Here is a 57,671-nt window from a genome sequence, read left to right on the forward strand (position 1 = left end):
AGTCATAACCATATAGTTTTAGGTATAATCGGATGTTTCGGTAATCGACCTCGGAATATGTGACAAACATCACCGGTACGTATGCGTATTTAGTAATGTGTTTCAGACTGTAAGACTATTCAATCTCACTTCTTTCTGTGCTATACTGACATTGTCATTTGAGAGGATATAGAGCTCACCAAATATCATTTAAATTTCATGATATTTTAGAGTGACGTTACTATATCAGGTACATATTTTCTGAAAAGAGGTTTTAACGATGGCAGACGCAAAAAACACTGTGTTATTCCCTTATGAAACATTGAAAAAATTAAGCATGGACGCTTTCCAAAAATTCGGTTTCTCCGAAAAAGAAGCTGACATCATTCAAGACGTACTTTTGACTTCCGACTTGTTCGGTATTCAAAGCCATGGTATGCAACGTATGGTTCGTTACCACAAAGGTATCACTAATGGCTTGATCAAAATCGACGCAAAACCTGAAATCGTAAAAGAAACTCCAATTTCCGCAGTTATCGACGGTCATGATGGCATGGGCCAAATCTTAGGCCACATGGCTATGGAAATGGCTATCGAAAAAGCTAAAAAATCCGGTGTTGGTATCGTATCCGTACGTAACTCCAATCACTATGGTATCGCTGGTTACTATGCTAAAATGGCATCCGACCAAGGCTTAATCGGTTTCTCTTGTACAAACTCCGAAGCAATCATGGTTCCTGTATATGCTCGTAAAGCTATGCTTGGTTCTAACCCTATCGCTTGGACTGTACCTGCTGATCCTGTTGACTTCTTCTTCGATTGCTCCACTACAGTAGTAACTCGTGGTAAACTTGAAATGTACAACAAAATGGGCAAAGCTACTCCAGATGGTTGGGCTGTTAATAAAGATGGCGTTCCTTCCACTGATGCAGCTGAAGTATTGGGCAACATCTCCCGTCATGAAGGCGGCGGTATCCTTCCTTTAGGTGGTGCTACAGAAGTTCTTGGCGGCCACAAAGGTTATGGTAACGGCATGATTGCTGAATTATTCTCCTCCATCTTGTCCCAAGGTGGTACTTCCAACAAATGTATGGTTGGCGGTAAATCCAATATCTGCCACGGCTTCATGGCTATCAACCCTGAATTCTTCGGTGACCCAGCTGAAATCAAAAAACACTTCTCCCAATTCTTACAAGAATTACGTGAAGCTCCTAAAGCTGCTGGTCAAGACCGCATCTACACTCATGGTGAAAAAGAACATGAATCCGTTGAAAAAGTTAAAGCTGAAGGCATCCCTGTACTTAACGGTACAATGCTAGAAGTTCAAGATCTTTGCAACGAATTGGGTCTAGACTTCAAATCCTACTTCGGCGATTATGTACCAGAAGCTCCTGCTACAATGTTCAAAGGTAACTACTAATACCTAAGAGCTTACAAAAGGCCCTAACACGGACATGTAGTCAGTAAAGAAGGGGACATAAACACTGTTTATGTCCCCTCTCTTATATTTTCAACCTCATAATGTATGAGGTTAAAAATTTTTAAGGAATATATCATTTTTTATGATAAGTATATCTGTTATTTTATTGTAATCTTTTATTTTAACTGAACTTTTACAACTTAATACAATAGTTATTTACTCATCAATTAAATTGATTAAGCTACATCGTCCTGTTAAGCATATATTTTTATTTTTCTTGAAAGGATGATTTTAGAAATGAGTGCTATCACCGTTTTATTAGCGTTAGCGCCTATCATTTGGTTAATCGTAGCATTATCCATCTTGAAATTACCGGCATGGAAAGCAACCACTGTTGCCGCAATTGGTTCTTTCATCATCGCCATTACAGCATTCCAAGCTAATCCACTCCATATGGCGACAGGCGCCCTCGAAGGCGCCGCATTGGCACTTTGGCCAATCCTACTAGTTATTACAGCTGCTATCTTCGTTTATAACTTGGTAGTACATACGAAAGCAATGGAAACTATTAAAACAATGCTTTCTTCTGTAACATCTGATACTCGTGTACTTGCATTACTACTTGCATGGGGCTTTGGCGCTTTCATGGAAGGTATGGCTGGCTTTGGTACTGCTGTTGCAATTCCAGCTGCTATGATGGTTGCCGTAGGTTTTGACCCACTAAAATCTATCATCGCATGTCTCGTTGCGAACTCCGTACCTACAACATTCGGCTCCATCGGTATTCCAACTACTACATTGGCATCCTTAACAAGCCTTGATCCAAGTCACTTAGGTACATTCATTTCTGTACAATTATTCTTACTTAACCTTATCGCACCATTCTTCGTTGTTATGATTATTGGTGGCGGTGTAAAAGCGTTAAAAGGCGTATTCCTTGTAACATTACTTTCCGGTTTAGCATTAGCTATTCCTGAAACTGTAATCAATGCAGTAATGGGTCCAGAATTATCCGTAATCTCTGCATCCATCGTTATCATGGCAGTTATCATTATCTGTGCGAAAATCATGCCTCCTAATGATCCTGAATACGCAGTTAAGCAAACTGGTGAAGTTCCTAAAGTTTCCAGTGGTGAAGGCCTTGTAGCTGCAATGCCATTCATCTTGATCTTCGTATTATTGTTATTAACTTCTAAATTATTCCCTGCAATCAACGGTCCTTTGGCATCTATTAAAACTTCTGTACCAATCTATACAGGTCAAGGTGCTAAACCTTATACATTCGTATGGATTGCAACTCCTGGTATCATGATCTTCATCGCTGGTATCGTTGGTGGTTTTATCCAAAAAGCAAAAGCTGGTGAAATCTTCGGTACATTGGGTAGTACAGTTAAAAACTTGAAGTTCACATACCTTACAATCATCACAGTTGTTATGACAGCTAAATTGATGACTTACTCTGGTATGACTGCAGACATTGCAAAAGCAATGGTTGCTGGTACAGGTTCCTTGTACCCTCTATTCGCTCCTATCGTAGGTGCGTTGGGTGCCTTCTTAACAGGTTCCGGTACAAACTCCAACGTATTGTTTGGCCCACTTCAAATCGCTGCAGCTCAAGGTTTAGATCCTACAAACTTCGAAGACCTTGGCTTCTGGTTGGCAGCAGTTAACTCCGGTGCAGCTGGTATCGGCAAAATGTTGTCCCCACAATCCATCGCAATTTCTATTGGTGCCGTAGGTCCTGCTTTGAAAGCATACCTAGAAAACCACAAAGAAATTAACGCGGAAGAAGCTCACAACTTAGAACATGAAATCGAAGCAAGCGTTATCATGAACAGCGCATTCAAATACTTCTTGATCTTCATCGTAATGCATGGTTGCATCTCCTTCTTCGGTCAACATTTCATCCATGAAATTCACCACTTCTTCTTCTAAGAACTGGTAACAATACAAAAAAGAACAGCTCTTCACGAGCTGTTCTTTTTTGTTGCCACATATCAAATTACTACCAATAATATAACTTAATAATTTTAGTAATATCTATTGAATTAATATTTTTAGATGCAATTAATTAACTTATTGTAATCGATGAAAAACAAGATATCAAATCATAAATTTGAATAACAAAAATTTATAGAATTTATTTTGTAATCATGTTACAATACATCGTATCAAATAGATAAAATTAAATGCAGTCTGCGAAGTGCGATTCGCAGGCTTTTATTTTTCCCATTTTAAGATAGGAGGATTTTATGACTCAAGAAAATTCTGCTAAGGTTTCCTTTATCTTGGTAGTATTCCTTGGCATGTTAACAGCTATTACACCGCTCGCAACAGATCTGTATTTACCTGCATTACCGATTATGCCTGGAGAATTAAATACAACAGCATCAAATATTCAAATGACCATTGGTGTTATGACCTTTGGCGTTGCATTAGGCCAATTATTTGGTGGTCCTATTAGTGATACAATGGGTCGTAAGTTACCACTTATTATAGGTAATTTACTATGTGTTATCTCTAGTATTATATGTGCCTATGCACCTAGTATTGAAATACTTTTACTAGGCCGCTTCTTACAAGGTTTAACAGGTTCTGTAGGCGTTGTAATTTCTAAAGCTATCGCCCGAGACTTTGCATCGGGCCAAGAACTGACCAAACTATTTGCCTTACTTATGATGGTTAATGGGTTAGCCCCTGTACTCGCCCCTTTAGTAGGTGGCCAACTACTTCTCTTCACCACTTGGCGCATTATCTTCATAATCTTAGCTGTATTCTCTGCTATTCTATTGATAGGTTCGCTTCTTTTCCGTGAAAGCTTACCAAAGGAAAACCGCGTTACTGGCGGTCTAACTACGGCTGTAAAGAACTACCTTACACTGATCAAAGATAAACGTTTCCTAGGACAATCTTTAATTCAATTCTTTGCTTTCGGCGCTTTCTTTGCGTATATTTCAGGTTCATCCTTTGTATACCAAAATATTTTTCAACTTTCCGCCCAGGAATTTAGTTACCTTTTTGGTATTAATAGCTGCGGCGTTATCTTAGCCAGTGCCATTAGCGGACGTGTAAGCAATGTTATAACATCTCGTCAACTACTTACATTCAGTCTATGGCAACTTACGATTGGCTCTTTACTATTCTTAGTAGCCATGATTTTCGAATGGCCTCTCATTCCTGTAACAACAATTTTATTCTTTACTGTATGTACAGTATCTCTATTCGGCTCCGCCTCCTTCTCTATGGCGATGACAAACTATGGAAAAATGGCAGGCAGCGCCTCTGCTATACTAGGCTTTGCAAACATGTTTGCGGCAGGCATTGTATCTCCACTCGTTGGTATTGGCGGCGATCATACGGGCATACCCATGGGGATTACAATGCTAGTATGTGCAACGCTTTCCTTATTGTGCTTGTATGGTTTAGTAGGAAAAGAATAATCTCTTTTAAACATTTGTGTAAGTCCTACAATGGGGCCCCGTTACAATAGAATAAATTTTGTATAAAAACAGCGGTACCTTCTTCTTGCTCAGTACGTCACTTCGTTCCGTAAAATCGCTTCGAAAAAGGTACCGCTATTTTTATTAATTTTTGCTATGAAGATGTCCCATTGTAGGACTATCAGCCTATAATTAAAATATATTAATTCTTTTTTACAAATACACTAAGCACAATAAAGGAAAGCACCTGTCCAACTGATTGTAGGGAGTAAAACTAAGTCGTAATGGGGCCCCGTTACAATAGAATAAATTTAGTATAAAAATAGCACCACCTTCTTCTTGCTCAGTACGTCACTTCGTTCCGTAAAATTGCTGCGAAAAAGGTGGTGCTATTTTTATTAACATTTTTGTAAAGGTATCCCATTACGACATAAGAACATCAATATAAGTACCTAGACACATATATTATACATAAATTTAACTTGGCACTATTCTTTTCTATCTACATTAATATACTTAAGCACAATAATGGAAAGCGCAGGCTCAACTGATTGTAGAAAAGAACACAGCCCTCTCTGCAGCGATTTTACGGAACGTAGTGACGTACTGAGCCAAGAGAGGGCTGTATTTTTTCTATACTAATAATATGCAGTTGTATTCGGGCCCCATTATAAAATGTAAGGCCACCTATCGGTTATTCGCCAATAGTTCCATCGAGTTTCAAAACACTCATTTTAGCCAAAATTAGCAATACACTAACTACTTATTCGAACATTGTCGATAGTAGTAGTTTCAACCGGTTTGCTTGGTTTACTGCACTGGAGCCTGGATCGTAGTCGATGGCAGCAATGCGCACGTCTGGGTAGGCAGCGGATAGTGTTTTAACCATGCCTTTACCTGTAACGTGGTTTGGTAAGCAGCCGAATGGTTGCAAGCATACGATTTGTTTAGCCCCTTTTTCAATGAGGTCAATCATATCGCCTGTGAGGAACCAACCTTCACCGCATTGGTTACCAAGACCAATGTAGTGAGCCGCTTCTTTTGCTACTTCTGTCATACGTTGTAGAGGGTCAAAGTTTTTAGACGCTGCTACTGCTTTAGCATATGGCAAGCGGTAGAGTTCAAGGGCTTCACGAGCCAATGTACCAAAGAAGCCAGATAGCCATGTGCCATCAAGGTGTTTAGCACGGTATGTGCTGTCCATTGCGCAGTATAAGAAGAAATCTAATAAACCAGATGTAACGACTTCGCCACCTTCTTTTTCAATGAGTTCATTGATATGGTTGTTAGCACTTGGGTGGAATTTAACGTAAATTTCACCTACGACGCCAACGCGAGGTTTTTGTACATCTTTATTGACCGGCAAGTTATCAAAGTCATGAATGATTTCTTTGATGTACTTATTATACTGACGAAGACTTGCAGATGTAATGTTTTCACGTAATTTTTTAATCCAGTAATCACATAATGCATCTGTAGAGCCCGGGTTAGTTTCGTAAGGACGTGTAGCCAATACGCATTGCATGAGGGCATCACCGTAAACAACAGCTTGAATCATGCGATGCAAGAAACCTTTTGTCAATTTAAAGCCTGGTTGACGTTCCATATCGCTTGCATTAAGAGATAGGATTGGCACTTGTTTCATACCAGCGTCAATCAACGCTTTACGCAAATAACCAATATAGTTTGTAGCACGGCACCCACCACCTGTTTGAGAGATGATAACAGCTGTTTTATCGATATCGTATTTACCAGATAATAGTGCAGACATGAGCTGCCCTACAACGATAATCGCTGGGTAACATGCATCATTATTGATATATTTCAAGCCTACTTCAATATCGTCACGCGTTGGAGCTGGCAACATTTCAAAGTTATAGCCTTCATTTTTGAGGACTGGATCCAAGAGGCTAAAATGCAATGGTGACATTTGTGGCACCAAGATTTTATAAGTCTTACGCATTTCCTCTGTGAACACCACGCGATTATAATCGTAGGTTGGTAATTGTTCTTCCACCACTTCTGGTGCCTCTGGGTTGTGATGACGACGCAAGCTACGTTCCATTACAGATTGCAAGGAACGCAAACGAATCGTTACAGCCCCAAGGTTTGTACCTTCGTCAATTTTGAGTAAGGTATGAATCTTATGGTTTGCTGAAAGTATATCTTTTACTTGATCCGCTACAATAGAATCGAGACCGCAACCAAAGGAGTTAAGCTCAACAATTTGGAAGCCTTCTGTTCTACTTACGAATTCAGCAGCGCGGTATAGACGGCTATGGTAAGACCATTGGTCTACAACACGTAGATGCTTGATTTCATTACCAAGTGGCGCAACGCCATCTTCTGTAAGAACAGCCATACCAAGGGATGTAATAAGCTCTGGGATACCGTGATTAATACCAGAGTCCAAATGGTATGGACGACCAGCCAATACGATGGTAGGAATTTGTTCTGCTACGAGGCGAGATACTGTTTTCTTTGTCGTTTCACGGTAAGAAGCCTTACAATTTTCTTGTTCTTCCCACGCTTTTTCAACAGCGTTAGCAATATCTTTCTTCTTGAGATTCAAGAAGTCCAATGCTTTCACAAGAGCAGGAACAAGAGATTTCTTATCAGCTAATGGCAAGAATGGTGCGTGGAATGGAGTATCCCCCAGAACCTCCTGCATGTTGTTTTTGATAAGCTCTGGATAGGAAATAACCATTGGACAATGGTAATTATTGTCGCGGCTAAATTCCTTAGGGCCATGTTGAATACAAGGGTACCAAACAAAGTCTACTTGTGCATTCGCAAGGTCGCGAATATGACCATGAACAGCTTTTGCTGGGTAGCAAGCTGTATCGGATGGAATCGTATCAATAGCCTTGTTGTATTGTTCCTTTGTAGTGTAATCGGAAAGGATTACTTCATAGCCAAGTGTATTAAAGAATGTAAACCAGAATGGGAAATCCTCATACATATTGAGGACGCGAGGAATACCTACGCGCATTTTACCTTCGAACTCTGAAATATTTTTCTTCAAATAATAGTCGAAGTAACGACGCAATTTAACATCTACTAAGTTAGGAACTGCTTTGCGTTCCTCTTGAATCATACCGCCCGCACCGCGGTCACAACGGTTACCCGTTACGTAAGTACGACCATCAGAGAAAGCATTGATGGTAAGCATACAGTTATTGGAGCAAAGTCCGCAATTGCGCATTGTCGTAGATACTTGTAAGGAGTTAAGACCATCACTATCGAGCAAAGTACTTTTTTCCTTTTGTAACTCTTCTGCCGTTTCAGCTGCAAGAAGAGCCATACCATAAGCACCCATCAAGCCGGATACGTCAGGACGAATTACTTCTACGCCCATCAATTTCTCGAAGGCACGCAATACGGATTCATTGTAGAATGTACCACCTTGTACAACGATATGATCACCCAATTCTTTAGGGTCTTTTACCTTAAGAACCTTATAAAGAGCATTTTTAATAACAGAGTAAGCAAGACCTGCTGCGATATCTTGTACCGTAGCACCTTCTTTTTGAGCCTGCTTAACCTTAGAGTTCATAAATACAGTACAACGAGAACCCAAGTCGATTGGCAAGGATGCCAATAAACCTTCCTTCGCGAATTGATCGATTGGAATGCGTAGACCGGATGCGAATGTATCAATGAAGGAGCCGCAACCAGAGGAGCACGCTTCGTTCAATACGATATCTTCGATATAGCCATCGCGAACCTTACAGCATTTCATATCTTGACCGCCGATGTCTAAGATAAAGGATACATCAGGGCAGAAGTAACGAGCTGCACGATAGTGAGCCATTGTTTCTACTTCGCCAATATCGATACCAAGGGCGCGTTTAAGAAATGCTTCGCCGTAACCAGTTACACCAGAATGCGCAATATACGCGCCTTTTGGTAACAGTTCATAAATCTTCTCGATCATTTCACGAGATTTTCCTAATGGTTTACCATGATTAGGACCATAGTGAGAGAATATGATTTCCTTATTGCTATTGATGAGAACTACCTTAAGAGTAGTAGAACCAGCATCAATACCAAGGTAACAAGGACCTTGCGCATCTTCAATATTCGCTTTTGGCGTTACTGCCTTAGCGTGACGAGCGCGGAATTCTTCTAATTCTTGTTCATTTTTAAATAGAGGTTCTACACGATCTGTAGCCTCCATAGGAATACCGATGAGGGCACCAATTTCCTTTGTTAATTGACCAACCGTAATCTCACGACAGTCTTCTTTCATCAAAGCCGCCCCTAAGGCGATGAATAATTCACCATTTTCAGGGATAATGCGATGCGCTTCATCTAGTTCTAAGGTATCGCAGAAACATTGACGAAGTTCGGATAAGAATGTTAACGGCCCCCCAAGGAATGCTACATTACCTTCAATTTTATGACCGCATGCAAGGCCCGCAATTGTTTGGTTTACAATCGCTTGGAATACGGATTTTGCAATATTTTCATGAGATGCGCCTTGGTTTAACAAAGCTTGTACGTCTGTTTTAGCAAATACGCCACAGCGTGCTGCAATTGGATAAATCGTATCAGCATTCATGGCCAATTGGTTAAGACCAGATGCATCAGTTTGCAATAAAGTCGCCATTTGGTCGATGAAGGCACCTGTACCACCTGCACAAGAACCATTCATACGGTGTTCTGCCGTTTGACCTAAATAGGTTACCTTCGCATCTTCACCACCAAGTTCGATAATAACATCAGTTTCTGGATACAACGCTTTTACAGCACGTGTTTCAGCAATAACCTCTTGCACGAATGGAATGCGTACCTTTTCAGCCATCGCCATACCACCAGAACCTGTAATACATACATGAACTTGATCATTTTCATGGCCCACTTGAGCCTCTTGGAGCAAGGTATATACGGTGTCCAAAATGTTTGCATAATGGCGTATGTACTTTTTATACAAATAATTATCGTGTTCGTCTAATAGTACAACTTTAACAGTTGTAGAGCCCACGTCAATACCCATGCGTAGCATGTGTTGCATAAATACCTCTCTTTTCAAAAAACGTATGACCACACAAGATCATACTCATATTGTGAAAGTAGTACATTGAGCATGAATCTAAAATAAAATGCACCAAACATCTAATTAACTTAGATAAGGATAGACTTTCACAAAAACATCTAATTTTTTAAATATCCTATACATATTATACAACAAATGTAGATAAAATCTATGTTTTTCTATATTCCAATGAGTTATATGGAATATGACTAAACTTGAATAACACCTCTACATCGAGATAGGATGTAAAATTTATTATATCATTCTAAGATGAAAAAAAGTGTACCTAACAGCACATAACTTAAGCAACAAATAGGTAAATATTATTTCTATTTCTATTTCAATTAACAAGAATAAGGGAATACAAAAAGAGGCTTCCATGAAATCATTGAAGCCTCTTGTATTTGTATTGTTCATTATATACTTTTGAGTTTTATTATTCACTCTATATAGGTTACAAAACCTTTTTATATAATCCGATAAGATCATCATGGTTAGCTGGGTATGGATTAAATCTATAACACATATCCTCTAGTGCTCTATCTGCCATGAGGTTAAGTTTTGGTTCAGATGTAGCCTTATCTACACCAAATTCAGTCAGTGTCATTGGACATTCTAAAGTTCGTTGTAGTTTTATAATCGCCTCTAGTAATGCACCTATTTTATCTCCATCGGATGCTTTATGCGATGCAAAGCCCAACTTAGCAGATAGATGGGCATATTTCTTGGCCACCTCTTGGTTACGAGAGCAATTAAATCCAATTACATAAAGCAAAAGCATACTGTTAGCTAGACCATGAGGCACATGAAATTGTCCTCCCAACTGATGAGCCATGGCATGAACTATACCTAATCCGGCCTTGTTAAAGGATAGACCTGCTAAACATGAAGCCTCATGCATAGACATTCTATCTTGCTCTGTTGCTGTTGGCTTATGACATCTTGGTAAGTAAGTAAAGACTAGCTCAATCGCCTGTTGTGCCAACGCATCAGTAAAATTATTTGCAGCCGTTGCTACATAGGCTTCCAATGCGTGAACTAGCACATCCATACCACTGAATGCAGTAACACTTGGTGGAGATGTTTTTACAAATAATGGCGTTAATAATGCTTCATCTGGTAATACCGCATCATCCACAAGAGGATATTTAATTTGTGTTTCACTATCTGTAAGAACAGCAAAAGAGGTCACTTCTGATCCAGTTCCACTAGTAGTAGGAACAGCAATAAAGGATTTGATATCCATATGCTTTAACTTACGACCAAAGTAAGCAATGCCCTTACTCATATCGATACAGGAGCCCCCACCTATGGCAATGATTACAGTTGGTCTAATGCCTTCCATAAACTCAATACCCTTTACTACATGCGTTATGGGTGGATCAGGTACTACATCTGTGTAGATGGTTACCTTATTTTTACTATCCATTAACCCTATCACATACGTAAGGCTGGGAGAATCTTTTAAAAATGGATCGCATATGATAAGGATAGATTCATTAGAAAACGCTGTAAGACGGTTCAATGAATCTGGCCCTGCATAAATCTGGGTTGGAAAAGTCCATTGATTCATATGCTCACCACCTATCGAATATTAAATCCTGTTGTTAAGCAACATCTACGACGTCGCGCAAAGCAACGAGCCGATGTAGTAGATTCTCCAGTAGGTGTAGCAATTGTAAAGGTTGTCGTACCCTCACCACTAAATCCAAGCCCTGCATAGGACGGACCATTCTTAACAAAAATGGAAGTTTTCATTTTACGAGCCATCCGATTGAGGCGTTCCATATTCAAGGAATGCATTGTGGCCGTATGATGTAAGCCTGCTTCTAACATCAAGCATACATCAAGACCTTCGTCAAAGCTATCTACTGTAACAACAGGTAAAATAGGCATTAACATCTCAATTACTGCAAAGGGATGATTTTTTGGAGCCCGCATGATAATTAACCGTGGATCACCATTGTACGGAACATGTGCTGCATCAAGAATAACGCTTGCATTTTTACCGACAAATTTTTTATTTGGTGTCCCATTCGGTAACACTGTTAAATCGACTAGGCGTTGAATATCTTGTTGATTTTCAAGGAGAACACAACCTACTTTTACCATTTCTTGAACTAGCTGTGGCTCGATTTGGCGCATGGCTACAACGCTCTTTTCAGCGATACATAGAATATTATTATCTAGACTAGCGCCAAGAACAATATCTTGAGCGGCCTTTTTAATATCTGCCGTTTCATCTACAAAGGCCGGTGGATTGCCTGCACCAGCACCAATAACCTTTTTACCACTTTGAAGGGCTTGTTTTACTACGCCAGGACCTCCAGTAACAACTAATAGGCTCACATCTGGATGTAGCATCATCTCTTGAGCAGACTCAATAGATGGTTCTCGAAGTGTAACAATAAGGTTTTCAATACCAATCGATTTGGCGATGATTTGATTAAGTTCACTAACTAGCAATCGACTAAGATGCTTAGCACCAGGATGAACACTAAAGAATACAGCATTCCCTGCGGCTAGCATACCTATTGTATTACATATTAATGTTTCCGCTGGATTCGTACTTGGCGTAACAGCACCAATAACACCATAAGCAGACAATTCGTATAATGTCATACCATTATCGCCTGTTTCACACTCTGTGACGAGATCTTCTACGCCCGGTGTTTTATCGAGTGTTAGATTTAATTTTAGTACTTTATCCGCAACGCGACCCATCCCCGTTTCTTCAACGGTTTTCTGAGCCAACTCTTGTACTCGTGGACGCATGGCAGCACGGATGTCTGCTATTACCTTTTCACGGGTTGCTAAGGTGCAATCTTCAAAGCGCGCTTGTGCTGCTTTTGCAGCTTGAATTGCTTCATCAACTGTATCAAATACACCTGGCTCAACTTGACCTCTAGGCGCTTGTTTAATAGGTTGTGATGAGGCCATTTCTTGCTTTTGCCCCTGTAATACATCTATAACCATGGAGCGGATCATTTCTTTCAACTGTGTATTGTTTTCCATCATGAACCTCCATATAGGTTGCATTGCTGATGCAATGACCATGTCAACTAACGGTGTACACAATCAAGGATACATTCATGATGTGACACAATAACTAGGTTTAACTCTGGCACCAGCTATTTCCTATACAATTATTTTTCAAAACTATCAATAATACCCACAATAGCACAATCTACTGCGGTGCCTTTATCATCTTCGAAAATATGCCGTGCCGATGAGCCTCGAGTTAAAAGCACATATTCACCTTCACCAGCACATACTGTATCGACGGCGATCTCTATGCGCCCCGTCAACTCTTGTTCTCCATCGAGAATATCTACCATCATCAGTTTCATTCCCTTTAGAGATTCATGCTTTTGAGTAGATACAATACTACCCACAACTTTACCGACTTGCATACTTCTCGTTCCCTTCAATTATTGTGATACCTAAGCGCTCAATTTCATCTCGAGCAGCCATGGTGAACCGTTGTCCCCTATATATGACGATAATAGACTGACTTTCACAAGATCTAACAAAAGAGGCCGTTATCCACGCTTGATGACTGGCATATATAGGACAACCAAATTTATCTAGAAATTTGATAGGCCAATCTAGAATGACTGATGGATTCATCAACGAGGTTACAGGAACTGCTAGGTGTATCGTCACCTCACAGTCATACGCTAATGCACGATGCAAATAGGCAACCCAAGGCACCAATCTATCGCACATTAACTCTCGTATATGACCATAATCTATACCACTGAAAGAAATGAGTTGATTCTGCAACAATATATGCTCATCATAGCTATTGCACTCTGTGACCATAAAAGTAGCAGTGGATGTCATGCGCTTTTCTAGGCGTTCTAGCACCAGTTTAACTAATGCATCCATATTAATGCTCACTTCCCATGGCAATCCCTAAGGGCGTTACAAATTCTGGATACAGTGGCTTATGAACAGGTAACCCTATATATTGACTGAAAGTCTTTGTGAACTCCTCAAAATTAGAGGCACCGCCCACAACAACAATAGGAGTCCCCTTTTCATAACCGCCCTCATGTAACGCACGCTTAGAAATAGCTGCCATTTTTTCAACTACAGGCCGTATGGTTGCATATACATCACGTTTATTCGCTTCATTGCGCTTATAAGCTTCCGCTTCAGGAATAGAGATGCCATAGGCCCCGCTAATAACAAGGTTCATATGGGTACCTCCTGTAGGCTCATCTACGGTATATACAACTCGGCCATCTTTTAAAATACTTATGCCCGTAGTACCACCACCAACGTCGATAACAGCGCCATCGGTGATTCCTAGCACATTAGCAGCAGCGGTAGGCTCGTCTAAAATGCAGGTTACTTCAAAACCGGCACTTTCAAGAACATGACCTACTACCTCTTTATTCTTGCCTATCGTTCCAGGTGGAACAGCTGCTGCAGCATATACAAGCTCTGTGCCTAAGGCAGCTTCCGCCTTAGCCTTTAAAGCTCTCGTAATTGTAACAGCTCCCACATAGTCAACTACAAGGCCATCTCGAATAGATTCGTTGTATTCAAAAGCACCATATATAGGCTTACCTTTATCGTTTACTACGGATAGGACAATAGATGATGTACCAAGGTCAATTCCTACGCGCAAATTTTTTTGATTATGAGAGCTCACTTGTTTAGACTCTACAAGATCAGAGAACTCTTGCAAGGTATTATTTGCCTTTTTCAAACCTTTCATCATATCACCTACTTTACTGTACAATTCTCGCCATCACTGTACCTTGTACATTGGCAGCATTTGCCTCATCTGTATCAATATGGAGTTCTAGAACAAATCCCGGTACGGCCCGAACGATGACATCACCAAATACAGTGGTGCGCTCTGGTGTTTGAATTTCAATATTTACGCTGTCGCCATCGTTTACAGAAAGTCGTTTTGCATCATCAGGAGACATATGAATATGTCGTTTTGCAACGATGCAAATAGGTTTTGTAATTTCCCCATTTTCAGTACATAGAGTAATCTCTGCGGCTGATTCTAAATGACCAGATAGCACAATAGGAGGTTTTATACCCAATGCACGAGCATCGGTCAAAGATACCTCTACTTGTGACTGTTTTCTAAGAGGACCTAATACGCGGACGTTTTGAATGACCCCTTTAGGCCCCACTAAAGTAACTGTTTGTTCTGAAGCAAATTCTCCAGTTTGTTTTAAGTCACTTTTTTTAGTAATAGCCTGGTTAGGGAATAATATATCCCAGTCCTCCTGACATAGATGGACATGTCTATTGCTCACACCTACGGGAATGGACGATTCGAACATGGCTTCGATCACTTCTCGTACGATAGCACGAATCTGTTCCCGATCCATAAGCTATTATCCTTTCTTAGGTAAGATTAATTCTACATCGCTATGAGGGCGTGGAATTACATGAGTAGATACTACTTCACCTACTTTCTGTGCAGCTGCACAGCCCGCATCAACAGCCGCTTTTACAGCGCCTACATCACCGCGAACCATTACTGTTACAAGACCGGAACCGATTTTTTCAGTACCTTCTAATGTAACGTTAGCTGCTTTTACCATTGCGTCAGCCGCTTCAATTGCGCCTACTAAACCTTTTGTTTCTACCATGCCTAATGCGTTATTCATGATAATCTCCTTTATTATTTACTACTTTATTTCTTTTTAGGGTTTTTCTTTGGTGTTATTTTCTTTGTACCTGTTGATTTAGAACTTTTCGGTTCTATGATCGTAGATACTATCTCATCTAACACCTCAACAACCTTTTCATCTAATTGGGGTTTCTCTGTTTCATCAGCTACCTTAGCCGGCTTATCTGTAAAATCATCATTAAAGGATTCTACTAAACCTTCTGCAGGTCGAGGAATTACTTTGTGAGCTACATACAAGTTCATACCTTTTGTAATCGCCACACCGGTTTGAACAGCTGCTTCAACAGCTCCTACATCACCAGCAACCTTTACGGTCATCCAGCCAAGTCCTCTCGCCTTTTCTATTCCTATGAGCCGTACATTTGCAGCTTTAACCATTGCATCTGATGCGGTGATAGCCCCCAGCAAACCAGCTACTTCTAGTAACCCTAGTGAATCTTTCACCATGCCACCTCCCGACGTCTATTTCTTTGATGATTCGCACCTAGGATTCATACATTCCTATACTGTTAGCTACGTTGCATATCTACTAACATTTGACGAATCAAATCTTTTAACTCTGGTTCTTGAGTCTCTGTTTTAGGTTCTTCTTTCGGTTTCAGATGATGTAAGCATTACCCTTATTCTTAGGTCTTTCTCCCATAGTTTCCAGTAAAGCTAATCCCACATCACGTGCTGCTTTTACAGCTTGTTTAACAGCGCCAGAATCACCACTAATTTGTAAAACAACTTCATTACTCATAGCAGAACTCGATGGAGATCGATAACTTACCACATCTACATTAGCGGATTTAACTGCTGTATCTGCCATAACTACACCTATTGCTGCTGGGGCACCTACTAATAACCCAAAGGCTTTACCTTCTGGTGTCCCAAAAGCAGTGACCAAGGCTTCTCCTGCACGCGCTGTATATTGGATCTCCACATGGCCTGCGTCATTCATATATACTTCGCCAAAGGTCCGTTCTAATTCACGTAATGCTACTTCCACAGAACGTCTTACATCGGATACGTCATCGCCACCAAATATGATGAGGGAACCAGAACCAGCGCCACCTTTCATATCACGGGCAAGCTCAATGCTAACAATCTCTGTATTCGTTGCTTTTACAGCTTCATCAGCGGCCATAATTTGCGGCCCTGCACCTGTACGTGAACCTAAGATACCGATGGATCGATATGACTTAGTGAGCTTCATAGCTTCCAATACTTGACTATCAACATTGGCAATTACGAGACCAATTGTATCGCCTGTTGTAGTGCTACCTACGTGTTCAGTAATCATAGAAGTTTGTAGTTGACTTACAGCAGGTGAACTTACAGGTGCCGAAGCACATAATGCATTACTAGTCGCGCCTGAAGTTTTGCTAAAATCAGCACTATCGATACGCATCAATACGCGCTTTAAAATCTCGTCTACCAGACTTTTAGTATCGGCCATAATTATTCACCCTTTGTTGGTAAAATACCTTCTACATCTTTATGTGGTCTTGGAATTACATGAGTAGAGATAACAATGCCTACCCGTTCTGCAGCAGCTGCACCTGCGTCTACAGCAGCTTTTACAGCACCTACATCACCACGAACCATAACAGTAACGAGACCAGAGCCAATTTTTTCATTGCCTACGAGTTCCACATTAGCTGCTTTAAGCATTGCATCAGCTGCTTCAATAGCGCCTACTAGGCCCTTAGTTTCCACCATACCTAATGCTTCTTGTGTCATCTGTTTTCTCTCCTTTTACAAAACATAGCGCAAAGATTACAAATTTATTTTTCTAATAGTTCCACCATGGTACCTATATTCATAAAGGCAAAGTGCGCTGTTTTAAGTAGTTGTACCATGAGTACAGCACCAGTACCTTCACCTAACGCCATTTGTCCATGGATTGGAACTTCATCAAGACGAATATTTGCATAAGCCAATGCTGCGGCCATCCCTACCTCGCGAGAATAATGAGATGGAATACCGTATAATGGAGCGTCTCCATTCATTTGAGTAGCACAAGCCATGGCAACTGCTGTAATATATCCATCGATTACAAATGGGATATGTAAGTCTGTACAAGCTACCATAGCACCTGTAATAGCGGCTATATCAAAGCCACCTACGCGGCTAATTACCTCTTTAGGACTATTTAAGTGTCCCTTATGATGAGATAATGCAGTACGTACAAACTCTCGTTTTTGATTCATGTACGCCTCTTCATCAGGGCCAGATCCAGGACCTACAGTTATCCGTGGGTCTAGTTTTGTAAGACCACTCAGGACAGCTGCTGAAGTAGTCGTATTACCAACACCCATTTCGCCAAAGGAAAATAGATTGATACCCGATTCTGCATAGTAAACAACTCGGTTATATCCAGCTTGATATGCTAGGTCAAACTCTTCAGCACTCATAGCAGCACCATCTAATATATTCTTTGTGCCTTGAGCTACCTTTCGATTTATCCCAATACCTTGTGGGCACGCAATGCCTACATCTACCACTTCATAAGGAATATGGTTAAAGATACAGTAATTAGCAACTGCACTTTTACCATCAATCATATTCTGAGACTGTTTACGAGTAATCTCATAGTTATAACCGATTAGGCCATCTACGGAAATACCATTATCTGCAGAAAAGATAATATGCTGAGCCTGAATCTCAGGTTTCATATCTTGCCAAGCGAGACACATTTTTTTGAAATATCGTTCCCATAGACCCAAGCTTTTTGGAATGATCGCCTTATTTAAAATAAATTGATTAAGTTGTTCTTCAAACACTTTGTCCATGGAAAAACCTTCTTTCAACTAACCATATATGTAGTTACATAATTGTTTTAACGACTCTTCGTCGTGAACTGATATTTCAAAAATCTCAGTGGCTCCCGCTAGTTTAAGATTGCGCCTAGGCGCCTCAACATCTTTACCCGTATCCACCTTTGATACAACCCCTATAACCTCGCGATTTAATGAGTTTCCAAAGTTTGGCGGGAATATGGTTGTTTCATCACCTGCAGGAATCATGAAAATCACTACGTCCGCATCATAGGCGTGCAAGATAATGCCTCGATAGTAATTAGGATTCTCCATATATTCTCCAGGAGTATCGATGAAGTTTCCCACTCTCGTTATAGCTTGTGTCTTATGATACGTAGCCGAGCCATGAGTAATCGTATCTGCTAATGTAGTCTTACCACAACCGCTACGACCTACTAGAAGGATGCGTTTTTCTTTCTTTTCGGTGCTCATAATTACCCTTTCATTAGGATCTTGTTAAATCCGTTGGGAAGAATCCTAATATGCGTTGCAGACCTTCAATTACGCTGCGCAAAGCAGATTCAACAGCAGATACATCACCAGTTATGAGAAGTGCCCCCGAAAATCTATCGATGAAACCGATTTCGATATCACCAGATTTACTTGCAATATCGGCTGCAATAATGGTCCCTTCGCCAGGTGTTATGGTAAGAATTCCAATGGCATTGCGCCCTTTTTCCTCAAGTCCCATTTTTCTAAATAGATCTGGCTTAGGATTGGCAATAACATGGGCTATCGTAACCTGCTTTCCAGGTACAAACTCTTGTATGATGCGCTGTTTTGCATCAATTACCTCTTGAAAGGCCATATAATCTCCTCCTAATGTAATATGTATTCTTTAAACTATACTGACATGTTATAGTTTGTCGTTGTTTTATATACTCTAGCTATAGTTAAGGTGCCACTAATTGGAAGAACAACACGGCTAAGCCTGCCCCAATCAATGGGCCAATAAATGGTACCCATGCATATTGCCAGTTCGCAGTTCCTTTATTAGGAATCGGTAATAAGAAATATGCTAACCGCGGACCAAAGTCACGGGCTGGATTTAATGCATATCCAGTAGTTGCGCCAAAGGACATACCAATGGATGCTACCAAAATACCGATGACCATAGGTGCTAAACCATCGGCCATTTTTCCTAAGCAGAGAATCGCTAGCATAAACATAAATGTTGCTATGATTTCAGATATCAAATTGAAAGGTTTATTATCAATAGCTGGACCTGTTGCAAAAATCCCTACACAGTTTCCTTCGTCAGGACCGGTTACTTTAAAGTGTGGATAATAGAACAATGCAGCAATGGCAGCACCTGTAAAACCACCTGCAATTTGAGCTATGGACATGGGAATGACTTGATCCCAAGGGAATATACCTGCTACAGCAAGAGCAAAGGTAACGGCAGGGTTCAAATGCCCTGGGCCACCAAGTGTAATCCCTACATATACACCAAAGGATACGGCAAATGCCCATCCGAAGATAATGTGTAGCCAGTTAGTACCAAAAATACTAACAATGGTTTTCTTTAACAAGATAGATGCATTGGTAGTATTACCAAATGCAATTAAAACGGCAGTACCAACAAACTCACTAATATACATTTGCGTTACGTCCATTGTTTTCACCTCATTGAGTTAACAGAGATTGTAATGCATGAGATGCAATGTCCATATCCTGTGCCACGGTACCACCGCTAATGCCGAGTCCACCAATCATCTTTCCATTAATCATGATTGGATATCCGCCACCAAAGGTGCAAATTTTACGGTTTACCATGGATTCTATGTTGAATAGATCGCCATCAGGCTGTGCGCTTGGATGTATTTCATGAGTTGCTGATTTAAGCGCCACTGCGGTGTACGCCTTTGCCTGTGCGATGTCGTTACTGATGAGCAATGCATCTGACATACGTTGGAAATACATTAATACACCGTTTGCATCTACTATAGATACAACGATAGGTACGCCTATGGACTGAGCGTAGTCCAATGCCGCTTGTGAAAGCTTCGTCATAATACGCTCTAACTCTGTTCTAGTTGACATATAAATAACTCCACTTTCAGCAGTATGCTCTATATTACTTACGCATTGATTGCTTTCTGTCAGTATTTCCTCACGACTAGTTGCTACACGTTCTGAAACGCGTTCTACAATTGTTTCTACAAATTGTATATAGTCTTCCATGCGAGCCATGATATATAGAGCATCAGATAGTCGATTAATAAATTTACGAACCTCATCGCGAATAGGTTCTACAGAACCTAAGCTTATAAGCAATCGTTCACCACGACGACAAATGGTACGTGCCACGTGTAACTCTGCAGCAGATAGATAATTTCCGCTTAATATAAAGCTATGTTGCTGTGGCAATCGCGTTGTATAGTCATCGATCATATATTCCAATTCGCTTATATCTTGTTGTGAAATTAGATTGCTACTTTCACTTAGATTTTCCACATGAGGCGTAGCTATCTCCGCACATAAACGGAATAGCTGATGTTGTAATGTGTGAAGCACATGTTTATTGTCTGGCGAGACGACTAATTTCTCACATACACTAACCTGTGCATTTAATTCATCAAAGGTTCCATATGTGTCCACACGAAGTGAATTCTTAGGTACTCTAGTGCCATCAAATAAGGCCGTTGTACCTGCATCACCGGTTTTCGTATAAATAGCCATATGCACCACCTCTAAAGTTAGTTAGATTTAAAAAGCTACTTCCAGTCGTTCATCAGAAACGAAAGGATTACCTTTTACAAGGCGGGCTGCATTGACACCTAAGGTGCGTAAGCTATCTGGATATTGAGCATAGCCCGTAAGTCGATAAATAAATTGATGCATTGGTATGTTTTTATAGGTCAACACAATCGCCTCATCATCAACGCCTATCCCAACAGATAAAGCGGAATTACGAGATGCTAGGTCGGCCAATGTCATATGCGTACCACTATGGGACTCAATGACAACAGGAAGACCTTCCTCTTCAATTCCATATAGTACGGGTTTTAGTATATCCTCACTGATATGCTCTGTAGTATACAGCAATATGGTTGGCTTACTGACGATACTTTGATCCATCATAGGCCTCCCTTCTGTACATAGGATAATACCAATCCTGTTGCTACCGCATTTCGTGCCCCTTCAACGCCTCGAATGTTGCCTCGCCCCGCTACTAATGCATATTGTGAAAGTGCATCGGTTACGAGTTGAGGAATTTCAAAGTCTAATGCAGAACCACCTACGATAACTACGAATGGTATATCTCGCACATTATGAGTAGGACTAACAGATGCCAAAGCGCGGAGTGAATTTGTGACAAATACCCGTTTCTTTGCGGTTTGACGAACACGCTTAATCGTTTCTAGAGGGATATCTCGCTCTACAGGAACGAGCCCATCTGGCGTTACGATAACAACGCGGCCAAACAATGCTGCCGAAAGTGGTTCATTAAAGAACTGCACCGTTCCATCTTCGTGACGAATGTGATATACACTGAGTACTTGAGCCAATGGGTCTCGTTTGATGGCTTCTGCAATATGCATATCCTCTAAACCAAGTTCAGAATTGATGAGCATAGTTACCATATTTCCTGCCCCTGCAAGATGAATGGCTTTAATTTTTCCTTCTTGGTTAATGATGGATGCATCAGTTGAGCCTGCCCCTAGATCGAGTATGGCCATTGGTTTTGCTGTCCCCGGTGTAGTCAAAGCGCCTAAGATAGCTGATTCAGCCTCTTCACCACCGATTTCAACTGGTACGCCTAACTCTTTTTCTACCTGCTTTGCAATGATTTCCATTTGTAGATGATCTGACTTAACCATGGAGGCAATGCCTACGGCTTGTTCCATAGAGAACTCACCTGCAAGGCCGCCCTTTACATTGATAGGAACAGCTACATCTACGGCTAGCAAATCTTGGATAAATACATCTTGAGGGGATTTATTCGTCAATTGAGCCATTGTAAGGCGAACCTTTTCAAGCATGCCACCTACGTTCGTACCGGCTTCACCACTAATATCATCGATAGGATGAACAGATTCGAGAGTTTCCATAATTCTCTCTGCCCCAGCAGATACATCGACGGATATGGTTCTATCGTTCCCCATTACAATAATGGAACCCGCTGGTATTACCCGCTCTTTAACGTCCCCTGCCGGTGTTTTAATAACGACTGCAGATCGATTACCAATGAGGGCTCGAGCGATAGGCACAATATTCTTTGTTTCCTCTGGTGAAAGCTCAAATACAGTGGCAATTCCATAAGGATTCGATAATTGTGATACTACTTGCCCCGGTTCTACAACCTCTACAGCAGAAAGCATGCCCATTGGGATTTTATCGATATACGCAACCTCGTCTACGATAGGAATTTTATGATCCAATCGATTGTTAACGAGTACGCCGTCATCGGCTTGAAGAATAGCAGCTCGAATATCATAACCTCGCTTACAGTACGCATTAATAAGCTGTGCTACCAATTCAAAATCGATAATCTTTGGAGCTACCACGATGTATGGCTGACCTTGTGGCTTATCAATCAGTTGCTCAATGGGAACCGTATAGCCTACGCCAAGGCCTAGACCACCTGGTGTTTTAGGATTGTGACCAATCATGGTAGATTCTGTAATTATGGTTTCCGTAATCGTTTCCATAGCCACATCACCGATAACTGGTGTAGCCTCATTAATACGAACTAAGTCAATGTCTCGTAGTGTAAGATTAGCAGACCTGATTAGCGACTTGAGGGCATCCATGAGACCTACGATATTTTCGCGTGTTCCTTTAATGCCTGTGGTACTAGCTATTGCAGAAGATAAGAACTTTACCTCGCCATTGCTATGAATTTCGGCCAAGGCCGCTTCGGTTGTAGAGTTTCCGATATCGATGCCAACAATTCGTTTCATAATGACATCTCCTATAGGTTAATTATCACCTTTAAGTTTTTTACGACGTTCGTAATTTTCTGCAGCTTCTCGTACAAAGTTTGCACAAATTGGAGCCCCTAAACCATCAAGTTCGCTAGCAATATCTAACAGTTCTTGTTTGGAAGAACGATATGGACGAAGTGCATTATACATTTCAAGTAAACGTTTATCACTTACCTTTGTCATTTCTGCAGCACGAGAGAAGTTGAGTTCAATTTGATCTCGGCCCCCAGCCTTAGCAATTTGACCTTGGGCTTTCAAAATAGATGGAGAAATTTTTAAATCGTCCATTGTAATATGTCCAGCCATTACGTTATCCATCGTAATATGGCTTAAGTCTCGACCTTGACCAAGATCAATCCATTCTGGATGTTTTTTAGCAATCGGATAATCTTCGATTGTAGCCACTCTATCTACTGTATTAGTTGTAGATGGTGTATGAGGCGCTGAGTACTGTGTTGTACTTCCTTTCGCCCCTTCTATTTCAGATACGATCTGCCGAATTAAGGCTTCTAATTCGTTAGCCATAGTAAACCTCCTTATACAGTGACACGAACTTCATCAGCTGGCTTACCTTTTACTACATGCTTAGTTTCCTTGATATGAAGCAATGCAGATAATGCTTGGTATTTTGGACGAGCCATTTGATCGTTCAATGTTGGTACTGGTGTTGGGGATTCGCCCTTAGCATATTTAGCAGCATTTTTACCGATAGCACGGTATGTTTCAGCTGTTAATAGCGGTGCTTGAGGGAATAATTCCAAATTTGAAAGTGGTTGTAAATCGCGTTGATGAATCAAGGTTGTACCTTTAGATTGAATACCAATACATACACCAGATCCAGAAATAGAATCACCTTCAACGGCTACGGCTGCTACGTCAGAGGAACGGTATACGCGAATGACACGAGCTTTTAAACCTTCTTCTTCAATGCCTGCTACTAATTGGCGAATTACCTCTTGATGCGGTACACCAACGATAGTTTGTCGTTGACTACGGCCAAAGGCAGGGCCAACAGCAATAACCACTTCGTCTGCGCTTGTACCAGGTTGTGCAGGGCTACCAGTTTGGAGCCAGCTATCGTCACCAGTTGGATCTTCATGCCTAGGAGCCGCACTTGATGCTATACTTTCACCAACATTAGCCTTGAATTGTGGTGCTTCATGAACACCACCCATTTCTTGTAAAACGTCTAGGATAATAGAACGTAATACATCTCTATTAATTTCAGCCATTATGACACCTCCTTATATATCCCGTGGATCAATGGCGTTTGGAATATCTTTAATGCGTTCCCAATCTTCACCTTCCACACGATAACCTGTGCCAACACCTTGATAGTCATTTCTATTGTTAATCGCGGATATAACATTAAAATCACGGTCAAAGATGGCCGATGTTTGTAAGTAATCGCCGGAGATTTTTTGTTTTAATAGATTTAAAATACTTTGTGCCACATCAGGATGACCTTCTTTAGCTAAGCCTTTTACAAAGTCAACGCCAGTAACACCGCGATTCAACAAGTCTTGAGCCGCTTTAATATCTGCAACCTTATCGCGAGGAGGCATATCTTTAGAGCCATTCGCATAGGTAGCAGCCTCTACCTCTTGATCTGTAATCGGAGGCAAGCCTAATGCTTTGAACAAAGCTTGTAGTGCACGAGCCGCTTTATTACGAACTGCTACTACTTCTTCTTCGCGAGCAGGGATAAGACCGCCATTTACCTTGAGGTCACGTTGGATAACTGTCCAGTCATCATAGTCCTCTGCATCCCAGTTGGACCCAGCAAACATGTTGTCATAGTTTGGTGTAGAGCTATAACCAGAACAGATAAAGTCAGTACCTGGTGCAAATTGCATCAATGTACGAGCTGTTCTACGCAAATCAGAATGACTGAATGTTTGGTCATTACTAGATGCACATTCTAGGTCAAGCATAGCTGCTACAAGGTTTTCTGCTAATACAGCGCGGATACCAGAAGGTACAGCTGCTGGAATACCGATACAGCTTACAGAACCATTTTGGATACCTTGTACGCCAGCGCCTTTTGTGAGGTATAGGCAACGGATTTCAAGGTACAACATAGATTTACCTTCTGCTTGACCCATTTGTACTTCAGAACCTGTACCAGAGGTGAAGCGCATTTTAAGACCACGAGATGCATAAGCAGATGCAAGGAATCCTTTAGACCAAGGTGTATCATCACCATCGGTAAATACGTCTTCTGTACCATATACGGAAATTGTTTCTGCATATGCTGTGAAGCCACGCATACCAAGTTCCAATTCTGTTGCTTCTTCCAAGGAGCATTGTGTCAATACACCTGGGCGACCACATTGAGAGCCTACGAGTAAGCTAATCGCATTAAGTGGTGCGTAACGAGCAACGGCTACTGTTGTTTCTTCTTCTGCAAACCCACGAAGTGCGCCTTCCGCAGCATCCGCTGCGATTTGCACTGGATTGTCGTTTACGTTTGTTACATGGGCTTGGTTAGCCATTGTACGACGCGCACGCATTTTTTGCATACATTGCATCATTTCAACAACGTTCATAGAAGAAACAACTTCCAACATTTTCGCTGGAGTAATAGATTTACAAATCTTAACGATTTCTTCACGAGGTACTGATGGTGTAAGCATCATATTAGCAATCTCTTTTGAATCCTTTGCCATTGCTTGTTCAGCACCATCGAGAACGATACCGTAATTTGCAATAAATGTATCGATAAGATCAAAATCTTCGCGGCGTTTACCATCGAGTTCAACAATGCGACCACCTTCGATTTTGAGGCTAGGCTTTGGATCTTGAGGAGATTCCATGGCTATAAAACCTTCCTCTACCCATTCCTTTACATAACCATCCTGATTAACAGGACGTTGACTTAAGACTTCGAAACGTTTTGATTTCATAGGGCATACCATCCTTTCAAATTAGATATAGGAAGGGGCTCCGTTCACTGGTTCGTCACCCATCGTACCTAGCAATTTCTTACCTACTTCACGAGCAGAAATAACCGCTTGTCGTACAGCCCCAGAATCGCCAGAAATCTGTAAAATTACTTCGTTAGAATTGCTTGTACCTGCAGAAGGAGATGCATAACCGATTACATCAACGTTTGCAGATTTGACAGCTACATCAGCCATAACTACGCCAATAGCTGCTGGAGCACCTACGATAAGACCAAAGGCTTTACCTTCAGGAGCGCCAAATGCTGCATTTACTGCATGACTAGCGCGTGCTGTATATTGAAGTTCAAGATGTCCCGCATCGTTTGCGTATACATCGCCAAAAGTACGTTCCACTTCAGCCAATGCAACTTCAATAGCGCGTTTTACATCGGATACATCATCACCACCAAAGATGATAAGAGAGCCATGACCTGCTCCACCTTTAGTATCACGAGGTAATTCAATGCTAACAATTTCAGTATTGGTTGCTTTTACTGCTTCATCAGCAGCCATAATGTGTGGGCCTGCACCAGTACGAGCACCTAAAATACCGATGGAACGATATTTTTTCTTTAGTTTCATCGCATCTAATACTTGTTGATCTACGTTAGCAATTACGAGACCAATAGTATCACCAGTTTTACTAGTCCCTACAAATTCAGTTAATCCACATGTTGTTGCCATAATACCCTCCATACGTATAATGAAAGTATCTATTTACAGAAAACTATGTTGCGGTATACCATTTTATGTTTTTTATCATTTCTTTAATCATTCATATGTATGCAACCCTAAATTCTGTACACCATATATTGCTATAGAGCATGCCTTGCTATTCAGTCACAACCCATCGGACTCAATCCTTTCTAAATACATGTACTATAAGGCTTTTATCTACCTTTATTATAAAAATTATTAAATGCAACTTTTTTATGTATATTCGTAAAATGCGATTTTTCTATTACTAAAATACGACAATCCTGTTATACTTATACATGTAAAAGCAAGAAATAACGTAATTTTATAGGTATATGAATTTTAGGTGGTATGTCACTTTTCTCTTTTCTCAGGTTTAGAGCCGTCCCATTAGATAGAGAGCAAGTAGAGCTATTTTAGCGGTGTGCTTACTAGACCTCTTAACACATTTGTGATTGGAGGTTTTACCATGATTTGTACGAATGAAGATACTAAGCTTATTAATGAAATCATGCGCGATTTCACAAACATAACAAAGATTGCGGCTATTTTTGTTAATAATCGTGGAAAAGTGTTATCTCAAGAATATAACTTTTCCCCTTTTTGCAAGGTTGTAAGGCGCAATCCAATCTATGCCAAGCGCTGCAATCAATGCGACTTATATGGTGGTCTAGATGCTACAAAAGAACTATCATCCTGCCCGTATCGCTGTCACATGGGCCTCATCGATTTCTCTGTTCCGGTTATGAAAGATGGAGCCATTTTAGGATTTATTATGGCAGGTCAAACAAAAACAGAAGATACGACGATCAAACCTATTCTTCCTACCCAAACCGATTGGCATGATGACACCAAACTTCGTGCCCTATATCGGACCTTACCAGTTTTGACAGCTGAACAAATTTACAGTGCTACAAAGGTTTTACGGATTTTGGTTGAACACTACTTCCCATTTAACGATGCCATAGCAGAAGAGATGCCTTATGAACAATTGCCAGACTTTGTGGAGTCTGAACGACCTATTAATCGTCCAGAAATTCGAAAGGCTATGTTATATATAGAAAAAAATCTGAGCAAACGAGTGTCGCTCAGAAGGATTTCGGAACATATTCATTTAAGTGAGTCCTACTTCTCTAAGATTTTTAAAGATGATACGGGACTTTCAGTAGTGCAATATATAACACTATTACGCATACAAGAAGCAAAAAAACTATTAGTATATTCCCAACTAACAGTTAATCAGATCAGTAAAACATTGGGCTATAACAGAACTAGTTATTTCTGTAAAATTTTCAAAATGGCTACCACTGAAACACCACATTCATATCGGAAAAAATATGCAAAACCAATTGATGCATAATATAATAAAAAAGGCGTAACACCAATGGTGTTACGCCTTTTTCGTATCTATAGAGTTTGTCATGAGAAGGTATTGTATCAGATACATATAGTATTAACGATCAATTAGAACGCTGGGATGATAGCTCCCTTGTAGTGTTCTTCGATGAACTTCTTAACTTCTGGAGATTGTAATGCTTTAGCTAATTTTTGGATAGCTGGTTTATTTTCATCACCAGGGTTAACAGAAAGAAGATTTGCATATGGAGAGTCAGCTTTTTCTACGAATAAGCCATCTTTTGTAGGATTAAGACCAGCTGGCAACGCATAGTTAGCATTGATTACTGCTGCATCTAAATCTTGGATAGAACGAGGAATTTGAGCTGCTTCTAACTCAGTAATTTGAATATTTTTAGGGTTGCTAGTTATATCAAATGGTGTGTTAGTCAAACCAGTTGGATCTTTCAATGTTACTAGACCAGCACTTTGCAACAAGAGAAGTGCACGAGCACTATTTGTTGGGTCAGATGGAATTGCTACTTTTGCACCATTTGGCAAGTCTTTCAAGTCTTTAATTTTTTGAGAGTAAATAGCCAATGGTTCAATATGAACTGGTGCAAAGCTTACAAAGTTTGTACCATGATCTTTATTGTAGTTATTTTGGTAAGGTACGTTTGCAAAGAAGTTTGCATCTACTTCATGGCTAGATAGAGCCATATTTGGTTGGATGTAGTCTGTAAATTCAACGATTTGTAAGTCTACACCTTCCTTAGCCAAAATAGGTTTAACTTGTTCTAAAATTTCAGCATGAGGTACAGGATTTGCTGCTACCTTTAATACCTCTTTAGAGCCACTAGAGCTCGCGTTATTTGTGGAAGAGCCACAACCACTAATCAATAAGGACGCCCCCAGTACGGCCGTAGCTGCTAATGCTAACCATTTTTTCATGTAATCCTCCTATCTACGATGAAAACCTACATCTCAGACGAGGACTCATACGTATACAACATTCGTAGATATTATAATAAATCTATTTTTCTTATCTTGTATCTACATTTGATTATTTAATAATTTCGATGTAGTAAGTATATCAATTTAATTCCTACTCGTATAATAGATTTTATATATGTATTAATATAACTTTAATCTATAGCAAGATAAGAGTAATTACATTTAGCTATGCCAAATACATAAAAACGGTACTAAGCTGATTCCCCGTACTACTAGGTAATATACCTAATAGATTCAATCAAACTTAGTACCGTTATACATATCGCTCTATATAATAAACAATCTAATCAAAATCAAAAAATCAACTTATTGAGTTGACGTTGTTTGCTCCACAGAAATAGTTACAGGTGCTGATAATTTAGCCTCTAACCAAGCTTTTATTCGTTCCGAATCTGCATCAGATACAGTGGATGTGGTATGGATAATTACCATATAGCGACTCGCTTTAGGCTGTTCTAGATTATCTATCAAAGGCATTCCTTCCACTTTGCTTACAAACGGGAACAACGCCTTTGCTTCAGCTTCTGTCGTTTTCATAGTATTTATCGTTTCACTTACTAGTTGATAAGTCGGCTGGTACAGATTACTCAATTTTTTATATGTTTCAAGGTTCTCCGAAGATTGATTCAAACTTGTCTTATCCATAGTAGATTTTTTCTCATCTACGCTATTAACAAATTGGAGTGTATAAGAGTGTAAGTACTTATACTGCTGTAACTTGCCTTCCAACTGGGATTGTTCCTCCGAAGTCACAGGAGCGCCTATAGCTACTATGTCTACTAGCTTATTCGTTCGATCCAATGAATAATCAATCACTTGTCGACGTCCAGCTTGATTAACATCATTCTTAATAAACTGCTCTAAATGATTTGACTCAGAATACTTGATAGTCATATCATAGCCTGCATAAATACTTGGTATAGCCATAATAAGACCAATCACAAGAAATATTAGCTGATTACGACGAATAAGCTCTTTGTCTTGTTTATGGAATGGCAAACTATATACACCCTTTAAAACAATAAAAGTTGCAAAGAAGATGAAGAATGTATTTATAAAGAATAAATAGGCAGCCCCAAAGAAATAGTGCCAATCTCCATTAGCAAGTCCATATCCTGCCGTACATAGTGGTGGCATAAGTGCAGTCGCAATCGCAACCCCTGGGATAACATTATCTAAGGTCTTACGCGTTTGCCCAATAATCCCAGCTAACCCACCAAATATAGCAATAAGTACATCATAAATACTCGGTTCTGTACGCGCTAACAGTTCAGATGTAGCAGTATTAATGGGAGAAATATAAAAATACAAAGCAGACGCCAAAACAGCAATCGTAATCTGTAAGGACAATCTTAAAATAGCACTTTTTGCAACTGTAAAATTAAGCGTAGCGAAGCCATAAGCAGTTGCTAAAATAGGTCCCATCAACGGCGATATAAGCATAGCACCAATAATAACTGCCGTACTATTCATATTCAACCCAATAGAGGCAATAAATATGGAAAGGATCAGGATAACTAAAGCAGGTCCCTTAATCTTAGCCCCACCTATCAGTCTTTTAGCGATAGTTGCATCATCAGCTCGCTCAAAATGTATATCAAAGTATTTATTTATTTTCATTCGTCCTCCTTATAATTTCATCAAATCTGCAAAGGTCCCTACATTTACAAACATATGCTGTGTAGTTTTGAGCATTTGCACCATCAAGATAGCTCCTGTCCCTTCTCCCATCGACATTTGCGCTTGAATAGGAACCATGTCTTGTGTAATACCTACCTCAGCTAAAGCTAGCTCTGTACCTTTTTCTCGAGAGTTATGAGATGGCAATGCATAATCCTTAACACGAGCATTCATGTGAATCCCGCAAGCTGCCGCTACAGACGTAATAAAGCCATCTATAACAAAAGGCTTTTTAAACTCAATACAAGCTAGCATAGCTCCAAGAATAGCAGCAATATCAAAGCCTCCTACATGGGCCACAATCTTGCGAACTCGGTCAGGCTCACTTTCAGAAACAAGACTAGCCTTATGCTTATCTAATACAGCGCGCACAAAATCAATTTTACGCTTCATCAAATCTGGTTTGTCAGGCCAAGATCCAGGACCTACCGTTTCAGTGGGATCAGCTCCAGTCAAGGCAGACAACACACAGGCGGAAGTCGTCGTGTTTCCTAGCCCCATTTCGCCAAAAGAAAAAAGATTTATCCCTTGCTCTACATAATACTGTACCCGTTCATAGCCCGCTTGAAAGGCTTTATTAAACTCATCCTCAGTCATAGCAGGGTGATTTAGTATATTTTTTGTCCCCTTTGCGACCTTGCGATCCACTCCGATACCATCATCTGAGGCAATTCCTACATCCACAACTTCATAAGGAATGTTATTAAAGTTACAAAACTGTGTAGCCGACGAACGACCCAAGAGCATATTACGCGACTGCTTTTGCGTTACCTCATAGTTATAACCTACATAACCTTCCATATTACAACCATTATCGGCAGAGAAAATGATATGCTGTGGTCGGATTTCACCATCAATCTCGCCCCAAGCCGTGCAAATCTTGCGGAAATAATCCTCCCACAAGCCTAGGCCACCAGGGATAAGGCATTTTGGTTGAAGAAATCTATTTAATTGTTCCTCAATTGGTAATACTGACTTATCTTTCATTCTAATCTCTAGTCGGCACAGAATATGCCAACTAGCCTTCTATTAATTCGATATTATTCTATATGGAAGTATAACATAAAATACATATCTAATGATATGATGAATGTTAGCTTTTAATATATTAAGTCATCAAAAAAAGGTTATCCCATTAGAGGATAACCTTTTTGAACTATATTAGGATATAGATATATCTCTTGTTAATTGTCTTAAAACAGTGAAATTATGCACCTTGGAATTGAGGCATATCGTCCCCACTGGAGTCGTCCAATTTGCCTTGAAGGTCATGGTCAACCATAGCACATACGGATGCGTCAGACCATACGTTTTCAGCAGTTTCAATCATGTCGATAATCGTATAGATTGGCAAGATGATACCGAGCAATCCGATTGGTGCACCGATAGAGCTCATCAAGGACAATGTTAGGAAGTAACAACCCATTGGAACACCAGCATTACCAATAGCAGCAAGAACAGCAATGAATAACCAAGCAATCATTGTGCCCATAGTCAATTCAATACCTGCATTTTGCATTACGAATAAGGATGTTACAAGGATGAAAGCTGCGCAACCATTCATATTAATTGTTGTACAAATTGGCAATACGAAACGAGCTACTGCAGGGTGAGCTTTCAAATTATCTTCAGCAGATGCCAATGTTACTGGCAATGTTGCAGCAGAGGATTTAGTGAACAACGCAACAGCTACAGCTGGGGACATTTTACGGAATACGTCCACAGGGTTCAAGCCACGGAACAACAAGAACAATGGAATTACGATAAAGAATTGGATCAAGTTACCACCGATAACAACAGCAGTGTATTTACCTAAAGCACCAACGATTACGCCCGCTTCGATTTGAGCAGATAATTGACCTGCGAATGCAAGGATACCAATTGGTAATACATAAAGTAAAGCTTTAATCAATGTGAAGAGCAATTCTTGTAATCCGAATAATACTTTCAATACTGCTTCGCGACCTTCTGTACGAGGCATAAACGCAAACGCTAAACCAACAGAAGCGGAGATAAACATAACAGATAATACGTTACCTTCCAAATATGGTTTCAAAATATTATTAGGAATAACGGATAAGAAATGATCATAATATGTTACGTGACCTAATTTTTCAGGTACTTGCGCTGCACCGGCACCAATTACATCAAGTGGTAAGTTACCTGGCGCAATCCAAAGGAATAAACCAAGACCAACAGCGGCTGCACAAATTGTTGTTAACAATGTATAGGTGACAGCATGACCAAAGATACGTCCTGTATCCTTTTTAGCACCTAGCATAGATAATGTAGTAATTACTGCTAATGATACCGTTGGAATTGCGATGAATTGGAATAAACGTGTAAACACAGCTGCAATAAAATTAAATAATTCATTTAACGCTGGAATATGTTGCCATCCCAAGATAGCACCGATAATAAGAGCACCCATCCATAAAATAAATTGACGTAATTTACCTTGCCCACGACTTTTTAAAGTAATCTCTTGAGCTAAGGTATCTACGTTTTTGTTATTTTGATCTGCCATAAAAACACCTCTCTGAAAATTAAACTACTAGAGACAAAAAAAAGAAATCCCAACCCTAGGGCTGGGATTGTTGATACATCCTAGTCTCTTTAAATCATATTATAAAGATATGTTTTAGAACTGTCAAACCAAATAATTTGATATATAGATAAATATAATAAATCGATATAAGGAAACCACACCTATATTTTAATTAGAATAACCTAATTAGAATAACTTTACATATTGTTTTTAATGAACAACATCTATATCTACCATGACCATTCGAGTTCGATCTGGACTAAACATAAAATAAATTCGCCTAGGCTGATCCTGATCAAAATTATTATAGATAACATATACAGTATATCCGTCTCCTAACTGCTCCTCTCTATAATAATAATCTTGATTAGCATCACTCCCTATACTTTGTGTGCCCGTAAGAAACCAAGGGAACCATTTCCAATTTTTAGGTTGAATACGGTTAATAGAATAGTTTCCAATTGCATAAAACAACATAAAGTGATTATTTGGCTGAGGAAAATCATTAAGAACCGCTAATGTTACCCCCTTAGCTTTACCATTTCTAAAAGAATACCACCCATGGGATTTAACAATTTTTTCATAGCCTAAAATTGTAGACTTATTACCATCTAAAACTAAACACCTATAAGACTCCCATCCATTTACACTAATTACAGATGAAACAACTTTTACATCTAAAGGAAGTCTATCGGGCACTTGCAACTCAGCAGGAACATAGCCTGCCTTAGATGTAGGCCAAGCATTCTGCCAATGTTTAGTATTATAATCCTCTACCCCAGAGATAGCCCCTAGTAAATTTACTGTTAATATAGGAATCATAAATAAGCTAAAAATCACATAAAAGTACAGTAAAAAATTTCTACAAATAGCTTTCTTGGTAATTACTATTCTAGCCTTTTCAACAATCAAAACAATCGTTGCTACTAATAAAGTAAGATAGTAAACTCCTGAAAATGAGAAATACGTAGGATTACAAAATGTAATCCATATGGTTATTCCCCATAAAAGAACGAATAACCATATACTCTTTCTATATGTAAGCCCAAACAACAAGGACCTTATATTCTTTAAAATACGCCCCATAAAAAGTCCCCTTAATACTTAATCTCCCTATTAATACTATTTTTATTAGTAAAACCTACTTAGATTGATAAAACACCGCCTGTGTCCCATCATTACTAATCAAAAGTTCCACAAAATGAGGCCTTTTAGTATTCCCATCATCTACAAACACATATAATCTATGATTTCGAGTAGAATTATATGTGTCCTTTACTACTGTTTTTGTTTCTTTTCGAGGTGCAAAGCGTAGCCACTCAATAAAAGTCCGTTCTGGCAAATTGAGGGATTCTTCTTCTATACTCTCTACAATATTATAGCTATTAGGGTGAGATATAAAACGCTTTTTCTCCCCAGTATCTAACTCACGTAATACACCATCCGCATCAATTTGTGCTGTATAAACTGCATTTTGTTTTGCTATCGCCTCATATTGAGCAATTACTTTTGGGTCTCCCTCCAGAACTGCATAACGATATGGATATGCATTAGCCCAAGCTAAAATACTGCGAAAAGCAGATGCTCTATAAATACCGTCTGGAAGTTTATCTGGTCGTTTTAACCCCTCTGGTAGTTCTCCACTATTAGGCCAGCCTTGAGTCCAATCCATGGTACTATACTCGAAGGAATCAGATTGCTCAATGCTTGTTTTTAAGTCGTACCTAAACCAATCGCTTACTAACCAAGAAAAGCTGAGAGTAAAGGCAATATACAAACACCAAGCCAACTGAGTGTGCCTTTTTGCAGTTATAGATTGCTTCTTAAAACGAACATATTGTAATAATAAACTCAATAGTATCGTTATGCCAAACACAATATATGTTATAGGTGCTATATTAAATAGCACTACCACAATTACAAACAACACGCATAGTAGAACTGTTAATAGGCCATAAAATCCTTGGAACAAAACTCTCTCCTATTATAGACAACACATAAAACATCTTCAGCACTTAAAACATCTTTTTATACAACGTTTCTATATCTTTACGGCTTATTTCAGCCACTGTATTAGCAATATTGCCTGTAGCTACAACGTATACATTATCTACAAGCCAAGGAATGTCTTTTTTCATAAAACCTAGTTCTGTAAGGTTCGTTGTCAAATCTAATTCGTGCACAATTAAACGTAAGGCTTCACCTAGTTCGGAGCCATCGCCGTGGTTAAAGATACGAGCTAATGCACCGAATTTATCAGGGTTTGCACTCCATGTATATTCCACTACAACAGGTTCAATAATAGCAAGACCTACACCATGGGTAATATCTTTAAGACCACTGGCAGGATGTTCCATTCCATGTGCTAATGTTACACCAGCTGTGTTAATAACCATGCCCCCAATTGTGCTAGCTAATGTAACGGACTCCCAAGCTTTTGTGAGTTGAATTTCGTTGAGAACAGCTAGTTTGCCTTCCGCCGTTGCTTTTACATGTTTATATAGTGGTACAAGGTATTGTGCTAATAAGGTTACAGCATAATGAGCTAACGCATCGGTGAAAGGTTGTGCTGTATTAGATGTATAGGCCTCAATATTATGGCATAGCGCATCAAAACCAACAGATGCCAATACATGAGGTGGCATTGTACCCATTACAGCAGGGTCTACAATAGAAACCTTTGGCACAATAGCATTGCAGCGTAGGGATTTCTTATCACCTGTTTCAGGATTAGTAAGAACACCAAAACCGTTACCTTCAGAGCCGGTACCACAAGTCGTGGGAATAACAATAAGAGGCAGCGCATTATCACTTGTTTTACGGTTGAAAATATAGTCGTTAATATCGCCTTCATTCACCGCCATAAAGGCAATCCCTTTGGCACAGTCCATGATGGAACCACCGCCGATAGCAATAACCATATCACAGCTTTCAGATTTAGCTAACGCAGCGCCGTCTAAGGCTGTCGTGGTCAATGGATTGGCATCCACTTGATCAAACAATACATGACCGATATGAGCCACATCAAGCTTTGCTACCACCCGGTCATATAAACCAGATTTTTTAGCACTTGTACGACCAGTTACAATAAGTGCTTTCTTGCCATACGGTGCAGCAAAATCAGCAATATTATCTACTTTATTCCAACCGAATTGGATATTTACAGGTAAAAAATAAGAGAATTCCATGTGATAACCTCTTTTCTTTGAAAACTAGTTCTTAGTGTTATTGTAAAGGATATTTAAAAGCATGTAAAACCTCATAGGGCTTTCACCAGAGAACAGGTATACTAATAATAAGAGGGGAATTTATATTTATAGAGGGAGAGAACATCTATGAAATTTGCCATTAAACATTTATGGTCTTCGCTGCGGGACCTTGCAACGCAGTCGCCTATATTGCTGGCATTGATTGCCGTATTTTCATGTACTCCGTTGTATATTGAACAAGATTGGTTTTCCGATATTGATCTTAAGCTTTACTCACTGTATTTCTTTATCGTTATATTACAAAGCTATATAACAAGAACCCGAAAGTTTTCCATTTTATATACCTTAGTAAGTATCGGAATCAGCGTTGGCCTTTATATGATTCACGAAAGCTACGGCTATGTGCGAGGTATTGAACTGGCTACGGAAAATATATCGTACCTATGGCTGTACTCCATGATTGCCTTGTATTTCACATCGCCTGGTGAACACTACATCGGTGAAATCATTAATCGCATCAAACGGATTGGCATCACCCTTGTTACGTCTACGCTATATAACATTGTTATCATCATGAGTTTATGGTTCTTCTTCATCATCGTGGACCAACCATTCAACTTTGAAGAAACCATTTTTAAGGTACTCGCATCCATTAATATGTTCATTTGTCTATCTATGGTATGTTCTTACAAAGAGGATCCCGCAGGTCCTCCAGCACCAAACTCATTTTTTACTGTTGTATTCGGCATCATCTTGCCTAAGGCGTCCATTATTACAGGCATTCTAGCTAACATTTATTTAGTCTTGATTCTGTTAGGGCTTCGAGAGGATACGCGTTTCTTCTACACCTATTATCCGTATGTAGCCATTTTCTACCTATTCTACTTGGCTAGCTTTAGATCTAGTGAAAGTAGCAGAACACAGCAAATCCTATGCTTCTTGTTCATTACGCTAACTACACTGTGCTTAGCTCTTATCGGTAAGCGTGTTATTAATGAACCAATCCTCTGGCTCAATACAATTTACGTAAGTGCATTTAATCTAATCTTCTTAGTACACAATGTATATTCTCTTGTGAAAGGTTTAAAACCTTCTGTACACACAACCGTTATGGCTCTAGCCTTAGGTGCTGTCCTTTTGACGCCATTCATAGGCTATACATCGTATCGTGAATTTGTTACATATACTAAAGTTGATGGAGAGTGGCATGCAAGCCTACCAATAGCAGCCACCTTTGATCCTAACTTCACAGACTACGGCACACCGTATGTACCTGTGGACGATCTAAAACTGCCAGATACAAATCCAGTAAATGGCAGACGCGTTGAATATATTAATTTTGATGCTTTGTCTGCACCAAAGGTTATTTCTATTGCAGGCTACGATAAATACATTGAAAACATTGAATTAATAGTCTATGAAAAAGACCTTAAGGAATATGAAGTAGAATCTGCCAACTTCGACTCCATCTCCTTTAAGTTCCTCAACAAAGGCCTTGATTTAGAGGTATCCCTACCAAATGGAGTAACAGAGGTCCATCATATTTATGATAAATTCCTTACGGTCGATAAAACAGCTATTGATCCTGTCATTATAGAAGGCAATGGATACAAGCTATTGATTACGTCGTACTTCATAAACCAATTCGATACACGTAAACTTAAATTTAATGTACTTTATAATTAAGCCTATAATGCACCATATAATACCTACAACACTATACGTATAATATGACAAAAGCAGTACTCCACAGGGGGTACTGCTTTTATGCGTTAACTAAGCTTTATATTTATTTGTTAGCTAAGCTTTATAAGAATATCATTAGCAAAATCTTGTGCTGATTTAAAGTCTTCTTCATTTGGATGTACTGCAGCTTGTTTGTGACGTGCATCGCGATCAGCAGATTGACCGTGGCTATGCCCTTTCGGGAACATCTTATACATCATTTCGATGACCTTAGGATCTACCTTACCTTGGCAAATGAAGGTTCCTACAGGCTCTACGCCATCGGGTAAACAATTTGCTGCATTGATTAAACTTTCCTTAGCATGTGCCATTTGCGGTGGTACGCCAGCTGTTGCAAATAGAGCAATGTGAGAGTTATGCAATGTGCCTAGTACATCACGGGCTTCTTTATTAGCTGTCCCTTTATCCACCCAAAATCCTGCAAATACAAGATCATAGGATGATAGATCGGTTGGTAACTCTTTCATAGATACGCAAAGTGTATCTGCTGGCAATACGCTAGTAATAGCCTCTGCCACTTGTTTAGTATTTCCCGTAAGGGATGAATATATAACAATAGACTTCATGTCTTACCTCCTATTTACTATATCTATTATAGGACATGTATGACATGCTTTTAATAAAATAAATCACAATAGTATATAGAACGGAATTTTATATACTGCCACGTACTATTTAACTATTCTCAAAAGAGATACATCATTCAAAATCATCATATATGCTCTTTATATAATACTTTCTAGCTTTTATAACTATATCGATAAATTTAAGCATACTATATTTATAAATTTCTAAATGTCAATATTGAATGTATAGAATTTTTTCGCTATAATCGTAACATAATGTATAAGCTTAATAGGAAAACTACAACATATAGTAGTTTTCTTATTTTTCTGATTAGACTTAACTTAAAGATATTTTATACTTTTCAGTCTAATCTTATATATGCTTAGATTAACAGTTTTATTACTTTTAAGACTCAAGGGGAACAGTAATGGAGATTATGATCAAGAAACGGGATGGCCATTTCGAGCCTTTATCCGTTGAAAAAACGAAACGTATGATTGCCTTCGCATGTTTGGGGTTAGATTCTTGTGATCCACTAGAATTGGAAATGGATGCGAAGTTACAATTCGTTGATGGCATGACAACTAAAGAAATTCAAAAAACTTTAGTACAAACAGCTATCGAAAAGGTTATCTCTAAAAAAGACGACGGTTTCGGCAACCAAGTTAATAAAATGAACCAAGATTGGCAGTTTGTAGCAGCTCGCCTCTTCTTGTTCGATCTCTATAAAGAAGCAGCTATCACTCGTCGTTATAAAGCATTCGGTTATGGCAACTTCCCAAATCTTGTACATATGCTTGTAGAAGAGAAAAAATACGCTGACTTCTTCGTTACAGAATATACAGCTGACGAATTGCAAGAGTTAGGCGATTACATCAAACCTAAACGAGATTACCTCTTCAACTATGAAGGCCTTAAATTATTAGCTGACCGTTACTTGGTAAAAGGCTTCAATAAAGAAATCTTTGAGTTACCTCAAGAACGTTTCATGGCTATCGCTATGCACTTGGCATTAGTAGAAGGCGAAAACAAAGTAAAATACGCTAAGAAATTCTACGATTTGATGAGCCAATTAAAAATGACAACAGCTACACCTACATTAGCAAATGCGGGCACACCATTCCATCAATTGTCCTCTTGCTTCATCTCTGGTGTAGATGACAACTTATGGTCCATTTACGACGTAAATAGCAAGTTCTCCCGCGTATCTAAACACGGTGGTGCTCTTGGTATCTACCTTGGTAAAGTTCGTGCATTGAACTCCGATATCCGCGGTTTCAAAAACTCCTCTGGTGGCGTTATTCCTTGGATTCGTTTATACAATGATACAGCTGTTGCCGTTGACCAATTAGGTAAACGTAAAGGCGGCGCTACCGTAACACTTGATATTTGGCACAAAGACTTCTACGAGTTCGTAGAGCTTCGTACTAATAATGGTGATGACCGTCGTAAAGCACACGATATCTTCCCTGCCATCTCCGTTCCAAACATCTTCATGGAACGCATGATCGGCCGTGAAAATTTCACCCTCTTCGACCCTCATGAAATCTTGGCTGTAAAAGGCTATGCTCTAGAGGACTTCTATGACACAGACGATAACAAAGAGTTCACGAAACGTTACCTTGAATGTGAACAAGATCCGAACTTACATGGCATCGAAGTACCAGCACTAGACATGATGAAAAAAATCATGCGCTCTGCTGTTGAAACTGGTACACCATTCATCTTCTTCCGCGATACTGTAAATGCTGCAAACCCAAACAAACATGCAGGTATGATTTACGCATCTAACTTGTGCCACGAAATCGCACAAAACGTTGGCTTCACAAACCTTGCTGAAGAAATTATCAACGAAGACGGCACTATCACTACAAAAACAAATACAGGCGATATGGTTACATGTAACTTGAATTCCATCAGTCTTGGTCGCATTTCTGACGAAGAATTAGAAGAAAATATTGCTCTTCAAATCCGCATGTTAGACAATGTTATTTCTATCAACCAGGCGCCAGTACCAGAGTCTCGTATGACATCTGATAAATACCGCGCTATCGGTCTTGGTACTTCTGGTTACCACCACTACCTTGTAAACCACGATATCCAATGGGAGTCCGATGAGCACATTGAAGTAGCGGACAAATTGTTCGAAAACATCGCGTACTATGCTATCAAAGCTTCCATGGAATTGGCGAAAGAAAAAGGTGCATACCCTGCATTCAAAGGTTCCGAATGGGAAACTGGTGAATACTTCACACGTCGTGGCTACACATCCGATCGTTGGAAACAATTGGCTGCAGACGTTGCTAAATACGGTATCCGTAATGGTTACTTGATGGCTGTAGCGCCTACTGGTTCTACTTCCAACATTGCAAATACTACAGCTGGTATCGACCCTATCTTCAAAAAATTCTTCATCGAAGAGAAGAAAGGTTCTTTCACACCAAAAACTGCACCAGATTTGAACAACAAAACATTCTGGCTCTACAAAGAAGCGCATACAATCGACCAACAATGGTCCATCAAAGCTTGTAGCGTGCGTCAACGTCATATTGACCAAGCACAATCTTTCAACTTGTATATCACACCTCAAATGAAAGCGAAAGAAATCCTAGATCTTTATGTTGAGGCCTACAAACAAGGTATCAAAACAATCTACTACATCCGTAACCAATCCCTTGAAATGGATGAGTGCACAAGTTGCTCCTCTTAATAGTTAAAAATATCATTGCTATATTTTACAAAAACTATACACTATAAGTAGAGAGCACCAAACTCAGGAAAGATACTTCCACCAACATTATAAATCTGATGACGACCTATAGCAGTATAGGTCGCATCGTTGTATAAAGGAGTCCTACTATGGATAAAAAACTGATTTTCAACGAACATGGTGAACGTGGCACGCAATCTATGATTGGCGGCAACACCACAAACCTTCGCGAATGGAACCGTATCAAGTACGACTGGGCGAACCAAATGTACCGTACAATGCTCAACAACTTCTGGATTCCTGAAGAAATTTCCTTGAACGAAGACGTTAAGCAATTTCCATACTTAACAGATTACGAACGCCGTGCATTCGACAAAATTATTGCATTCTTAAACTTCCTTGATTCTATTCAATCTGAAAACTTGCCTAACTTGAGCCGTTATATTACAGCATCTGAAGTGGCGTCCTTATTGAATATCCAAGCATTCCAAGAAGAAATTCACGCTCAAAGTTATTCCTACATTTTGGACACTGTAACAAATCCTATTACACGTGACAAAATTTATGACGAATGGCGTACAGATAAAACATTACTTGCTCGTAACCGCTTCATCGCCGATGCATACCAACGTTTCAGTGATGATCCTAGCGAAGCAAACCTTATCCACACAATCATCGCCAACTATATCTTAGAAGGTATTTACTTCTACTCTGGTTTTAGCTTCTTCTACACATTGGCACGCCAAGGTAAAATGACAGCTACATCCACTATTTTCAAATATATCAACCGCGACGAAGTAACTCATCTTGTATTATTCCAAAACATCATCCGCGAGTTACGTCGTGAACGCCCTGACTTGTTCACTCCTGAACTGGAAGCGAAAATCACTGACATGATTCGCCAAGGTGCAGAAAACGAAATCGCTTGGGGCCAATACATCACAGATGATAAAATCCTCGGTCTTAACAATGTTCTTATTGAACGCTACATCAAATACCTTGCCAATATCCGCTTAGAAGCAATCGGCTTACCTCATCTATATCCTGAAATCAAGGACAATCCAATGGAATGGATTGAAAGCTTCTCCAACTTGAATAGCACAAAAACTGACTTCTTCGAAGCAAAAGTTACAAACTATACAAAAGCAGCGGCATTTGATTTCGATGATTTAGAATAATAAAAAAATGATAAAAGAAAAAGTGATTCTCACGATGGGAGAATCACTTTTTTCATTATAAAGGTTATTCAGTTAATAACGGTTAGCCAGCTGTATATGGGCCGAATCGACCTGCAAATAGATAGGAACCCATTTTACCAAGTTTGGCAGCAAAGATAGAAGCTACGATACCTAAAATAATCATAATCCATGCGTTATCAGCATTTACACCGTTAGCAATAGCGATGTAGGCTTGTGCACAGGAAAGAATAAAGTAGATAACTGTTAAGTAAATCTTTGCTTTAGGAATTTTAGATGTTCCTGTTTTGTAACGTAATTTACTACCAATATAACCAGAAATACCACCAATAATAACGAGAAGTGGTAAAATCATTGCTACTAATGTAATGGCAGGGAATAATACATTTGCAATAGATGGAATCAACAATGCAATAACAGGTACTAAGAAAGAAGCTGCTGTTGCTGCGATTGGGAAATGTACCGCAATTGGATGTAAATGAAGATCTAGCAATTTTTCACGTTTTGTATTAATGCGACGTGGCTTGTAATCCATCCAAACTGTTGGAGGAAAACCACATGTTGGACAAGGTTGATCCCTGTACTTAGCATCCTCAATATATCCGCATACACGGCAAATTATCCATTCCGTACCTTGTTCAGGTGTTGATTTAGCTGCGGTAGAACTTGTTGCTGCCATAGCTGCTTTTTGTTCTGCTGTCATTATGAAATCTCCTTACTTAAGAAATTCTATATAATTAAATAATGATTATTATTTAATTATATTATAACATAATCCACTAAGTAAAAAGTAAAATTTATATACTTATTAAAAAATTAAATATATCGTAGTACTAACGTACCTATAATCAAATGTAGCGGTATTTGATTTCCATAAATTAGAATAATAAGAAAAAAGATACCCAATCCAGATCTTTGGATTGAGTATCTTTTTATCGTTTATATTTAGAAATAGTCCCCAACGCCACCCTCGTTTGTACAGTTGACACGTGGTAATACATTGTAAATTGTATCAATACATTTGTGCGCAAATAGGCCTACACTGTAGATTTTTATTCGCCCCATGAATGTATTCATCAAACGCTTGGTAAAAGCAAAAGTTTTGTGTCCACCCTGTATCAAACTACCAACTATATAGATATTAGCTTTCAATCAATTCAGTGGTCCAGTTAGCAGACTGCAATAGATTGTCTAATAAACGAACTTGTTTTGCTATATTGTCAGCTTCTTTTTGGATATCTCTAACATTAACAGTCGGTATTAGTTTAATCTCAGATCCTCTTGCACGGAAATTGATACTACCCGCACTATTCGCCAATGTCCGATATGCACTAAGCCGCATCGCAGCACTATCTTTTTCCGCAATGATTTCAGTAATAGAACGACCTTCTACAATAGTTTTACAATTTGTTAAATTAATATCTGCAATTAATTTTTGAAGTCTAGTTACACATTGATCTAATGTTTTTAAAAGCTCTTCAGGGTTCTCATTCGGTGCTTCCCCTTCTTGCACTAAACTATTTTGAGTTAAACGAAGCTCTAAATCGCTAATTTTATAATTCAAATCAGCTCGCTCTTGTAATGCTTCCGCTAGTTTCATAAACTCTCACCTCATATTTTGAAATATATGGATATTAATATACTGACTGAACTAATACAAACTATTATATTTAGTATCTAGTTTCTTATAATACTTTCCGCATCATCACATGTGGACAGCCTTCATCAAGGTATTCTTCCCCTTCTTCTTTATAGCCTAGGGATTCGTAGAATGGTTTTGCTTGTACTTGCGCCGACAAGGAGCATGTCTTAAATCCATCACGGCGAATGCCGTTTTCTGCGGCCATCATAATTTTAGTGCCTAAATGTTGTCCACGATACAACTTACGCACCGCCATACGGCCAATATGGGCATCACCTTCTTCGTTGCTTGGGAAATAGCGACATGTACCTGCTGGCTTGCCATCGATATATAAAAGGACAAATTTTGCTATTTCATCTATTTCATCGAACTCGTCTTCAAAACCCTGTTCCTTCATGAACACATCAATACGTATTTGCTTTATTTCATCAGTAATATGATCTAAAATTTGAATAACCATATAGCAACCTTTCTGATTGTAAATACATTCATAAAGCTATCTATAAATATATTATAAAATCCCTCTATTAATACATCAAAATTACTTATAACTATTATACCAAATGCATTCTAGCTTTCATATGAATGTCCTATACAACTAATTCCCTTCAAAAATATATTTTAAAACTTCTATGAAATTCATTTTTAAGTATTGCATAATTTTATCATTTGGGTTTATACTATACCCATAATTTTTAGAAAGGAGCAACCAAAGATGACTAACCAAATTAGCCTAGCTACAAAACAATACTTTTATTGGTTCTTTATCCAACGTACGGGTAAGGAACTATTTGTAGTACGCTAATTAAGATTGAGTTATTATTAGTTGCTTAGAATAGTAAAAGGGCTGCCCGTATTAGACTACGGGTAGCCCTTTTTTGTTTGCTATCCCGTATGGTGAGCCCTACTATTCACTGTAGTATACAAGGAGGATTTATCATGATTATTACATTGAAACAAAACGCAGCAGAAACAGAGGTGTCTCGTTTACGCAGTGAATTAGAGGAAAAAGGCTTCATTATCCATCCTGTAGAAGGTGCACGCTATAATATTTTAGGTCTTATCGGCGATACTGCATCTCTTGATGCTCGTCAAATCGAATCTCTTGATTTCGTAGATAAAGTAACTCGCATCCAAGAACCATACAAAAAAGCAAACCGTAAATTCCATCCAGATGATTCTGTAATCAACGTAGGTGGTGTATTGATCGGTGGTGGTCACTTCGCAGTAATGGCTGGCCCTTGCTCCGTAGAAACACCTGAACAAGTACTTGAAACAGCAAAAGCTTGTAAAGAAGCTGGCGCTACAATCCTTCGCGGTGGCGCTTTCAAACCTCGTACATCCCCATACTCCTTCCAAGGCATGGGCCCAGAAGGCTTAGAATTATTAGAGCTTGCTAAAAAAGAAACAGGTCTTCCTATCGTTTCTGAAGTTATGGATATTTCCCAATTACAGTACTTCGATAACGTAGATATGCTTCAAATCGGCGCTCGTAACATGCAAAACTTCACACTGTTAAAAGAAGTAGGTAAATTAAATAAACCAGTTCTTTTAAAACGTGGTTTGTCTGCTACATATGAAGAATGGTTGATGGCTGCTGAATACATCATGTCTGAAGGCAATGAACAAGTTGTATTATGCGAACGTGGTATCCGTACATTCGAAACTAAAACGCGTAATACATTAGACGTAACAGCAATCCCTATGATGCACGAATTATCCCACTTGCCAATCATCATGGACCCTAGCCACGCAGCAGGCATGAGCCGCATGGTTCGCCCACTTTCTCTTGCATCTGTAGGCGGCGGTGCAGACGGCCTTATGATTGAAGTTCACAACGATCCATCCAAAGCATTATGCGACGGCCCTCAAGCATTACGTCCAGACCAATTCACTAGCCTTATGAAAGAAGTTATCGCATTGCGCCAAGCATTGGTAGAATGCACTAAATAATCTCACATACCACACAAATAAGCTAGTATCCGTTATAATAGATACTAGCTTATTCTTTTAAGAAAGGAACCGTTATGACTCGCATCCACATTAACGCATCCACACCGTATGACGTTGTCATCGAGGAAGGCGCTTTACAACGTATCACCGATTATATTAAACCGTTAAAACCAAATTGTCGTGTTATTATCGTCAGCGATAGCAATGTGGCACCGCACTATTTGGACTCTGTGAAAGCTAATATGGAACATGCGGGTTATACTGTTTGTGATTATGTATTTCCTGCTGGTGAAAGCTCCAAAAACGCTCATCAACTCATCGATTTAGTGGAATACATGGCGGCCCAATCGTTAACACGTAAAGACCTTCTCATTGCCCTTGGAGGCGGCGTAGTAGGTGATATGGCAGGCTTTGCAGCAGCTACCTACTTACGGGGTATCGACTATGTACAGGTTCCTACATCATTATTAGCCGCTGTAGATTCCTCTGTAGGCGGTAAAACTGCGGTCAATCTAGAATCAGGTAAAAACTTGTGGGGTGCTTTCAAACAACCTATCCTTGTCCTCTGTGATCCTACAACACTTAACACCTTGCCAGACATGGAGTGGAAAAATGGATGCGGAGAAATTATTAAATATGGTTTCCTCGATGTACCAGGGTTATTAACCCAACTCGAGCATAAGCCATTAATAAAGCATCGTGATAGCGTTAGCGCAGTTATCGCTCGTTGTGTTCAAGCAAAGGCGGATATCGTAGAGCAAGACGAACGCGAATCTGGTGTGCGTGCCCTCTTAAACCTCGGTCATACCTTTGGTCATGGTATTGAAAAAGCGAGCCACTTTGAAGTCCACCATGGCTACGCCGTTGCCATGGGCATGGTCCTTATGGCGCAAGGTGCTGTCAAACATGGAGAATTAGATGCAGAGGCGTTAGACAAATTAAAGGTCCTTATCGAAGCACACGATTTACCAACCACTACGACTATACCAAAAGAAGAAATCCTAGCAGCTGCTAAACATGATAAAAAAAGTGAAGGTGCTACTATAAAAATCGTTATCCCTACTAGTTATGGTCATAGCAAACTCAAGGTTGTCACCCACGAGGAGTTAGCAACCTATCTTGATTAAGATAACTTATCTGTTACGATTAAGTTATCTAAGGTTTCTAGTACCTACAACCTGCATAATTGTTATTTGTAATATAAGGTTTACCTAATATTTAAAGGAGATTTATATGCATTCCGTAACGAACGCCATTCCTACAGGAACGATTGCGTCCATCCCAGCAAAAGCACATGCACACCGCGCATTAATTTGTGCAGCCCTTGCTAACTCTCCATCTACTGTACTATTGAGCCGTACCTCTAAAGACATCGATGCTACTATGGACTCCTTGCGAGGCTTAGGTGCTCACGTAATATATAAAAATAATATTGTCACTGTTACACCAGGGCCTGTCCCAGCAAAGGGCAATGTAGTACCTCACGAATCAGGCACTACATTACGGCTCTTATTACCTGTAGCCGCATCCATCTGTAACGATGTAGACGTAGATGCGAAAGGTCGTTTACCAGATCGCCCTCTCGAACCTATGCTAGGCGAAATGAAAGCGCATGGCATAACATTCTCCCAGGATAAACCGCCATTTACTATGACAGGTCGTCTTCAAGGGGGTAATTTCTCCATGGTAGGCGATGTAAGTAGTCAATTCTTCTCTGGTTTATTGTTGGCAGCCCCTCAAATCGGCTTATCTACTATTACCTCTACTACACCGCTTCAATCTAGCGATTATGTAACACTAACTACTGAAACAATGCGAGATTTTGGTGTCGAAGTAGAACACACTTTACCAGACACAAACATCAATGAGGCTTTCACAGTACCATTTGGTGCGTCCTTCATCGGCCGTGATAATTACCAAATCGAAGGCGATTGGTCTAATGCAGCAATCTGGATGGTGGCCGCTGGTATGACAGGCAAACCAATAACCATTACGGGCATGAACAAGAATTCTGTGCAAGCAGACCGCCGCATCATGCAAGTCATGATTGATGCAGGTTGTGATGTAGCATGGGAAGGTATGAATGTGACCGTCACAGGTCGCGCCTCTAAACCAATCCACGCCGACCTCGAGCAAATGCCTGATATGTTGCCAGTTATGGCAGCCCTTGCCTGCTCTATTTCTGGTGAAAGCGCCTTTGTTAAGGGTGCTCGCCTACGTTTAAAAGAATCTGATCGTCTTGTAGCTGTTGCCAATCTCGTAAGAGATCTAGGCGGTACCGTTCGCGAAGAAGGCGATGACCTATATATCATCGGTAGTGGTATACTTAAAGGTGGACAAGGTGATTGTGTAAATGACCATCGCCTCGTTATGGCAGGCACATTGATGGCCCTCATCAGTGAAAATCCTGTTACGTTAAAAGATAGCGAAGCTATCACAAAATCCTATCCAGACTTCTTTGAGGACTGGAATTTACTTGGCGGTAATGCACAACCGTTATAAATTGCAAACCATATCCGATGTGCTTTAATAGATAAGAATAATAGTACGTACTATATAGTAGGAGTTAATATAATGGCATCTAATTTCGGTAAAACCATACAGGTATCTACCTTTGGCGCCTCTCATGGATACGCTATCGGCGGTATTGTTGAGGGTCTACCTTGTGGACATACCATCGATATCGATGAGTTAAAAGCCTTTTTAAAGCGCCGTGCACCAGGTCAAAATCAATTAACAACACAGCGTAAGGAAGCCGATACACCTGAATTTTTAGCTGGTATTGTAGACGGCATGCTCAGTGGTTCTCCATTGGCATTTATGATCCGCAACACATCTCAACACTCTAGCGATTATAATAACTTACGCGATATCCCTCGCCCATCTCATGCGGACTTTACAGCTCGTATGCGCTACGGTGACAAGGTAGATATGCGCGGCGGCGGCCACTTTTCCGCTCGTCTAACAGCTCCACTGTGCGTAGCTGGTGGCATTGCTATCCAACTATTACGCGAAAAAGGCATCGAAATTCACGGGCATTTAAAACAAGTAGGCTCCATTCAAGATGCTCCTATCAATATGGTTCATCCAGATATGAAAGCATTAGCTAGTATTGCTACAGAGCCAATCGCTATGATTGATTCAGAAAAACGTAGTGAAGTAGAAAACCTTGTAATGAACCTCAAAAAAGATGGGGACTCTACAGGTGGCATCGTTGAAGTCGTTGCTACAGGACTACCAATTGGCCTTGGCAATCCAAACTTTGATGGCATCGAAAACCGCTTAGCTCGCGTTATCTTTGGTGTCCCTGCCATTAAAGGCGTATCCTTTGGCGGTGGCTTTGACATGTGTGCTAAGCTTGGTTCCGAAGTGAATGACGCTTTCACCATAGACGGCGACAAGATTACAACGATGACGAATAATAGCGGTGGCGTCCAAGGTGGTATTACCAATGGTTTACCACTTGTTATGCAAGTGGGTATCAAGCCAACTCCATCCATTTATAAAGAACAACATTCTGTGTCACTTTCACAAAAAGAGGACACATTGCTCACAATTCAAGGTCGTCACGACCCATGTGTGGCGCTTCGTGCAGTACCTGTAATCGAAGCCGTTACGGCCCTTGTTATTCTTGATTTCTTAGGAGATATTGACCATGAACTTAGATGAAGTACGCGTTAAAATTAACGATATAAACGACCAAATGCTCGCCCTCTTCAAAGAGCGCATGGAACTCTCCAAGGACGTTGCGGCAGCAAAAAAAGAAATGAACAAGGCTATTTACGATGCCAAACGGGAGCGAGATATCCTCGACAAAGTAACGCGAGATGCAGGTCCTGACCTTGATTTATATGCGCGTCGTTTCTTCGAAGCCTTATTCAGCTTGAGCCGTACGTACCAGTCTGAACAATTATTCCAAGATAATGAGTTCACTGTTAAAATGAAAAAGGCTATTGAGCAGTCCCCTACATTACCTCCACAACGTGGCAGCGTAGCTTGTGCTGGCGTCTTCGGTAGCAATGCGCAAGTGGCGTGCGATAAATTATTACCACTCAGCCAAATTCACTATGTAACAGGCTTCCGCGCCGTATTCGACGCCGTTGAGTCTGGTGAATGTCAATTCGGCGTATTACCTATCGAAAACAGCTCCAATGGTTCTGTAAAAGAAGTATATGACCTTCTAGAAGATCGTAAATGCTATATCGTACGTGGTACACGTCTTTGGATTTCCCACGATTTACTCGTGAAAAAAGGCACAAAACTAGAAGATATTCACACTATCATCTCCCATCCTCAAGCGTTGGGGCAATGCAGCCACTTCCTAGAGAAATTAGAAGGCGTAGAATTGCGCTCCTTCGATAACACGGCTCGTGCAGCACAGCTCGTAGCGGCTAGTGACGATCCAGGTGTAGCCGCTATCGCCGCACCTCAATGTGCAGACTTGTACAACTTGTCTCCGTTGATGCGCAACATCCAAAACAGCGATAACAACTATACCCGCTTTATCTGCATCAGCAAGGACTTCCATGTATACCCAGGGGCTAATAAAATCTCTGTGGTAACCACAGCAAGCCACGCTCCAGGTGGTCTTGGTACATTACTTACCAAGTTTGCTAACATCGGTGTCAACCTTACAAAACTTGAGTCTCGCCCTATCGTAGGCCATAACTTTGAGTTCTTGTTCTACCTCGACTTAGAAGCATCCCTAGCAGATCCAAAGGTATTGTCTGTACTAGCAGAGCTTCATACATCTCAAGATAAGTTCCGCTTGCTCGGTAATTATCCAGAAAACTAATATATTTATCCGTACTAGTGCCGATAAGGTCATATATAGTACAATGAATATAGTTATAAAATTCGAATGGCTAATAGGTACCAGCCTATTAGCCATTCTATGTATATTGACCTAGGAGGTCCTATGAAATTTGGTTTACTTGGCCGTACGTTGGGCCATAGCTTCTCCCCTCGCATTCACAGTGCGTTAGGGAATACAAATTATGAATTATTTGAACGCGAACCAAGCCAACTACAAGAGTTCTTCGCTGATCCAGAACTACAAGGCATTAACATTACCATTCCTTACAAGGTAAATGCCCTTGAAGCTTGTGATGTTGTGGATCCTCGTGCAGAACGCATCGGTTGTGTAAATACAATGGTTCGCAAGGATGGTAAATGGCACGGCTATAATACAGACTATGATGGTTTCGTGTTTACCCTACAACATGCAGGCATCGATGTATCTGGCAAGGAATGTATCATTCTTGGCGATGGCGCTTCCTCTGCTACCGTTCACGTAGCTCTCGAAGATTTAGGCGCTAAAAACATCGTTCATTTATCTCGCAAAACAGCTCCATTCTATGGTGATGCGCCAAACTATTATGAAACAGCGCAGATTATTATTAACTGCACCCCTATCGGCATGTATCCTCATAATCCAGCCAATCTCATCGATATTACGCAGTTTTCTAAATTGGAAGGCGTTATAGACCTCATCTATAATCCACGCCGTACGATTTTACTGTTACAAGCAGAAATGATGGAAATTCCTCATTGTGATGGCTTGCCATTCCTTGTAGCCCAAGGCGTTGAGGCCGCTAACCATTTCCAAGGTGAAAGCTTTGGCACAAAGGAAATCGAACAAATCCTACGCGATATGCGTCGTGAAAAGGAAAATATCATTCTCATCGGCATGCCTGGTGTAGGTAAAACAACTGTTGGTAAAGCCCTTGGGGAAGAAATGGGCCGCACTTGTGTAGATGTAGATCAAGAACTAGAAAAAGAAATCGGTGATATCTCTACCTATATTACGGAACAAGGAGAACCTGCCTTCCGTGAAAAAGAGGCGGAAATGATTGCGAAACTCGGTACTCAAACAGGCCTCGTTATCTCCACTGGCGGCGGCTGTGTAACAGTGCCTAAAAACTACGCACACCTACGCCAAAATGGTCGCATTTACCAATTAACACAACCAGTAGAAAACCTATCTACCTCCGGTCGTGTACTTTCTAGTGGCGGCATCGAACGCTTACGCGAACTCGAAGCAACTCGCACACCAATGTATGAAAGCTTTGCCCAATGCATCGTAGAACATAATCGCAATGCATCAGAAACAGTAGCAGCTATCCTAAAAGACTTTGAAGCAAACTTATTGTAAGAGCATTTACATCTGTATTTCTAGATAAAACTAAAACTCATATCTTACCTTCATAGATATAATACTAAAAGCAGTAGTTATCCCTAAAATGACTACTGCTTTTTTATATACTCTATGTATTATATGTATTTGTAGAAAACTATATTTGCAATTACAATGTAATTACAAATAGAATTAATTAACTTAACAAACTTTTAATATAAAATCAATAATATAACCAACGAATTACAATCACAAGCCAAAAGAATACTGGGAGAGATATTATGAAAACCGTAAACCTACAAGTCCGCATCAACGAAGATTTAAAACAAGAGGTATCTAGCATATTGAAAGCACAAGGTTTATCCTATACATCTATGCTAGATGCCCTCTTCCGTCAAATCATAAAAGAACGTCGCATTCCATTTACCATTGCTTTACCAACGGCACCTATAGATGAACCATCTACACCAAGCACGGTCAACAACGGCACCTATGAACAACCACAAACTACATTAAAAGCCTTGGATACTACAAGTACATATGGAGCCAGTCCTTCAAATGAGATAGACATAGCCTTCGACACAATCGATAAAACAGGTGTTCTTAACATCCGCATTAATCCTAAAGTAAAGACACTTACTACGGCAATCCTAAAAGAAATGGGATTAACCATATCATTATTGATTACGCTAATCTCAAAACAAATACAATTTTTAAAAGCAATTCCAAATTCAGTAAACAAGCCAATCGCTTGTGACTCTATGAATGCAGACTTTCTTACTGACGAAGAAATCAATCAACTACTAGAGTTGTCATATATAGATATGGAACAAGGTAACTTAATTTCAGCTGAAGATCTTTTTGAGCAACTAAAGAAAGAAGGTCTTCTTTTATGAGCTATAAAGTTTTACAGTCTTTTCACTTGATATTTTCCCTGAACGATATCCTATATATAAGACTAATAATGGAATTTATTATTTTCGAAAAATGGTGACTAAACATTATATTATCTTATACTCTATAAAAAATAAAACTGTAATAATTAAGAAAGTACTAACGCAAGGTATGAGTATATAAAAAGTCGGCTCTCGCCGACTTTTTTAATGTACTTTTATGCGTTTATGTTGTTGTTTATCGAAAACGCCATCTACGTCGATGGTATCGAGGATGCGCTTTAGTTCATGCACATCGATTTGACCTGGTGCTGATGCTTTGCCAGCAGAGGCAAAGGTCATAGCATTACCAAACAATGCTCCTGCTGTACGTGTAACAGCCCCCAATGGCCCCATAGCCATCGTAATGATTGGGTCAGATGGATACAAGGCTTTAACTTCAGCTGTTGCTTCAAGGAGGGTTAATACGTCCCCTGTTGTATGAGGCATAACAGCCATCTTTGGCACATCAGCCAAGAAGTCTTTCATTTGAATGAGACGATTTACAATAACCTCATGACTTGGTGTACCATGGAAATCATGATTACTCATAACTATGGTTACACCATGCACCTTGGCGAATTCTATCGTTTTAAGCATTCTATCTTGATCAAAGAATAGTTCGATATCAATAGCATCCACTAATCCAGTCGGAATAAGGCGCTCTAGCATTGTAAAGTAATCATGTGTAGAAATAGATTTCTCACCACCCTCACCTTTTGTGCGCCAAGTAAATAACAAAGCACGTCCTTTTAACTGAGGTTTGATGAGCATTAACAATTCAATAATAGCGTCAATGGAGTGGGCCCGCTCGTAATAGTCAATGCGCAGCTCCACTACATGACACGGTGTATTACATGCAACCGCAGTGGCATCTAAAATTTCTTTCATTGTTGTGCCTACGATAGGCACACATATCTTTGTACCCTTTTCGCCGAGTACAGCATGACCGATACGGACCATAATAACTCCTTTCCGTCCCACAGGGTGAGACAAATGACTTACCTTAAACTAACTATATACCAATATTTTGGTAAAAGCAATCAATCCGCCTATATTGGATTGCTATTCACAAAAAATGTATGAAAGCCTGTCATTATGCACTAAAATAGTATTTTTAGATGAACCATTAACATCATTTTTTGTTATATCCCATCTTCTCAATCTTATTAAAATTGGTCAGATTATTCAGATTTTATAACCAACCACTAAGATAAAAAGATACCTTATTCAATCGCTAAAGCAATCGAACAAGGTATCTTTTTAAAATTACCGTCAAAATATATTAATCATGTTGTACAGATAATTTGCGAGCTTGGAAGCTCATATAAAGTAATAGCAAGCCGGTAATACTAAATACATAGGATATGCCAATGTAGGTGGATACTATACTTGCAAATACAGGGCCTACCATGGAACCAAATTGTTGAGCAGTCGTAGTCATACCAAACATGCGTCCCCTAAAGTTTGGGTCAGTATTGAGTGTTACAGCAGCACTCAAGGATGGGTTAATACCTACTATACAAGACCCAATGAGTATTTGTAATACACCAAACCACCAGATACCTACTGGTAAGCTTTGAAGTAATAAAACGATACCACTACCGATCATACAATAGGAAATGGTCTTAAAATAACCACGACGTTCACCAAGACGAACCCATAGATTTGTCGTCAAGGAACCTGCTAGACCACCAATACTAAGGATTGTACCCGAAATAATAGCCGCCCCTTCCATAGTGCCTTGCATATCTCCTACATAGAGCGCCAAAATAGGCTGCAGCATCATAATAGCACATTGCATGAAGAAGAAAATCCACAATAACCGTACTAATACAGGCTGTTGTTGGACTGCTTTAAAGTCCTCACGCAAGGATGTAGATTTTATAGGGTGAGCAGCTTGCTCTTTTTCATCAGCATCCTTAGCATGTAATTTGGGTTCTTTCACAAAAAATAATACTGCCAAAGTCGCAATAAATACCGCAATACCTGATACATAAAATACAGGCCGCATGCCTACAACACTTTCAACGGCACCACCTAAAAATGGACCGATGACATTGCCTAAGATAAGACCGGTTTGGAATATGCCTAGTGCTCTACCAACTTGTTTCTCATCCACACTAAGGGACACCATGGTCATTGCCGCCGGATAAAATCCATTAGCAAAACCAACTAAGGCCCGTCCCATGAGTAATTGATATTGGTCTGTAACTAAGCCAATTAATACATAACAGATAGCGATGGCAAAGCCTGCACGCAAGGCCATCCGTTTTTTCCCTTTATTATCAGCAATCTTTCCCCATATAGGAGCCATAATGCCGGCGATAAGGAAGGTAATACCAAAGACGAGGCCAGACCAGAGAGCTACATCATCCTTTGGTACACCTAATTCCAATAGATAGATAGGTAAGAACGGAATAATCATGGTGTAGCATATGGCAAGGACGGTCATACTAGCTGTAATAATCCATACATTGCGCATACCCCCACGAATATCGTATTCAGTTGTACTCATATTGACCTCCCCTCCATATAGAAAGAAGAGCCGCATATGAAACGCGACTCTTTCAATAAAATTACCTAGACAATAGCCATGCAAGCCCGTGTGCACGTAAAAATTACATTCCCTAAACTAATCCTAGGGAATCACCAACTATGCCTCTGGGAACTTGTGATCCATTACATCCTGTAAGGAAACACGTTCCATAACATGGCGGAATTCTGCTTGTAAATGTTGCCACAACGGTGCCGTCAAGCAATCATTAAACATAGGACATGGCTCTACATCATCTTCTAAACAAGATACGAGAGCAATAGAGTCCTCTGCAGCATATAAAATTTCATATACATTGTATTCAGATGGAGATTTTACCAAGCGATATCCACCGTATTTGCCACGACCACTTTTAACGAGGCCAGCGGAGGATAGACGAGATACAATCCCCTCTAAGTATTTATCGGAAAATCCTTGGCGTTCTGCAATTTCACGGATTGGAACGTTTTTTTCTACTCCGTGTTCTGCAATATCCGCCAATATCCGTAAGGCATAACGCCCTTTAGTAGATATTTTCATAAGTTAACCTCTAAGTCATTCATAATATATTTATAGTATATCACAAATTCATACAAAAAATGGTGGGAAATATGGTACACTATACATATATCGAAATATTTTATTTGGGTATTTTTTAATTTTATATTGGGAGGATGTTATCTAATGTTAGATAAACTATTTCAACTCAGTGAACGCGGTACAACTGTTAAAACCGAAATTTTAGCTGGTATTACTACGTTTATCACGATGGCGTATATCCTATTCTTGGCGCCTAACATTCTTAGTCTTGCAGGGATGGATAAAGATGCAGTCCTCATCGCTACAGCCTTAGGTGGTGGCCTTGTAACGATTGCTATGGGTTTATTCGTAAACTATCCTATTGCCCTCGCTCCAGGGGTTGGCCTCTTAGCCTTTTACTCCTTTACCGTAGTTCTCGGTATGGGCGTATCCTGGCAAACGGCATTGGGTGCGGTATTTATCTCCGGTCTTGTATTCCTCGTATTAACGCTTACGTCGATACGACAAATGATCGTTGAAGGCATCCCCGCCTCTATGAAAGTTGCCATTACCGTTGGTATCGGCCTCTTCATCGCTATCATCGGCTTAAAATTATCCGGCTTGATGGCTATCTCTATTAGTTTGTCTCCAAACTCCTTAGGTCAAGTTGTGCAAACGCACGGTAATTTAGTGCCGCCTGCGTCCGAAGCGCTTTTAACACTTGGTAATTTGCACAGTGGCGAAACATTGTTGGCTCTATTCTCCCTCATCTTTACAGCTCTATTGATGGCTCGTAAAATTCAAGGCTCTCTCTTGATTGGTGTGGCAGCAACAACAATTCTTTCCTACGCTACTGGCCTTTCCACAATGCCTGAGAACTTCACTGTATTAGCAGTGCCTGATTTCTCTAAAGCAGCATTCCTTCAATTAGATATTCCTAGTGCTCTCCACATGGGCTTAATCACGATTATCTTCTCCTTCACCTTCGTAGAGTTGTTCGACTCCATGGGTACCTTGATTGGTACTG

51 protein-coding genes (1 of these 51 cut by a window edge) are annotated in these 57,671 nt (G+C 39.9%); 15 read left to right on the forward strand and 36 right to left on the reverse strand.

The window, feature by feature from the left end:
- The first annotated feature begins 259 nt into the window (after positions 1 to 259).
- From VCHSUH04_RS01205 to VCHSUH04_RS01215, 3 genes are all read left to right on the forward strand, one after another.
- Entirely contained in the window at positions 260 to 1,399 is a 1,140-nt protein-coding gene (locus tag VCHSUH04_RS01205; protein ID WP_105084988.1) for an Ldh family oxidoreductase, read from the forward strand.
- 297 nt (positions 1,400 to 1,696) lie between these two features.
- Positions 1,697 to 3,334, forward strand: coding sequence for an L-lactate permease (locus VCHSUH04_RS01210; RefSeq protein WP_105084989.1), 1,638 nt, complete (start codon positions 1,697 to 1,699; stop codon positions 3,332 to 3,334).
- Positions 3,335 to 3,651: 317 nt separating this feature from the next.
- Positions 3,652 to 4,839, forward strand: coding sequence for a multidrug effflux MFS transporter (locus tag VCHSUH04_RS01215; protein ID WP_105084990.1), 1,188 nt, complete (start codon positions 3,652 to 3,654; stop codon positions 4,837 to 4,839).
- A 763-nt stretch (positions 4,840 to 5,602) separates the two neighbouring features.
- Here the strand turns inward: VCHSUH04_RS01215 and VCHSUH04_RS01220 are convergent.
- The 22 genes from VCHSUH04_RS01220 to pduB (VCHSUH04_RS01325) all read right to left on the reverse strand — a co-directional run bounded on the left by VCHSUH04_RS01220 (position 5,603) and on the right by pduB (VCHSUH04_RS01325) (position 26,909).
- On the reverse strand, positions 5,603 to 9,856 hold the full coding sequence (locus VCHSUH04_RS01220; RefSeq protein WP_105084991.1) for a 2-hydroxyacyl-CoA dehydratase: 4,254 nt from the start codon (positions 9,854 to 9,856) through the stop codon (positions 5,603 to 5,605).
- Positions 9,857 to 10,331: 475 nt separating this feature from the next.
- Complete coding sequence (locus VCHSUH04_RS01225; protein WP_105084992.1) at positions 10,332 to 11,450, reverse strand: 1-propanol dehydrogenase PduQ; 1,119 nt, start codon at positions 11,448 to 11,450, stop codon at positions 10,332 to 10,334.
- A gap of 11 nt (positions 11,451 to 11,461) precedes the next feature.
- Positions 11,462 to 12,895: an aldehyde dehydrogenase family protein gene (locus tag VCHSUH04_RS01230; protein ID WP_233188215.1), complete on the reverse strand. Its 1,434-nt coding sequence runs from the start codon at positions 12,893 to 12,895 to the stop codon at positions 11,462 to 11,464.
- A gap of 128 nt (positions 12,896 to 13,023) precedes the next feature.
- Entirely contained in the window at positions 13,024 to 13,290 is a 267-nt protein-coding gene (locus tag VCHSUH04_RS01235; protein WP_024066335.1) for a EutN/CcmL family microcompartment protein, read from the reverse strand.
- Positions 13,277 to 13,768, reverse strand: a complete 492-nt coding sequence (pduM, locus tag VCHSUH04_RS01240) for a PduM family microcompartment protein (RefSeq protein WP_105084994.1) — start codon at positions 13,766 to 13,768, stop codon at positions 13,277 to 13,279. The genes VCHSUH04_RS01235 and pduM overlap by 14 nt, the downstream gene beginning before the upstream one ends.
- A gap of 1 nt (position 13,769) precedes the next feature.
- Positions 13,770 to 14,609 carry an ethanolamine utilization protein EutJ gene (eutJ, locus tag VCHSUH04_RS01245; RefSeq protein ID WP_233188216.1) on the reverse strand — a complete coding sequence of 280 codons (840 nt, stop codon included), beginning with the start codon at positions 14,607 to 14,609 and terminating at the stop codon, positions 13,770 to 13,772.
- Positions 14,610 to 14,619: 10 nt separating this feature from the next.
- Positions 14,620 to 15,240: a phosphate propanoyltransferase gene (gene pduL, locus VCHSUH04_RS01250; protein ID WP_105084995.1), complete on the reverse strand. Its 621-nt coding sequence runs from the start codon at positions 15,238 to 15,240 to the stop codon at positions 14,620 to 14,622.
- Positions 15,241 to 15,246: 6 nt separating this feature from the next.
- On the reverse strand, positions 15,247 to 15,522 hold the full coding sequence (pduA, locus tag VCHSUH04_RS01255) for a propanediol utilization microcompartment protein PduA (protein WP_005385294.1): 276 nt from the start codon (positions 15,520 to 15,522) through the stop codon (positions 15,247 to 15,249).
- A 26-nt stretch (positions 15,523 to 15,548) separates the two neighbouring features.
- A complete protein-coding gene (locus VCHSUH04_RS10360) occupies positions 15,549 to 15,992 on the reverse strand; it encodes a BMC domain-containing protein (protein ID WP_105084996.1) in 444 nt (147 codons plus the stop codon).
- Between the two features lie 151 nt (positions 15,993 to 16,143).
- Positions 16,144 to 16,986 (reverse strand): propanediol utilization microcompartment protein PduB, encoded by an 843-nt coding sequence (gene pduB, locus VCHSUH04_RS01265; RefSeq protein ID WP_105084997.1) that lies wholly within the window; start codon positions 16,984 to 16,986, stop codon positions 16,144 to 16,146.
- 2 nt (positions 16,987 to 16,988) lie between these two features.
- Complete coding sequence (gene pduA, locus VCHSUH04_RS01270; protein ID WP_005385289.1) at positions 16,989 to 17,270, reverse strand: propanediol utilization microcompartment protein PduA; 282 nt, start codon at positions 17,268 to 17,270, stop codon at positions 16,989 to 16,991.
- A gap of 44 nt (positions 17,271 to 17,314) precedes the next feature.
- Positions 17,315 to 18,322 carry a nicotinate-nucleotide--dimethylbenzimidazole phosphoribosyltransferase gene (locus tag VCHSUH04_RS01275; protein WP_105084998.1) on the reverse strand — a complete coding sequence of 336 codons (1,008 nt, stop codon included), beginning with the start codon at positions 18,320 to 18,322 and terminating at the stop codon, positions 17,315 to 17,317.
- An 18-nt stretch (positions 18,323 to 18,340) separates the two neighbouring features.
- Complete coding sequence (locus tag VCHSUH04_RS01280) at positions 18,341 to 18,781, reverse strand: EutP/PduV family microcompartment system protein (protein WP_105084999.1); 441 nt, start codon at positions 18,779 to 18,781, stop codon at positions 18,341 to 18,343.
- A gap of 13 nt (positions 18,782 to 18,794) precedes the next feature.
- Positions 18,795 to 19,157: an ethanolamine utilization microcompartment protein EutS gene (gene eutS / locus VCHSUH04_RS01285; protein WP_038117203.1), complete on the reverse strand. Its 363-nt coding sequence runs from the start codon at positions 19,155 to 19,157 to the stop codon at positions 18,795 to 18,797.
- 85 nt (positions 19,158 to 19,242) lie between these two features.
- Complete coding sequence (locus VCHSUH04_RS01290) at positions 19,243 to 19,965, reverse strand: MIP/aquaporin family protein (protein ID WP_105085000.1); 723 nt, start codon at positions 19,963 to 19,965, stop codon at positions 19,243 to 19,245.
- Positions 19,966 to 19,975: 10 nt separating this feature from the next.
- On the reverse strand, positions 19,976 to 21,031 hold the full coding sequence (locus tag VCHSUH04_RS01295) for a cob(I)yrinic acid a,c-diamide adenosyltransferase (RefSeq protein ID WP_105085001.1): 1,056 nt from the start codon (positions 21,029 to 21,031) through the stop codon (positions 19,976 to 19,978).
- Positions 21,032 to 21,058: 27 nt separating this feature from the next.
- On the reverse strand, positions 21,059 to 21,433 hold the full coding sequence (locus VCHSUH04_RS01300) for a glycerol dehydratase reactivase beta/small subunit family protein (RefSeq protein WP_105085002.1): 375 nt from the start codon (positions 21,431 to 21,433) through the stop codon (positions 21,059 to 21,061).
- Complete coding sequence (locus VCHSUH04_RS01305) at positions 21,430 to 23,256, reverse strand: diol dehydratase reactivase subunit alpha (RefSeq protein ID WP_105085003.1); 1,827 nt, start codon at positions 23,254 to 23,256, stop codon at positions 21,430 to 21,432. Before VCHSUH04_RS01305 ends, VCHSUH04_RS01300 begins: the two co-directional genes overlap by 4 nt.
- A gap of 18 nt (positions 23,257 to 23,274) precedes the next feature.
- The gene (locus VCHSUH04_RS01310; RefSeq protein ID WP_105085004.1) at positions 23,275 to 23,805 is read right to left on the reverse strand and encodes a diol dehydratase small subunit; all 531 of its coding nucleotides are present in this window, start codon (positions 23,803 to 23,805) and stop codon (positions 23,275 to 23,277) included.
- A gap of 11 nt (positions 23,806 to 23,816) precedes the next feature.
- A complete protein-coding gene (locus VCHSUH04_RS01315) occupies positions 23,817 to 24,512 on the reverse strand; it encodes a propanediol/glycerol family dehydratase medium subunit (protein WP_146104556.1) in 696 nt (231 codons plus the stop codon).
- 12 nt (positions 24,513 to 24,524) lie between these two features.
- On the reverse strand, positions 24,525 to 26,186 hold the full coding sequence (locus tag VCHSUH04_RS01320) for a propanediol/glycerol family dehydratase large subunit (RefSeq protein ID WP_105085006.1): 1,662 nt from the start codon (positions 26,184 to 26,186) through the stop codon (positions 24,525 to 24,527).
- Positions 26,187 to 26,207: 21 nt separating this feature from the next.
- Positions 26,208 to 26,909: a propanediol utilization microcompartment protein PduB gene (pduB, locus tag VCHSUH04_RS01325; RefSeq protein WP_105085007.1), complete on the reverse strand. Its 702-nt coding sequence runs from the start codon at positions 26,907 to 26,909 to the stop codon at positions 26,208 to 26,210.
- 481 nt (positions 26,910 to 27,390) lie between these two features.
- Here pduB (VCHSUH04_RS01325) and VCHSUH04_RS01330 point away from each other — a divergent pair, with 481 nt between their 5' ends.
- A complete protein-coding gene (locus VCHSUH04_RS01330; protein ID WP_105085008.1) occupies positions 27,391 to 28,281 on the forward strand; it encodes a PocR ligand-binding domain-containing protein in 891 nt (296 codons plus the stop codon).
- Positions 28,282 to 28,385: 104 nt separating this feature from the next.
- Here the strand turns inward: VCHSUH04_RS01330 and VCHSUH04_RS01335 are convergent, their stop codons facing one another.
- From VCHSUH04_RS01335 to VCHSUH04_RS01365, 7 genes are all read right to left on the reverse strand, one after another.
- Positions 28,386 to 29,207 carry a MetQ/NlpA family ABC transporter substrate-binding protein gene (locus VCHSUH04_RS01335; protein WP_060924427.1) on the reverse strand — a complete coding sequence of 274 codons (822 nt, stop codon included), beginning with the start codon at positions 29,205 to 29,207 and terminating at the stop codon, positions 28,386 to 28,388.
- A 369-nt stretch (positions 29,208 to 29,576) separates the two neighbouring features.
- The gene (locus tag VCHSUH04_RS01340) at positions 29,577 to 30,890 is read right to left on the reverse strand and encodes a DUF389 domain-containing protein (RefSeq protein ID WP_105085009.1); all 1,314 of its coding nucleotides are present in this window, start codon (positions 30,888 to 30,890) and stop codon (positions 29,577 to 29,579) included.
- Between the two features lie 9 nt (positions 30,891 to 30,899).
- Complete coding sequence (locus tag VCHSUH04_RS01345) at positions 30,900 to 31,937, reverse strand: nicotinate-nucleotide--dimethylbenzimidazole phosphoribosyltransferase (RefSeq protein ID WP_105085010.1); 1,038 nt, start codon at positions 31,935 to 31,937, stop codon at positions 30,900 to 30,902.
- 220 nt (positions 31,938 to 32,157) lie between these two features.
- Positions 32,158 to 33,477 (reverse strand): dicarboxylate/amino acid:cation symporter, encoded by a 1,320-nt coding sequence (locus tag VCHSUH04_RS01350; protein WP_105085011.1) that lies wholly within the window; start codon positions 33,475 to 33,477, stop codon positions 32,158 to 32,160.
- Positions 33,478 to 33,708: 231 nt separating this feature from the next.
- The gene (locus VCHSUH04_RS01355) at positions 33,709 to 34,584 is read right to left on the reverse strand and encodes a hypothetical protein (protein WP_105085012.1); all 876 of its coding nucleotides are present in this window, start codon (positions 34,582 to 34,584) and stop codon (positions 33,709 to 33,711) included.
- 55 nt (positions 34,585 to 34,639) lie between these two features.
- A complete protein-coding gene (locus tag VCHSUH04_RS01360) occupies positions 34,640 to 35,470 on the reverse strand; it encodes a hypothetical protein (protein ID WP_105085013.1) in 831 nt (276 codons plus the stop codon).
- Positions 35,471 to 35,513: 43 nt separating this feature from the next.
- On the reverse strand, positions 35,514 to 36,686 hold the full coding sequence (locus VCHSUH04_RS01365; protein ID WP_105085014.1) for an iron-containing alcohol dehydrogenase: 1,173 nt from the start codon (positions 36,684 to 36,686) through the stop codon (positions 35,514 to 35,516).
- A gap of 147 nt (positions 36,687 to 36,833) precedes the next feature.
- Here VCHSUH04_RS01365 and VCHSUH04_RS01370 point away from each other — a divergent pair, with 147 nt between their 5' ends.
- Positions 36,834 to 38,393: a hypothetical protein gene (locus tag VCHSUH04_RS01370; RefSeq protein WP_105085015.1), complete on the forward strand. Its 1,560-nt coding sequence runs from the start codon at positions 36,834 to 36,836 to the stop codon at positions 38,391 to 38,393.
- 110 nt (positions 38,394 to 38,503) lie between these two features.
- Here VCHSUH04_RS01370 and VCHSUH04_RS01375 read toward each other — a convergent pair whose 3' ends face one another.
- A complete protein-coding gene (locus tag VCHSUH04_RS01375) occupies positions 38,504 to 39,019 on the reverse strand; it encodes a flavodoxin family protein (protein WP_105085016.1) in 516 nt (171 codons plus the stop codon).
- A gap of 428 nt (positions 39,020 to 39,447) precedes the next feature.
- On the opposite strand from VCHSUH04_RS01375, the gene VCHSUH04_RS01380 reads away from it, so the two are divergent.
- Together VCHSUH04_RS01380 and VCHSUH04_RS01385 are read left to right on the forward strand one after the other, a co-directional pair.
- Positions 39,448 to 41,730: a ribonucleoside-diphosphate reductase subunit alpha gene (locus tag VCHSUH04_RS01380; RefSeq protein ID WP_105085017.1), complete on the forward strand. Its 2,283-nt coding sequence runs from the start codon at positions 39,448 to 39,450 to the stop codon at positions 41,728 to 41,730.
- A 149-nt stretch (positions 41,731 to 41,879) separates the two neighbouring features.
- On the forward strand, positions 41,880 to 42,908 hold the full coding sequence (locus tag VCHSUH04_RS01385) for a ribonucleotide-diphosphate reductase subunit beta (protein ID WP_009661519.1): 1,029 nt from the start codon (positions 41,880 to 41,882) through the stop codon (positions 42,906 to 42,908).
- Positions 42,909 to 42,990: 82 nt separating this feature from the next.
- Here VCHSUH04_RS01385 and VCHSUH04_RS01390 read toward each other — a convergent pair whose 3' ends face one another.
- The 3 genes from VCHSUH04_RS01390 to VCHSUH04_RS01400 all read right to left on the reverse strand — a co-directional run bounded on the left by VCHSUH04_RS01390 (position 42,991) and on the right by VCHSUH04_RS01400 (position 45,028).
- On the reverse strand, positions 42,991 to 43,629 hold the full coding sequence (locus VCHSUH04_RS01390) for a hypothetical protein (RefSeq protein ID WP_105085018.1): 639 nt from the start codon (positions 43,627 to 43,629) through the stop codon (positions 42,991 to 42,993).
- Positions 43,630 to 44,067: 438 nt separating this feature from the next.
- Positions 44,068 to 44,526: a DIP1984 family protein gene (locus tag VCHSUH04_RS01395; protein ID WP_105085019.1), complete on the reverse strand. Its 459-nt coding sequence runs from the start codon at positions 44,524 to 44,526 to the stop codon at positions 44,068 to 44,070.
- 85 nt (positions 44,527 to 44,611) lie between these two features.
- A complete protein-coding gene (locus VCHSUH04_RS01400; RefSeq protein ID WP_105085020.1) occupies positions 44,612 to 45,028 on the reverse strand; it encodes a GNAT family N-acetyltransferase in 417 nt (138 codons plus the stop codon).
- A 479-nt stretch (positions 45,029 to 45,507) separates the two neighbouring features.
- Here VCHSUH04_RS01400 and aroF point away from each other — a divergent pair, with 479 nt between their 5' ends.
- The 7 genes from aroF (at position 45,508) to VCHSUH04_RS01435 (ending at position 53,553) form a co-directional block, all read left to right on the forward strand.
- The gene (aroF, locus tag VCHSUH04_RS01405) at positions 45,508 to 46,521 is read left to right on the forward strand and encodes a 3-deoxy-7-phosphoheptulonate synthase (protein WP_105085021.1); all 1,014 of its coding nucleotides are present in this window, start codon (positions 45,508 to 45,510) and stop codon (positions 46,519 to 46,521) included.
- A 74-nt stretch (positions 46,522 to 46,595) separates the two neighbouring features.
- A complete protein-coding gene (aroB, locus tag VCHSUH04_RS01410; protein ID WP_105085022.1) occupies positions 46,596 to 47,648 on the forward strand; it encodes a 3-dehydroquinate synthase in 1,053 nt (350 codons plus the stop codon).
- A 106-nt stretch (positions 47,649 to 47,754) separates the two neighbouring features.
- A complete protein-coding gene (gene aroA, locus VCHSUH04_RS01415; RefSeq protein WP_105085023.1) occupies positions 47,755 to 49,023 on the forward strand; it encodes a 3-phosphoshikimate 1-carboxyvinyltransferase in 1,269 nt (422 codons plus the stop codon).
- 72 nt (positions 49,024 to 49,095) lie between these two features.
- Positions 49,096 to 50,190, forward strand: a complete 1,095-nt coding sequence (aroC, locus tag VCHSUH04_RS01420) for a chorismate synthase (RefSeq protein ID WP_105085024.1) — start codon at positions 49,096 to 49,098, stop codon at positions 50,188 to 50,190.
- Positions 50,177 to 51,316: a bifunctional chorismate mutase/prephenate dehydratase gene (locus VCHSUH04_RS01425; protein ID WP_005379588.1), complete on the forward strand. Its 1,140-nt coding sequence runs from the start codon at positions 50,177 to 50,179 to the stop codon at positions 51,314 to 51,316. The genes aroC and VCHSUH04_RS01425 overlap by 14 nt, the downstream gene beginning before the upstream one ends.
- Positions 51,317 to 51,439: 123 nt before the next feature.
- On the forward strand, positions 51,440 to 52,675 hold the full coding sequence (locus VCHSUH04_RS01430) for a shikimate kinase (RefSeq protein ID WP_105085025.1): 1,236 nt from the start codon (positions 51,440 to 51,442) through the stop codon (positions 52,673 to 52,675).
- A 263-nt stretch (positions 52,676 to 52,938) separates the two neighbouring features.
- The gene (locus tag VCHSUH04_RS01435; protein WP_105085026.1) at positions 52,939 to 53,553 is read left to right on the forward strand and encodes a type II toxin-antitoxin system RelB/DinJ family antitoxin; all 615 of its coding nucleotides are present in this window, start codon (positions 52,939 to 52,941) and stop codon (positions 53,551 to 53,553) included.
- A gap of 204 nt (positions 53,554 to 53,757) precedes the next feature.
- Here VCHSUH04_RS01435 and aroD read toward each other — a convergent pair whose 3' ends face one another.
- The 3 genes from aroD to VCHSUH04_RS01450 all read right to left on the reverse strand — a co-directional run bounded on the left by aroD (position 53,758) and on the right by VCHSUH04_RS01450 (position 56,665).
- Positions 53,758 to 54,552, reverse strand: coding sequence for a type I 3-dehydroquinate dehydratase (aroD, locus tag VCHSUH04_RS01440; protein WP_105085027.1), 795 nt, complete (start codon positions 54,550 to 54,552; stop codon positions 53,758 to 53,760).
- Between the two features lie 322 nt (positions 54,553 to 54,874).
- Positions 54,875 to 56,107 carry an MFS transporter gene (locus tag VCHSUH04_RS01445; protein WP_105085028.1) on the reverse strand — a complete coding sequence of 411 codons (1,233 nt, stop codon included), beginning with the start codon at positions 56,105 to 56,107 and terminating at the stop codon, positions 54,875 to 54,877.
- 138 nt (positions 56,108 to 56,245) lie between these two features.
- The gene (locus VCHSUH04_RS01450) at positions 56,246 to 56,665 is read right to left on the reverse strand and encodes an Rrf2 family transcriptional regulator (RefSeq protein WP_105085029.1); all 420 of its coding nucleotides are present in this window, start codon (positions 56,663 to 56,665) and stop codon (positions 56,246 to 56,248) included.
- A 144-nt stretch (positions 56,666 to 56,809) separates the two neighbouring features.
- Between VCHSUH04_RS01450 and VCHSUH04_RS01455 the strand changes: the two genes are divergently transcribed.
- A protein-coding gene (locus tag VCHSUH04_RS01455; RefSeq protein ID WP_105085030.1) for an NCS2 family permease crosses the window boundary here: on the forward strand, positions 56,810 to 57,671 show its 5' portion. The gene runs 506 nt beyond the window's last position; only the first 862 of its 1,368 coding nucleotides appear in the window; the start codon lies at positions 56,810 to 56,812; the stop codon falls past the right edge of the window.

Source organism: Veillonella sp. T14073-2, from assembly GCF_002959875.1.
Lineage (GTDB): Bacteria > Bacillota > Negativicutes > Veillonellales > Veillonellaceae > Veillonella > Veillonella infantium.

Bases quoted from the DNA above. Each gene is read 5' to 3' on its own strand.
- aroC (WP_105085024.1), top strand. From the start codon at position 49,096: ATGGCATCTAATTTCGGTAAAACCATACAGGTATCTACCTTTGGCGCC.
- VCHSUH04_RS01340 (WP_105085009.1), bottom strand. From the start codon at position 30,890: ATGAAAATAAATAAATACTTTGATATACATTTTGAGCGAGCTGATGAT.
- VCHSUH04_RS01275 (WP_105084998.1), bottom strand. From the start codon at position 18,322: ATGGACAAAGTGTTTGAAGAACAACTTAATCAATTTATTTTAAATAAG.
- VCHSUH04_RS01385 (WP_009661519.1), top strand. From the start codon at position 41,880: ATGGATAAAAAACTGATTTTCAACGAACATGGTGAACGTGGCACGCAA.
- VCHSUH04_RS01345 (WP_105085010.1), bottom strand. From the start codon at position 31,937: ATGAAAGATAAGTCAGTATTACCAATTGAGGAACAATTAAATAGATTT.
- VCHSUH04_RS01395 (WP_105085019.1), bottom strand. From the start codon at position 44,526: ATGAAACTAGCGGAAGCATTACAAGAGCGAGCTGATTTGAATTATAAA.
- VCHSUH04_RS01365 (WP_105085014.1), bottom strand. From the start codon at position 36,686: ATGGAATTCTCTTATTTTTTACCTGTAAATATCCAATTCGGTTGGAAT.
- VCHSUH04_RS01380 (WP_105085017.1), top strand. From the start codon at position 39,448: ATGGAGATTATGATCAAGAAACGGGATGGCCATTTCGAGCCTTTATCC.
- VCHSUH04_RS01450 (WP_105085029.1), bottom strand. From the start codon at position 56,665: ATGAAAATATCTACTAAAGGGCGTTATGCCTTACGGATATTGGCGGAT.
- VCHSUH04_RS01400 (WP_105085020.1), bottom strand. From the start codon at position 45,028: ATGGTTATTCAAATTTTAGATCATATTACTGATGAAATAAAGCAAATA.
- VCHSUH04_RS01305 (WP_105085003.1), bottom strand. From the start codon at position 23,256: ATGAAACGAATTGTTGGCATCGATATCGGAAACTCTACAACCGAAGCG.
- VCHSUH04_RS01225 (WP_105084992.1), bottom strand. From the start codon at position 11,450: ATGAATCAATGGACTTTTCCAACCCAGATTTATGCAGGGCCAGATTCA.
- VCHSUH04_RS01315 (WP_146104556.1), bottom strand. From the start codon at position 24,512: ATGGCTGAAATTAATAGAGATGTATTACGTTCTATTATCCTAGACGTT.
- VCHSUH04_RS01230 (WP_233188215.1), bottom strand. From the start codon at position 12,895: ATGATGGAAAACAATACACAGTTGAAAGAAATGATCCGCTCCATGGTT.
- VCHSUH04_RS01210 (WP_105084989.1), top strand. From the start codon at position 1,697: ATGAGTGCTATCACCGTTTTATTAGCGTTAGCGCCTATCATTTGGTTA.
- VCHSUH04_RS01335 (WP_060924427.1), bottom strand. From the start codon at position 29,207: ATGAAAAAATGGTTAGCATTAGCAGCTACGGCCGTACTGGGGGCGTCC.
- VCHSUH04_RS01280 (WP_105084999.1), bottom strand. From the start codon at position 18,781: ATGAGCACCGAAAAGAAAGAAAAACGCATCCTTCTAGTAGGTCGTAGC.
- VCHSUH04_RS01220 (WP_105084991.1), bottom strand. From the start codon at position 9,856: ATGCAACACATGCTACGCATGGGTATTGACGTGGGCTCTACAACTGTT.
- VCHSUH04_RS01430 (WP_105085025.1), top strand. From the start codon at position 51,440: ATGAAATTTGGTTTACTTGGCCGTACGTTGGGCCATAGCTTCTCCCCT.
- pduM (WP_105084994.1), bottom strand. From the start codon at position 13,768: ATGGATGCATTAGTTAAACTGGTGCTAGAACGCCTAGAAAAGCGCATG.
- VCHSUH04_RS01375 (WP_105085016.1), bottom strand. From the start codon at position 39,019: ATGAAGTCTATTGTTATATATTCATCCCTTACGGGAAATACTAAACAA.
- VCHSUH04_RS01290 (WP_105085000.1), bottom strand. From the start codon at position 19,965: ATGGACGTAACGCAAATGTATATTAGTGAGTTTGTTGGTACTGCCGTT.
- aroD (WP_105085027.1), bottom strand. From the start codon at position 54,552: ATGGTCCGTATCGGTCATGCTGTACTCGGCGAAAAGGGTACAAAGATA.
- VCHSUH04_RS01300 (WP_105085002.1), bottom strand. From the start codon at position 21,433: ATGATGGATCAAAGTATCGTCAGTAAGCCAACCATATTGCTGTATACT.
- VCHSUH04_RS10360 (WP_105084996.1), bottom strand. From the start codon at position 15,992: ATGGTGAAAGATTCACTAGGGTTACTAGAAGTAGCTGGTTTGCTGGGG.
- pduA (WP_005385289.1), bottom strand. From the start codon at position 17,270: ATGACACAAGAAGCATTAGGTATGGTGGAAACTAAGGGCCTAGTAGGC.
- aroB (WP_105085022.1), top strand. From the start codon at position 46,596: ATGACTCGCATCCACATTAACGCATCCACACCGTATGACGTTGTCATC.
- pduB (WP_105085007.1), bottom strand. From the start codon at position 26,909: ATGGCAACAACATGTGGATTAACTGAATTTGTAGGGACTAGTAAAACT.
- VCHSUH04_RS01445 (WP_105085028.1), bottom strand. From the start codon at position 56,107: ATGAGTACAACTGAATACGATATTCGTGGGGGTATGCGCAATGTATGG.
- VCHSUH04_RS01390 (WP_105085018.1), bottom strand. From the start codon at position 43,629: ATGACAGCAGAACAAAAAGCAGCTATGGCAGCAACAAGTTCTACCGCA.
- VCHSUH04_RS01435 (WP_105085026.1), top strand. From the start codon at position 52,939: ATGAAAACCGTAAACCTACAAGTCCGCATCAACGAAGATTTAAAACAA.
- VCHSUH04_RS01370 (WP_105085015.1), top strand. From the start codon at position 36,834: ATGAAATTTGCCATTAAACATTTATGGTCTTCGCTGCGGGACCTTGCA.
- VCHSUH04_RS01350 (WP_105085011.1), bottom strand. From the start codon at position 33,477: ATGGCAGATCAAAATAACAAAAACGTAGATACCTTAGCTCAAGAGATT.
- VCHSUH04_RS01215 (WP_105084990.1), top strand. From the start codon at position 3,652: ATGACTCAAGAAAATTCTGCTAAGGTTTCCTTTATCTTGGTAGTATTC.
- VCHSUH04_RS01205 (WP_105084988.1), top strand. From the start codon at position 260: ATGGCAGACGCAAAAAACACTGTGTTATTCCCTTATGAAACATTGAAA.
- VCHSUH04_RS01320 (WP_105085006.1), bottom strand. From the start codon at position 26,186: ATGAAATCAAAACGTTTCGAAGTCTTAAGTCAACGTCCTGTTAATCAG.
- pduA (WP_005385294.1), bottom strand. From the start codon at position 15,522: ATGAATAACGCATTAGGCATGGTAGAAACAAAAGGTTTAGTAGGCGCA.
- VCHSUH04_RS01235 (WP_024066335.1), bottom strand. From the start codon at position 13,290: ATGCAAGTCGGTAAAGTTGTGGGTAGTATTGTATCTACTCAAAAGCAT.
- VCHSUH04_RS01295 (WP_105085001.1), bottom strand. From the start codon at position 21,031: ATGGCTATTTATACGAAAACCGGTGATGCAGGTACAACGGCCTTATTT.
- VCHSUH04_RS01310 (WP_105085004.1), bottom strand. From the start codon at position 23,805: ATGGCTAACGAATTAGAAGCCTTAATTCGGCAGATCGTATCTGAAATA.
- VCHSUH04_RS01355 (WP_105085012.1), bottom strand. From the start codon at position 34,584: ATGGGGCGTATTTTAAAGAATATAAGGTCCTTGTTGTTTGGGCTTACA.
- eutJ (WP_233188216.1), bottom strand. From the start codon at position 14,609: ATGATGAAAGGTTTGAAAAAGGCAAATAATACCTTGCAAGAGTTCTCT.
- VCHSUH04_RS01330 (WP_105085008.1), top strand. From the start codon at position 27,391: ATGATTTGTACGAATGAAGATACTAAGCTTATTAATGAAATCATGCGC.
- eutS (WP_038117203.1), bottom strand. From the start codon at position 19,157: ATGGCCTTTCAAGAGGTAATTGATGCAAAACAGCGCATCATACAAGAG.
- pduL (WP_105084995.1), bottom strand. From the start codon at position 15,240: ATGGATCGGGAACAGATTCGTGCTATCGTACGAGAAGTGATCGAAGCC.
- aroA (WP_105085023.1), top strand. From the start codon at position 47,755: ATGCATTCCGTAACGAACGCCATTCCTACAGGAACGATTGCGTCCATC.
- aroF (WP_105085021.1), top strand. From the start codon at position 45,508: ATGATTATTACATTGAAACAAAACGCAGCAGAAACAGAGGTGTCTCGT.
- pduB (WP_105084997.1), bottom strand. From the start codon at position 16,986: ATGGCCGATACTAAAAGTCTGGTAGACGAGATTTTAAAGCGCGTATTG.
- VCHSUH04_RS01425 (WP_005379588.1), top strand. From the start codon at position 50,177: ATGAACTTAGATGAAGTACGCGTTAAAATTAACGATATAAACGACCAA.